Annotated in this window: 43 protein-coding genes, 3 tRNA genes and 2 pseudogenes (1 of these 48 only partly in view); 24 read left to right on the plus strand and 24 right to left on the minus strand. The window is 46.2% G+C overall.

The genetic code is table 11. The features are described 5' to 3' along the window. Nucleotides 1-158: 158 nt before the first annotated feature. Nucleotides 159-2,321 carry a CBS domain-containing protein gene (locus QT990_RS02735; RefSeq protein WP_333141120.1) on the minus strand — a complete coding sequence of 721 codons (2,163 nt, stop codon included), beginning with the start codon at nucleotides 2,319-2,321 and terminating at the stop codon, nucleotides 159-161. Between the two features lie 47 nt (nucleotides 2,322-2,368). Between QT990_RS02735 and QT990_RS02740 the strand changes: the two genes are divergently transcribed. Both QT990_RS02740 and QT990_RS02745 read left to right on the plus strand, forming a co-directional pair. After that, the gene (locus tag QT990_RS02740) at nucleotides 2,369-5,023 is read left to right on the plus strand and encodes a PhoD-like phosphatase (RefSeq protein ID WP_333141118.1); all 2,655 of its coding nucleotides are present in this window, start codon (nucleotides 2,369-2,371) and stop codon (nucleotides 5,021-5,023) included. Nucleotides 5,024-5,171: 148 nt separating this feature from the next. Further along, nucleotides 5,172-5,381 (plus strand): hypothetical protein, encoded by a 210-nt coding sequence (locus QT990_RS02745; RefSeq protein WP_333141116.1) that lies wholly within the window; start codon nucleotides 5,172-5,174, stop codon nucleotides 5,379-5,381. A gap of 153 nt (nucleotides 5,382-5,534) precedes the next feature. On the opposite strand, the gene QT990_RS02750 is transcribed toward QT990_RS02745, so the two are convergent. From QT990_RS02750 to QT990_RS02765, 4 genes are all read right to left on the minus strand, one after another. Next, nucleotides 5,535-5,606, minus strand: a tRNA-Thr gene (locus QT990_RS02750). 73 nt (nucleotides 5,607-5,679) lie between these two features. Continuing rightward, nucleotides 5,680-5,761: transfer RNA gene (locus QT990_RS02755), tRNA-Tyr, on the minus strand. An 854-nt stretch (nucleotides 5,762-6,615) separates the two neighbouring features. Next, the gene (locus QT990_RS02760) at nucleotides 6,616-8,436 is read right to left on the minus strand and encodes an ABC transporter ATP-binding protein (RefSeq protein ID WP_333141114.1); all 1,821 of its coding nucleotides are present in this window, start codon (nucleotides 8,434-8,436) and stop codon (nucleotides 6,616-6,618) included. Between the two features lie 289 nt (nucleotides 8,437-8,725). After that, on the minus strand, nucleotides 8,726-8,866 hold the full coding sequence (locus QT990_RS02765; protein WP_172188980.1) for a hypothetical protein: 141 nt from the start codon (nucleotides 8,864-8,866) through the stop codon (nucleotides 8,726-8,728). A gap of 219 nt (nucleotides 8,867-9,085) precedes the next feature. On the opposite strand from QT990_RS02765, the gene QT990_RS02770 reads away from it, so the two are divergent. The 4 genes from QT990_RS02770 (at nucleotide 9,086) to QT990_RS02785 (ending at nucleotide 12,545) form a co-directional block, all read left to right on the plus strand. After that, nucleotides 9,086-9,157 (plus strand) — tRNA-Gly (locus QT990_RS02770). Between the two features lie 252 nt (nucleotides 9,158-9,409). Beyond that, nucleotides 9,410-9,814 carry a hypothetical protein gene (locus QT990_RS02775; RefSeq protein WP_333056560.1) on the plus strand — a complete coding sequence of 135 codons (405 nt, stop codon included), beginning with the start codon at nucleotides 9,410-9,412 and terminating at the stop codon, nucleotides 9,812-9,814. Between the two features lie 4 nt (nucleotides 9,815-9,818). After that, entirely contained in the window at nucleotides 9,819-11,084 is a 1,266-nt protein-coding gene (locus tag QT990_RS02780) for a glutamate-5-semialdehyde dehydrogenase (protein WP_333141111.1), read from the plus strand. 321 nt (nucleotides 11,085-11,405) lie between these two features. Then, nucleotides 11,406-12,545 (plus strand): fatty acid desaturase, encoded by a 1,140-nt coding sequence (locus QT990_RS02785; protein ID WP_333464887.1) that lies wholly within the window; start codon nucleotides 11,406-11,408, stop codon nucleotides 12,543-12,545. A gap of 68 nt (nucleotides 12,546-12,613) precedes the next feature. Here the strand turns inward: QT990_RS02785 and QT990_RS02790 are convergent, their stop codons facing one another. The 3 genes from QT990_RS02790 to QT990_RS02800 all read right to left on the minus strand — a co-directional run bounded on the left by QT990_RS02790 (nucleotide 12,614) and on the right by QT990_RS02800 (nucleotide 15,769). Beyond that, entirely contained in the window at nucleotides 12,614-14,317 is a 1,704-nt protein-coding gene (locus tag QT990_RS02790; protein WP_333464888.1) for a lipoxygenase family protein, read from the minus strand. 543 nt (nucleotides 14,318-14,860) lie between these two features. Beyond that, nucleotides 14,861-15,442 carry a class I SAM-dependent methyltransferase gene (locus QT990_RS02795; RefSeq protein ID WP_333464889.1) on the minus strand — a complete coding sequence of 194 codons (582 nt, stop codon included), beginning with the start codon at nucleotides 15,440-15,442 and terminating at the stop codon, nucleotides 14,861-14,863. Between the two features lie 81 nt (nucleotides 15,443-15,523). Then, on the minus strand, nucleotides 15,524-15,769 hold the full coding sequence (locus tag QT990_RS02800) for a hypothetical protein (RefSeq protein WP_333464890.1): 246 nt from the start codon (nucleotides 15,767-15,769) through the stop codon (nucleotides 15,524-15,526). Here QT990_RS02800 and QT990_RS02805 point away from each other — a divergent pair. From QT990_RS02805 to QT990_RS02820, 4 genes are all read left to right on the plus strand, one after another. Further along, nucleotides 15,768-15,920 carry a hypothetical protein gene (locus QT990_RS02805; protein WP_333464891.1) on the plus strand — a complete coding sequence of 51 codons (153 nt, stop codon included), beginning with the start codon at nucleotides 15,768-15,770 and terminating at the stop codon, nucleotides 15,918-15,920. The genes QT990_RS02800 and QT990_RS02805 overlap by 2 nt on opposite strands. A gap of 400 nt (nucleotides 15,921-16,320) precedes the next feature. Further along, nucleotides 16,321-17,376 carry an adenylate/guanylate cyclase domain-containing protein gene (locus tag QT990_RS02810; protein ID WP_333464892.1) on the plus strand — a complete coding sequence of 352 codons (1,056 nt, stop codon included), beginning with the start codon at nucleotides 16,321-16,323 and terminating at the stop codon, nucleotides 17,374-17,376. A 36-nt stretch (nucleotides 17,377-17,412) separates the two neighbouring features. Beyond that, the gene (locus QT990_RS02815; RefSeq protein WP_333464893.1) at nucleotides 17,413-17,841 is read left to right on the plus strand and encodes an NUDIX domain-containing protein; all 429 of its coding nucleotides are present in this window, start codon (nucleotides 17,413-17,415) and stop codon (nucleotides 17,839-17,841) included. A gap of 62 nt (nucleotides 17,842-17,903) precedes the next feature. After that, the gene (locus QT990_RS02820) at nucleotides 17,904-18,359 is read left to right on the plus strand and encodes an HD domain-containing protein (protein ID WP_333464894.1); all 456 of its coding nucleotides are present in this window, start codon (nucleotides 17,904-17,906) and stop codon (nucleotides 18,357-18,359) included. 79 nt (nucleotides 18,360-18,438) lie between these two features. On the opposite strand, the gene fabG is transcribed toward QT990_RS02820, so the two are convergent. Beyond that, nucleotides 18,439-19,203, minus strand: coding sequence for a 3-oxoacyl-[acyl-carrier-protein] reductase (gene fabG / locus QT990_RS02825; RefSeq protein ID WP_333141097.1), 765 nt, complete (start codon nucleotides 19,201-19,203; stop codon nucleotides 18,439-18,441). Nucleotides 19,204-19,276: 73 nt separating this feature from the next. Here fabG and trxA point away from each other — a divergent pair, with 73 nt between their 5' ends. From trxA to QT990_RS02840, 3 genes are all read left to right on the plus strand, one after another. Next, nucleotides 19,277-19,594: a thioredoxin gene (gene trxA / locus QT990_RS02830; protein ID WP_333141095.1), complete on the plus strand. Its 318-nt coding sequence runs from the start codon at nucleotides 19,277-19,279 to the stop codon at nucleotides 19,592-19,594. Nucleotides 19,595-19,753: 159 nt separating this feature from the next. After that, a complete protein-coding gene (locus tag QT990_RS02835; protein WP_333141093.1) occupies nucleotides 19,754-20,338 on the plus strand; it encodes a hypothetical protein in 585 nt (194 codons plus the stop codon). A 663-nt stretch (nucleotides 20,339-21,001) separates the two neighbouring features. Continuing rightward, on the plus strand, nucleotides 21,002-26,113 hold the full coding sequence (locus QT990_RS02840; protein ID WP_333464895.1) for a DNA/RNA non-specific endonuclease: 5,112 nt from the start codon (nucleotides 21,002-21,004) through the stop codon (nucleotides 26,111-26,113). Between the two features lie 204 nt (nucleotides 26,114-26,317). Here the strand turns inward: QT990_RS02840 and QT990_RS02845 are convergent, their stop codons facing one another. The 3 genes from QT990_RS02845 to serA form a co-directional block, all read right to left on the minus strand. After that, nucleotides 26,318-26,800: a pentapeptide repeat-containing protein gene (locus QT990_RS02845; protein WP_333141089.1), complete on the minus strand. Its 483-nt coding sequence runs from the start codon at nucleotides 26,798-26,800 to the stop codon at nucleotides 26,318-26,320. A 172-nt stretch (nucleotides 26,801-26,972) separates the two neighbouring features. Further along, nucleotides 26,973-27,863, minus strand: coding sequence for a 50S ribosomal protein L11 methyltransferase (gene prmA, locus QT990_RS02850; RefSeq protein WP_333141088.1), 891 nt, complete (start codon nucleotides 27,861-27,863; stop codon nucleotides 26,973-26,975). A gap of 184 nt (nucleotides 27,864-28,047) precedes the next feature. Then, nucleotides 28,048-29,631: a phosphoglycerate dehydrogenase gene (serA, locus tag QT990_RS02855; RefSeq protein WP_333141086.1), complete on the minus strand. Its 1,584-nt coding sequence runs from the start codon at nucleotides 29,629-29,631 to the stop codon at nucleotides 28,048-28,050. 289 nt (nucleotides 29,632-29,920) lie between these two features. Between serA and QT990_RS02860 the strand changes: the two genes are divergently transcribed. Continuing rightward, nucleotides 29,921-30,427: a hypothetical protein gene (locus tag QT990_RS02860; RefSeq protein ID WP_333105187.1), complete on the plus strand. Its 507-nt coding sequence runs from the start codon at nucleotides 29,921-29,923 to the stop codon at nucleotides 30,425-30,427. Between the two features lie 24 nt (nucleotides 30,428-30,451). Here the strand turns inward: QT990_RS02860 and QT990_RS02865 are convergent, their stop codons facing one another. Both QT990_RS02865 and QT990_RS02870 read right to left on the minus strand, forming a co-directional pair. Beyond that, the gene (locus tag QT990_RS02865; protein WP_333141150.1) at nucleotides 30,452-31,591 is read right to left on the minus strand and encodes a transposase; all 1,140 of its coding nucleotides are present in this window, start codon (nucleotides 31,589-31,591) and stop codon (nucleotides 30,452-30,454) included. Beyond that, nucleotides 31,533-32,138 (minus strand): annotated as a pseudogene (locus QT990_RS02870) (IS607 family transposase); the annotation flags it as partial. The gene QT990_RS02865 and the pseudogene QT990_RS02870, both read right to left, overlap by 59 nt. A 154-nt stretch (nucleotides 32,139-32,292) precedes the next feature. Here QT990_RS02870 and QT990_RS02875 point away from each other — a divergent pair. The 4 genes and pseudogenes from QT990_RS02875 to QT990_RS02890 all read left to right on the plus strand — a co-directional run. Then, nucleotides 32,293-32,427, plus strand: a pseudogene (locus tag QT990_RS02875) (Uma2 family endonuclease); the annotation flags it as partial. Between the two features lie 377 nt (nucleotides 32,428-32,804). After that, on the plus strand, nucleotides 32,805-36,083 hold the full coding sequence (locus QT990_RS02880) for a DEAD/DEAH box helicase (protein WP_333464896.1): 3,279 nt from the start codon (nucleotides 32,805-32,807) through the stop codon (nucleotides 36,081-36,083). A 96-nt stretch (nucleotides 36,084-36,179) separates the two neighbouring features. Continuing rightward, the gene (locus QT990_RS02885) at nucleotides 36,180-37,004 is read left to right on the plus strand and encodes an SWIM zinc finger family protein (protein WP_333464897.1); all 825 of its coding nucleotides are present in this window, start codon (nucleotides 36,180-36,182) and stop codon (nucleotides 37,002-37,004) included. A 238-nt stretch (nucleotides 37,005-37,242) separates the two neighbouring features. After that, nucleotides 37,243-38,022: a photosystem II S4 domain protein gene (locus QT990_RS02890; protein WP_333307481.1), complete on the plus strand. Its 780-nt coding sequence runs from the start codon at nucleotides 37,243-37,245 to the stop codon at nucleotides 38,020-38,022. A gap of 345 nt (nucleotides 38,023-38,367) precedes the next feature. Here the strand turns inward: QT990_RS02890 and QT990_RS02895 are convergent, their stop codons facing one another. From QT990_RS02895 to QT990_RS02905, 3 genes are all read right to left on the minus strand, one after another. Next, nucleotides 38,368-39,822: a hypothetical protein gene (locus QT990_RS02895; RefSeq protein WP_333141077.1), complete on the minus strand. Its 1,455-nt coding sequence runs from the start codon at nucleotides 39,820-39,822 to the stop codon at nucleotides 38,368-38,370. A gap of 90 nt (nucleotides 39,823-39,912) precedes the next feature. After that, nucleotides 39,913-43,353, minus strand: a complete 3,441-nt coding sequence (locus QT990_RS02900) for a tetratricopeptide repeat protein (RefSeq protein ID WP_333464898.1) — start codon at nucleotides 43,351-43,353, stop codon at nucleotides 39,913-39,915. A gap of 540 nt (nucleotides 43,354-43,893) precedes the next feature. Continuing rightward, a complete protein-coding gene (locus tag QT990_RS02905) occupies nucleotides 43,894-44,682 on the minus strand; it encodes an SDR family oxidoreductase (RefSeq protein WP_333141071.1) in 789 nt (262 codons plus the stop codon). A 97-nt stretch (nucleotides 44,683-44,779) separates the two neighbouring features. Here QT990_RS02905 and QT990_RS02910 point away from each other — a divergent pair, with 97 nt between their 5' ends. Continuing rightward, on the plus strand, nucleotides 44,780-46,120 hold the full coding sequence (locus QT990_RS02910; RefSeq protein ID WP_333141070.1) for a hypothetical protein: 1,341 nt from the start codon (nucleotides 44,780-44,782) through the stop codon (nucleotides 46,118-46,120). Here the strand turns inward: QT990_RS02910 and QT990_RS02915 are convergent. From QT990_RS02915 to QT990_RS02930, 4 genes are all read right to left on the minus strand, one after another. Next, nucleotides 46,117-46,242, minus strand: a complete 126-nt coding sequence (locus QT990_RS02915) for a hypothetical protein (protein WP_333141068.1) — start codon at nucleotides 46,240-46,242, stop codon at nucleotides 46,117-46,119. The genes QT990_RS02910 and QT990_RS02915 overlap by 4 nt on opposite strands. Before the next feature lie 8 nt (nucleotides 46,243-46,250). After that, complete coding sequence (locus QT990_RS02920) at nucleotides 46,251-46,487, minus strand: 2Fe-2S iron-sulfur cluster binding domain-containing protein (RefSeq protein WP_333098507.1); 237 nt, start codon at nucleotides 46,485-46,487, stop codon at nucleotides 46,251-46,253. A 124-nt stretch (nucleotides 46,488-46,611) separates the two neighbouring features. Next, nucleotides 46,612-48,078 carry a cobyric acid synthase CobQ gene (cobQ, locus tag QT990_RS02925; protein ID WP_333141065.1) on the minus strand — a complete coding sequence of 489 codons (1,467 nt, stop codon included), beginning with the start codon at nucleotides 48,076-48,078 and terminating at the stop codon, nucleotides 46,612-46,614. 316 nt (nucleotides 48,079-48,394) lie between these two features. Further along, on the minus strand, nucleotides 48,395-50,077 hold the full coding sequence (locus QT990_RS02930) for a Ycf66 family protein (protein WP_333307464.1): 1,683 nt from the start codon (nucleotides 50,075-50,077) through the stop codon (nucleotides 48,395-48,397). Between the two features lie 18 nt (nucleotides 50,078-50,095). Here QT990_RS02930 and QT990_RS02935 point away from each other — a divergent pair, with 18 nt between their 5' ends. The 3 genes from QT990_RS02935 (at nucleotide 50,096) to QT990_RS02945 (ending at nucleotide 51,446) form a co-directional block, all read left to right on the plus strand. Beyond that, complete coding sequence (locus tag QT990_RS02935; RefSeq protein ID WP_333141061.1) at nucleotides 50,096-50,401, plus strand: hypothetical protein; 306 nt, start codon at nucleotides 50,096-50,098, stop codon at nucleotides 50,399-50,401. 47 nt (nucleotides 50,402-50,448) lie between these two features. Next, nucleotides 50,449-50,631, plus strand: coding sequence for a hypothetical protein (locus QT990_RS02940; protein ID WP_333103867.1), 183 nt, complete (start codon nucleotides 50,449-50,451; stop codon nucleotides 50,629-50,631). 374 nt (nucleotides 50,632-51,005) lie between these two features. Continuing rightward, the gene (locus QT990_RS02945; protein ID WP_333141058.1) at nucleotides 51,006-51,446 is read left to right on the plus strand and encodes a DUF6918 family protein; all 441 of its coding nucleotides are present in this window, start codon (nucleotides 51,006-51,008) and stop codon (nucleotides 51,444-51,446) included. Nucleotides 51,447-51,566: 120 nt separating this feature from the next. On the opposite strand, the gene QT990_RS02950 is transcribed toward QT990_RS02945, so the two are convergent. The 3 genes from QT990_RS02950 to QT990_RS02960 form a co-directional block, all read right to left on the minus strand. Next, nucleotides 51,567-53,066, minus strand: coding sequence for a HoxN/HupN/NixA family nickel/cobalt transporter (locus QT990_RS02950; RefSeq protein WP_333141056.1), 1,500 nt, complete (start codon nucleotides 53,064-53,066; stop codon nucleotides 51,567-51,569). A gap of 263 nt (nucleotides 53,067-53,329) precedes the next feature. Continuing rightward, nucleotides 53,330-54,730 (minus strand): hypothetical protein, encoded by a 1,401-nt coding sequence (locus tag QT990_RS02955; protein WP_333307462.1) that lies wholly within the window; start codon nucleotides 54,728-54,730, stop codon nucleotides 53,330-53,332. A 191-nt stretch (nucleotides 54,731-54,921) separates the two neighbouring features. Beyond that, the gene (locus QT990_RS02960) at nucleotides 54,922-56,136 is read right to left on the minus strand and encodes a DUF4331 domain-containing protein (RefSeq protein ID WP_333141052.1); all 1,215 of its coding nucleotides are present in this window, start codon (nucleotides 56,134-56,136) and stop codon (nucleotides 54,922-54,924) included. 222 nt (nucleotides 56,137-56,358) lie between these two features. Here QT990_RS02960 and QT990_RS02965 point away from each other — a divergent pair, with 222 nt between their 5' ends. After that, a complete protein-coding gene (locus QT990_RS02965; RefSeq protein WP_333141050.1) occupies nucleotides 56,359-56,538 on the plus strand; it encodes a hypothetical protein in 180 nt (59 codons plus the stop codon). 572 nt (nucleotides 56,539-57,110) lie between these two features. Then, nucleotides 57,111-57,671, plus strand: partial view of a sigma-70 family RNA polymerase sigma factor gene (locus QT990_RS02970; RefSeq protein ID WP_333288130.1) — the 5' portion only. It continues 6 nt past the right edge of the window; only the first 561 of its 567 coding nucleotides appear in the window; the start codon lies at nucleotides 57,111-57,113; the stop codon falls past the right edge of the window.

Raw genomic sequence — 57,671 nt, forward strand, 5'->3', positions numbered from 1 at the left:
GATTGGGAGAATATTATTTTTTCCCAATGACTACTGATACGAGTTAAAAAAAAGAATGCAACTGTAGGCCCGCGCTCCAAACCACGAGCTTCCTCAGTGATTTCCAATTCTTCAATCTAAAATCTAAAATCGAAAATCGAAAATCGCATGACTGCTGACTAATGACAACTGACGATCGGAATCTCGATCGCAAATTCAGTGCCCCCTCCAGGTTCCGAAACGCAGTCGAGCCGCCCCCCGTGCTGTTCGACAACTAAATGGTAAGAAATCGACAGTCCCAACCCAGTGCCCTTGCCGACTGGTTTGGTAGTAAAAAACGGGTCAAATAATTGGTGGCGAATCTCATCCGGTATGCCCCGCCCGTTGTCGGAAATGCGGATCGCGACAAAATCGCCACCAACAACTTCAGTACGAATTGTAATAGTGGGAACAGTCAATGGAGAACTAGGATTTGACGGGGGTGAATTTTTCGCATTTCTCGTCGCCCATTCCCCTTGCTGGATTTCTTCATCCAAAGCGTCAATAGCATTGCCGATAATATTCATGAACACCTGATTGATCTGACCGGCACAGCACTCGATGTGGGGCAAATTGCCATATTCTTTAATAATGTGAATAGTTGGATGTCCGCCGTGAGCTTTGAGCCGGTGCTGCAAAATCAACAAAGTGGTTTCGAGTCCCTCGTGAATGTCAACGAATTTGATGTTAGATTGATCCGATCGCGAAAAATTACGCATCGACACAACTATTTGGCGGATGCGCTCGGTTCCTACTTGCATAGAAGACACTAGCTTAGATAAGTCTTCTACCAAAAAATCGATTTCCATCTCTGCTGCTGCTTCCCGAATTTCCGAGACTGGTTCGGGATAGTGCTGCTGGTAAAGTTCCAAAAGTTGGATCAATTCTTTGATGTAGTGGCTGGCGTGGGAAAGGTTGCCGTAGATAAAATTAACAGGATTGTTAATTTCGTGAGCGATACCGGCAATCATTTGTCCCAAAGAAGACATTTTTTCTGTTTGCACTAATTGAGTTTGAGTTTGCTGCAACTTTCGCACAGTTTGCTCTAATTGCTGCGCTTGATTTTTCAAGCAAGTTTGCTTTCGCCGCAGCACTTCTTCGACTCGCTGGCGCTTGAGAATATCCCGTCTCAACAATTCATTGGATTCTAAAAGTTGAGCGGTGCGTTCTTCAACTTGTTTTTTTAAGTCGTCGTGAGCTTGGCGCAGGGCTTCTTGGGCCCGCTGCCGCTCTAAAATTTCTTGCTGCAAAAGTTCGTTGGCTTTCTGCAATTGGGTGGCTCGATCGTCCACTGCTTGTTGCAACAGCTCGATCGTCCCATACATTTCAGATTGGTTAAAAACTTGCGGCAAACTTGTCTGAGAAACAACACCCAAAAGTTCTCCCTGGCTGCCAACTACTACCAAACGGCGGACGCAGTGGCGCTGCATGGACTGGTGCACACTCCAGAGGGAATCGGCGGGAGATATGCAAAATAAAGGCGCACTCATGGCCCTTGCTGCTGGGATTTCCGAGAGGTTTAATTCGAGGGCGTGAAACTGCACGATGTCGCGCTCGGTGACAATGCCGATCGGAATTTGGTAATTTTGTGTTGGTGCGATCGCCCGATCGGGATGCTGAGTTTGCTCTTTGACAATGACGACGGAACTAACTCGATGCTTAACCATGAGCTGGGCTAAATCGAGGGCTGAGGCAGTTTTTGGGGCAGAAATCACTTGCTGCGTCATGACATCTGCTGCACAGCGCAAATTGGTTAGCAAGTTAATCGGTTGCAGGGCTTCGTGAATGGCTTCGCGGGTGATGATGCCCAGAAGTCGCGAGTCCTCGTCCACTACGGGCAAATGCCGGATGGAGTGCTGGCGCAACGTGAACATAGCGGTGAAAATATCTTGAGACTCGGATTGTTTGAGGGTAATGGGCGATCGAGTCATTACATCCGCAATTGTCAGTCCGACTGTACAAGCTGCGACGGTAGTTAGCTTGACGATATCCCGTTCTGTAAAAATGCCGATGGGCCGATTATCTTCGACGATTAAGACGCAACTGCGCTTGGCTGCGCTAGCAACAGCGTTTGGTTTTTCGCCACAAAGGTGACAGGAGACACGCATCGGGTTCATGAGAGCCAACACTTGGGCGATCGGGGTTTCTGGAGCCACGGTGAGGGGGTGGCGGTCGATCGCCCGATCTAAAGGTGACGAGTAGAGCGGCCGGCTGTTGGGGCGTCCAGCAGGTTCTGATGATTTAATTACCGACAACTGCGGGGCTGAATCTCGGAAATGTTGTAATTGTTCTTCTTGTAGCATGATTATTAATTTTAGTTAATGAATTGTTACAATTTTGGAGACTTGGGTTGGCAGACTTAGCATTAATTAAGCCGGTGACAGATGCTCGATCGCCTAAAATTCTGATTGCTAGAACACCCTTATTTAATTTTTATTTTTTAAATCCTATGTCGTGGACGCCATTAAGTCATCGAATTCATCACTTGCCGCTGATCCTTGCGGGCCCGATTTTGCGCCGGACTGAAAGTCGGGCCGTGACAGTTTGGCTGGCTCTGAAAGCACCCCGCCAAGTCGAACTCAAGGTTTATTCGACAGAGGGCGGAACCGGCGAAATTGTCGATCGGCCCTTGCTGCAAGGTGCGAACTCTACCGTGCAGATCGGCAAATACCTGCACGTAGTCGCGGTGACTGCTAAACCAATTAACAGCAATGTCTTGACATCTGGGCAAATTTATGCTTATGACATCGAGTTTGCTGCGAGTCGCGAGTCGCCGTCGGCGGGTGCAGTCCCAGAAAATGAGAAAGAAAATCTCATTTCTTGCCTGTGGCCTGCCGCCCCTGATTTATCGGCTTTGGGGCCGGAGACGATTAGTTATTTCGCTCACCAGTTGCCCACTTTTGCCCTGCCGCCGAACGATTTAAACTATTTGCGTATCGTTCACGGTTCTTGTCGCAAGCCGCACGGAGACGGCAGAGATGCGCTGCCAATCTTGGATAATTCGATCGAACAGTTTGCAGGAACGGCAAATAGCAGGCCCCACCAACTGTTTTTAACGGGCGACCAAATTTACGGCGACGACGTTGCCGATGCCATGCTGTGGGCCTTGACTGACGCTGGCGATACACTGTTGGGCTGGGAAGAAAGTCTACCCCTGATGGATGATGCCCAAATAAAAAAGAATTTGTGTATCAGTATACCTAAAAATTCGGAAAACGAAAATGCAGTTAGCCCAGAGAGGGAAATTTTTAGAGAGTCGCCAATTCAGAAACCGTCTGATGCTGAGTATCAGTCCAAAAAACCAATTGAGTTACAGCCTGGGACTCGCAGCGATATTGCCAGAGATTTTGGCGGCTTTACGGCGATGTTGGTGAATCAATCGGACAAGTCTAAAAGTCACTTGTTCAGTTTGGGCGAATATTGCGCGATGTATTTGTTAGTTTGGTCGCCGGTACTCTGGTGCACGAGTTTTCCGAAGGGTAAGGATATTTGTCCAAATTCTAAGCAGGCAAAAGTCTGGGATAGAGAAGTTGTTGAACTTGACGGTTTTGCTCGCAATTTGTGGAGAGTGAGGAGGGCGCTAGCGAATATTCCTACTTATATGATTTGCGATGACCATGATGTTAGCGACGATTTTTATTTGAATCGAGAGTGGTGTTACCGGGTGCTGGGAAAGCCGCTGGGCCGGCGGGTGGTGCAGAATGCTTTGCTGGCTTACGCTGTGTTTCAGGCTTGGGGAAATACGCCCGCACAGTTCGATCGCGAAAAACCGGGAGATAAATTATTCAAGGCTGCTGAAAAATGGTCTGCTTCGGCGGGGACTGATGTTTCTGCTTGGGAGGAGGCGGCTTCGTATTTGGGAATTCCCGGGCTCGACCCGAAAACTCATTTGCCTAAGTTGAAATTAGATGAAGATGTTTTTATTTTGGATCGGGATGGCGAGGGTGTAAGTGAGGTTTTGAATTGGCATTTTACTGTGAGAAGTTTTAAGCACGAGGTGATTGTGCTGGATACGCGGAATTGGCGGGGGTATCCGGTGGAAAGCCCGATCGATCCACCGATGCTTTTGACTCACAAAGGTTTTGAGGAGCAAATTCAGCGGCCTTTGAGGGAGACTGATTTGCTGAATAAAACTGGGGAGTTTGAAATTGAGGCGACTCTGGTGGTTGTGCCGACAAATTTGGTGGGTTTGTGGATTATTGATGCGGTGCAAAAGTGGGATGTGGCACAGGGGAAGGTTTTTAATAGTGATGCGGGGGATGCTTGGAATTTTCATGAGTTAGCTTTTGTAAAGCTGTTGTCGGAGTTTTTTAAGCAGCGCGATCGGGTGATTGTGTTGACGGGGGATATTCACTATGCTGCTGCTGTGCGACTGAGTTATTGGTCTGATTGTCATTTTGGCGATTCTCGATCGAATATTGAGCCTTTGACGAGGGAGAATTATCGGTCAAATTGTCAATATTCTGTGTTGGCACAGTTAACTGCTAGTGCTTTTATTAATGAGGAGTGGAAAACGCATTTAGTTCATACTAAGATTAAGTCGCTGTTGCCTGAGCGATCGCACGAATGTTTGGGATGGAATGACCCGCTGGAATTAATGAAAATTTCGAGGGGTGGCAGAAAGAAAGCTATCGCTGCTGTCAGGAATCGACAATCTATGCCTGATTGGGGCTATCGGATTGACTGGATTAAACGGCAAAGAGCTCGGGTATTTTTGCTGCTAGAAAAGGGAACTGCGTCAGATAGATCGCATAAAAATAAACAATTGCCCTTCCTGCATAGGTTGTGGAATTTTATATCGCTGTTGTGGCGCAATCGCTGGCTGCAAGAGGGTGATGAGATTGTGGGATATAGTAATATTGCGATCGTCAGTTTTCAGTGGCCTGCTGATGGTGATGGGGAGAAAGCGGTGATCCAAAATGTTTATTGGCGACCGCTTTGGGAGCCGAATAGTGTGGTTTACAGTCAATATTTTGTGCCACTGGGATTGGATGAGGATGATTAGATTCACGATTTCTTGAAGAAGTCGGGGATTTCGATACGGGTACAATATTGTGATCAGTTTGTGGCAGTATCCGCCGGGGGGAAACCCCAGTCTCATAGCTAAAGTCGATTGGAACTGAGATGTTTCACCATTCTCAAGAACAGGCAAGATGCCTGTTCCACAACAGATGAATTTTATTGTGGAACAGGCCGAAAAGCCTGTTCATAAAAAAGTAATGGAGAATGGTGCAATATCTCAGTTGGAACTGAGATGTTTCACCATTCTCAAGAACAGGCAAGATGCCTGTTCCACAAAGAATAAGTTTTCTTGTGGGGAGTCGCAGAATTTCCATAGCCAGCCGACTTGCTCAATCAGTTAAAAGCCAGACGCAAAAAGTCGAGGGCGGACTTGGCAGATATGGAAGTTGTTTGGGACATATTAGAAAACCATCAGCACCAAAGTTGAGCGGAAAACTAACCTTCTTGCTGTGCAATGAGCGTGAAACCCTTGATGGATATACTATAAATTAGGAAGCCCGTGACGAGATTTGAACTCGTGACTTCCTCCTTACCAAGGAGGTACTCTACCACTGAGTTACACGGGCATAAAAAATTAAGAACCTCCAATTAAAAAATTAATTTTTAATTCTTAAATTTTAACTTCTTATTAAATTGAGGTGGGCCGAGCTAGATTTGAACTAGCGTAGGCGTAGCCAGCGGATTTACAGTCCGCCCCCATTAACCGCTCGGGCATCGACCCATTTCCATCACAGTTATATATCCTAGCACCAGAATCTTTATTTGCAACATTATATTTAAAACTCTAATCATTAAGTTGAGAACACATAAGTGAGTTAGCGGCAGACGGGAAAATTGAACACTGTTTAAGGTGCAATACGCTTGGGCCCGAGCCCGATCCCCCCTAGCCTAGGGCGGGCACGGGGGCACCGCCCCTACGAAGGGGGGGACCAGAACTTACTCTTGCGTCTCCCAACAACCAGGGGGATGCTGCAAGGGATATCGCCCGGAATAAACAGTTTTAACCCAAGCGTATTGGTTTAAGGTGTGCATTCCTAAGTCTAGGCTGGGTGCCCGCCCGCAGCAGGGCTGTTTCATTCTCTTGTAGGGGCAGCAAAGAGTGGCTGCCCCCATGTCCCAAACGCCTGTGAACTCGTCTGTGGGGGGGTAGGCACGGGGAGTAGGGGTAGCACTACCCCTACAAAAGCCTGATTTTCCTGAGAATGAAACAGCACTGCCGCCCGGAGCACCCTAAGTCTAGACTAAGAGGTTGATTAACAGTCAGACTTTTTCTGACATTTGCTAACAATCACTTACATTTGCCTTCTGGTCTTCATGTCATATAGAATGAATTTAGCCACTCAGATGTAGGTGAAAAACCTTGGTAGTACGCAACCGCTATATAAATAAGTTGCCTCTACATTATCAAAGCAAATAATCAGATTGGCGTGGGGCTGTAAGCGATAACCAAGCTGAAGGCAAGAATATAAGTGCTTGTAGAAATTTCTACGGGCATCGGTTGATACGCCTTGGTTGAGATCTGATCTCAACTTATGTATTTGTTAGCAAATGTTAGCAAAAAAGTATCGGAAATCCCTAACTCACTAATTCCCCGGTTTCTTGCAGGGAGTGCAGCCGGCGATAAATGCCTTGTTGACTCAAGAGTTCGTCGTGACTGCCAACTTCGACGATTCTACCGCCGTCGAGTACGACGATCGCATCGGCTTCGCGAATTGTACTCAGTCTGTGGGCAATAATTATGGTGGTGCGCGTACCGAGAATATTTCGCATGGCTATCTGGATCGATCGCTCCGACTCATAGTCCAAACTAGAAGTAGCCTCATCAAAAATTAACACATCCGGCTCCACCAACAGCGCCCTGGCAATCCCCAATCGCTGCCGCTGACCGCCGGACAAGCGCATTCCTCGCTCCCCGACCACGGTATAATAACCTTGGGGCAACAGCCGCACAAAATCGTCTACTTTGGCAATGCGACAAGCATCCTCAACTTGCTCGAAAGTTGCATTTCTGTTTCCGTATGTCAAATTTTCCAGCAAAGTACCGTTAAAAACGTCTACTTCTTGGTGGACAATGGCTAAACGCTGGCGGTAGCGAGTCACGTCTAAGCTGCAAATGTCTTCGCCGTCGATCAGAATGCGGCCGGAGTTTGGTTCAAAGTAGCGAAACAGAAGTTTAACTAAAGTCGATTTCCCGGAACCCGATCGCCCGACTAATGCTACAGTGTGACGGGGATAAATCAATAAATTCACATCTTGCAAAACGGGTTTTTGACTGTCGTACCCGAATGTCAAACCGCTGATCTCAACTTTGCCGGTAAATTTATAAGGTGGCTGTGCCGATCGAGCATTTTCTGCTAAATTAACCACATCAACACCGTCTGGCGTTTGCATAAACTCGTGGAACCGGATCATTGAAGAATAACGCCGCGCCAATAATTCGGCGATAATGCTAATCGGACGCAGTTGGGAATATGCCATGCTTGCCAACGTGTAAAGGGTAACAAAATATCCGAGGGAAATTTTGCCTCCTACCGTTTCTGCTAGGCTAAAACCGAGAACTGAAAACAAACACAACTGGACGATCGTCTGCTGGTATGTCCCCAGGGTGACGTATCCTTTGTGAATGCGGTGGATCACGACTTTTAATTCGCGATCGAGTCTGGTGGTTTGCCTTTTGAGTTCATCGCTTTCTGTCGCAAAAGCTTTGACTGTTTTGATGTTGGTGATAATTTCCGAGTTGCGGCTTTCGGTATCTTCGATGTATTCATCGAGAATTTCTTCCCGCGCAGTCACCTGTTGCAGGCCTTTGAGGGTGAAACTGAGGATAAATAGGAATGAAACCACAATTAATAAGCCAATCCGCCACTCAATTAAGCAGATAACGGCAAAAATGCCGATTAAGCGGACGACTTCGGGGATGAAGTCGCCGGCAATTTCTGGGTAAGTCCAAGTATGGTTGGCGATGCCTTTGGCGATGCGGCTGGCAATCCGTCCGGCGTTGTTTTCGTCGTAGAATTCTAGGGGTAAGGTGAGGATTTTGCCGATCGCACTTCTCATTCGATCGCGCCTTGCCCTCAATGGTATCACCCAGTGGAACCAACTTCCCACCCAAGGCTGTACCGGTGCTTTGGCGACTGTTACCAGAAAAATTATGCCCAGCAAGACGGATAGCGATAATATTTTGTTGGGTGACTGCTGGGTAACAGAGGCGATCGCTGTTATGAGTTTTTGCGTTACTGTATCTGTAGCTTTACCCGACAATACGTTTAATATTTGACCGATCGCGTAAGGAACAAGCAAATCGGCTAGTGCCAAAACGCTGGATGCGCCTATGCTGTAAACTGAGATTTTCCAGTACCGACTGTAGTATTGGAAAATGTCCTGAAAGCTTGCCATAAATTTGTGTTGAGATACAACCCTTGCAAACACTTGCATTTAAAACTGCGCTCTCGGCGCGCCGTGTTTACAAGTGTACTACAAAAGTAGTTGATCGGGGATTCATCTCGGCTCATGCTAGCGACTCGCCCGATCGGGTGATTTATGGCAATCATTCGATCGTCAGCAATCGATCCGCATTCCTGGGCAATAAATTCAAGACTAAGGGCAAAAAAATGCAAAAGACAGAATTTTTCTTAAATTCTGCCTTCTGAGCAATGCCTTATAAGTTTTACGTTGGAGTAGTCTGTTAGCTGAAGGTGTAGGCTGATTGCAATGCCCACCAGATCAAGAAGCCGATTCCGCCGGCAATGACAATCGCCGAAATGGCGATCGCTATAGGACTGTCAGCTCCCTTGAACTTCATGATTCCGCGATTTAAATCTGACATGACAGTGTTCTCCCACAATTCCAGCTTGATTGTAGCTTTGTAGTTAGCCGATGGCGGTCAATTTTCACGGCAATTACTGATTTGGTTAATGATCTGGCTGCTGAAATTGCAGGTGGGGAGTGGGTTTGGGGGGGGTTTACTGGGTTTGTGAAAAAAACTTACTAAAAAGACTTGACAAATTTAGAGAATTGAGACAATATTATTAATACCGCAGGAAATGCGGGTGTAGCTCAGTGGTAGAGCGTCACCTTGCCAAGGTGAATGTCGCGCGTTCGAATCGCGTCACCCGCTTTAGAAGATAAAAAAATCAAGGAAACCGGAAAGTAGATCAAGAAAGTTTTCGGTATCCTCCTAATGAAGGATGGTTGAAAATACCTAAGTTAGTGGTAAGATTGAATGCAGAACTTGTAAGTCAAAATTGCCGATCGGGCGATATCTCGAAACAGGCAGTTGAAAGCCTCGCTTTGGCGGAATTGACAAGTTTGATTAAGTGGATATGTTAACGATTATTTTTGCAAAAACGCTTTTTTTATCCGATCGCTAGTGCCATCTCAAAAAGCTCCAAAGATTGACTTAAACGATGAGTACCCCTGTCCTTGCCGACGGCGGGGTCGTCTAGTTCCCATAACGTTGACAGAAGCCTTTGGCTGCAACCGCTGTCAACAAATATTTGTATTGGACGAAAGTGGAGACGTGATCGAGCAACTATCAACGAACTATCCTTACAAGCAGGCTTGGCGGTGGACGGGCCACCAGTGGAACAGAGCGCATCCGGGTTTGAAGGCCCATTACTTGCCACTGGCTTTGGGTATGATATTGGTGCCGCTAGTGATTTGGTTGCCCTTGGCGCTACACTCGCCGGGCCCAAATATTATTCTGTGGGCAATGGTCGCGGTGCTGCTAGCAATGCTGCCGGCGCTGATGGTATGGCTCGCTTACAGGCGTTAGCTAGATGATAATAGAGGATTTTACCCATTCATCAGATGCCGCAAATGTCGCGCGTCGCGCTTATCAAGCTTCTTTGGAGTTGGCTACGACAAAGAGTGCCGATCGCGCTGCAGCTTTGCAGGCGATGGCGGGCTCGCTGAAACGGCGGCAAAATGATATTTTAGAAGCAAATACTCTGGATCTAGAAGCGAGTCGGGACATGGCGATTCCCGAGTTGATTGTGGAGTGGCTGAAGCTGACGCCGGAACGGATCAAGACAACTGTGCAAATTCTGCAACGGTTGGGGGAAATGCCAGATCCGATCGGTAGGGTGATCAATGCTTCTTATCAGGTCGATCGGTGTCAGGTTTACTGTCAGTCGCTACCACTGGGGGCGATCGCTCTAATTTACGAGGCCTTTCCAGAGTTGGGGGCGATCGCCGCGGGTTTGTCTCTCAAAAGCGCTAACAGTTTGATTCTTAAAGGCGGCAGCGAAAGCTGGCACACTAATACAGTAATTGGGGAAGCTTTGGTGTCGGCGATCGATGAGGTAGGTTTGCCATCGGGATGTTTGCAGATACTGCCGCCGGATCGGGGCGCTTCGATCCGAGAATTGGTCACTCAAGACCAATATCTCAATTTAATTATTCCCTACGGTAGACCAAGTTTGGTGCAGCAGGTGGTAAGGCTGTGCACAGCACCAGTTTTGAGGTCGGCAATGGGAAATTGTTACCTTTATTGGTCGCCGACTGGTAGTTTGGAGATGGCAAGGTGGATGATTTTGGACAGCCATCAAAGCGTGCCCGATCCTGTTAATGCGATCGAGAAAGTGCTGATCGATCGCAACCAAAAGCCTTCTTCCTTAGTCAGGCTGTGGAACAGTTTAAAAGAAAAAGGCTTTCAAATTAGCGGCGATGCGGATCTTGTTGCAGATTTCCCAGAGTTGAAGCTGGCGGAACAATACGAGTGGACTCAACCGTATTTAAACAAAACCATAGCGTTTAAAGTTGTCGATAGTTTAGAGATTGCGATCGGCTGGATCAACCGCTACAGCAGTGGTCACGCTGACTGCATTGCCACTGAATCTTACTTAGAAAGTCGCCAATTTGCTCTGGATGTTAACAGCGCCTCAACTTTTATTAATGCCTCACCTCGGTTTTGGCGCTATCAAAATCGGGGAGATGCGATATTTTTGGGAATGTCCAACCAAAAAGGTTATCGCCGAGGATTGATCGGGTTAGATACACTGACGACAATTAAAGAAATTGTTCAGGGAAACGGACTTTTTTAATCTTATAGGTTATTTAGAATTCGTTATTGGGATTAAACCAAAGTGAAAAGTGGGAGACTATTATCGATGCGTAAGCCTTTAATAGTTGTTCCAAAAATCTTTTTATAGGATACAATAATATCTTGGTAGAACAATCAGGCCGCCTCGATCTCAAGCAATTTGATCGCAAGCTCCCGGATAGCCGCAGTGGAGACAGATAAAATCTCCGCCTCCTAACAATAAGCCGCCGGATTTATGTGTGGGTTCAATCTAAAATCGGGTACGGAATCTAATTAAATTTAGAAACTTATTAACTCACATGAAAATACTCTTAGCGATCACATGAAATCCGAAAAATCAGTCAATACTCTAGACAAGACCGCAACGCCGACTTTAGGCAAAGAAACGCTAATTCACCACTCGGTATATGTTAAGAAATTGCGTCCACTTCTGCCATCAGAGGCCTTTGAAGCGAATTCCAGCAAGTTAGGGATACTGCTGATAAATATCGGGATATTATTGTTAGGATGGGGAATTGCTGATAATCTCGATCGCTGGCCTGTCTACCTTTTATGGCTTTACTTACCTTTAGCCGTCATGATGGGTAATAGTATCATAGTTTTGCTATTTAGCTCCCACGATTTGATGCACGGCAGCGTTCAGAAAAAGTCTCGCCTGACTTATCCGATCGCCTTTTTGGGACTAAGTATGCTGTTTATGCCACCTACACAGTGGAAATCCCTGCACAACCTCGTACATCACAATAACACGAATTCTTTGGCAGACCCCGATCGCAACTATCTGTACCAGCAACCAGATACTTGGGGAAAATGGATTCAAAATCTGTTTGTACCGTCGGTGGAAGTCAATCCGGTGTGGTTAATTATAGGGATGGCGGGTTCGTGGTTAGTGCATAATTTCCGCAATCTCACATCGGTGCTGTTATTTAACGATAAATCTGTTGATTACGTACCGGCTGCCTTTACAGTTAGTCCTAAAGATAGATTGACAATCGCATTTGAATGTCTGGGAATTTTAGGCCTTCATGCGAGCATTTTATTCTACCTAAATTTTCATCCGCTCAAAATCGCTCTTGCGTACTTTTTGCCGATCGCAATTGGTCATGCAGGGGCAATGTTTTACATCTATACCAATCATATGGGTTGCCGGATGACCGCCATTAATGACCCGCTGATCAACAGTGCTTCTGTGCGGGTTCCTAAAATATTTGACCTGCTGCACTTAAATTTCTCTTACCACACAGAGCATCATATTTTCCCCAGCATCAACTCAAACTATTATCCGATGGTGCAAGAGTTGTTGCAAATTCACTATCCCGATCGCATGAATTTAATCGATGCTGGCGACGCTTGGCGGTTGCTGGTGGAAACACCCCGGCATTATCAAGATGAAGTTACCTTCACTGATTCCTCTGGAACAATGTCTGTAAATTGCTCGATCGCTGAAGACTACAAAAGCTGAGAATGGGCAAAGGAATTTTCTTGTGGGGAGTAGGGGTTGGGTGTGTCGCCCGCCCCCAAAATACACTCCTAAATACTGATGCTATTTAGCACCAACGACGGCTTGAGAGAAAAGTAAGGGATTACTCGTTTTTGATTGTTGGCATCAATCTTTTGTTCTGCCATATTCAAATTTTGCTGGAACTGTCTGGCTAAAACTTGGATCGGCGTTCCCGCAAAAACTTCGTCGAAACTCATCCGGTAGAGTTCTCGGAAAGATTTATCGTAAAAACCTAAACGGTCATATCGATAAGCTGACAAAATAAACATAATTTTCAGTTGTTCAGCCGCTCGCTTGTACGGAGGAAGCAACCGTAAAATATCCTTTTCTGTAATCACTTCGAGATTGCCAGAAGCGGTAATTTTCGGAATGTCCCGGTAGGCTGCCAAGGGCATATTGGCGGCAAAAGCCATGTATTCGTACTGGGGAAAATTGACGGCTGAATGCTGCGGGCCGCAGGTGAAAATTACAGTTGTGACAATTTTAATTAATTGTTCAACTGTGTCGATTTTGCTTGGCATTCCTTTGACTTTACCGCCGTTCTCAGAGGCTAATTCTTGTGCCCAGGTTTGCAGTTCCACATCTTCTGCGATCGCCTCTTTCGTCGGGTAAAAGTGTTTGAGATAGCCGGAGACAAAGGTTTCGATCGCATTCCACAGCAGCAATCCATCATCTCGGTAAGGATAGTGAGGCAGTTGATTTGGATCGTCCATGCCCCGATTTTTCAGTTCGGTTGGGAAGGCAAATTGATCCAGACTCCAGTTACTGCAAGCCTCTCTAGCTATTTCCATTGTCTCTGGCAAGCTACCGCTTAGCAAGTCATCGACTGGCCCGCCCGGAGCGATCAAATAAGAACGCGCCAGCTCGTTGTTGACCAGCATAAACCGAAAGTGCGGTTTCAGCAGCAGGCTAAGGGGGTGATTTTTAGCCAACTGTCGGGCGGTGACGATCGCGATTGGTTCCATCACCAGATGAGTTCGACCTAAATGCGAACTCATTTCGTGGTGATTGGCATCTGCTACTTGCACGCAGAGTTTCGCAAACAGCCAATCCACAGGAGGATCGAACGGGGTGTAAAGATGGCTATTTGGGGTCGGATCTAGTTGAATGGCGATCGGCACCAGTTCACCGCGATCGCGAATTCCCGTCCACCGCCAAGCGAAAAAAGCTCGCGGTTTTGGCAAGAATTTTCTGCCTTTTTCATAGCTGCCGCCTCCAATTTTTGAAGGCGCGCGATAGTGTTGGTCGCTACCCGTATAATCGGCAATGTAAATGTTTTTTTGTTGCAACTCTTGGCCCAGATCGAATAATGGGTGAAAGCTGGAAATTTGTGCCAGTGTTTGCGCCCGAGGATCGCCGGCATCTAACAAACGAAGCACCATCGGATTTGCTCCAGACAGGCGCTGTTCTGCAAAAGAGCGATCGGTTTGGTAGATTTTGGCAACAGCAGGTAGCGGCAGCAGAGTAAAGAAATCTTCATAGTCTTGGAGGTCGTCGAGAGGATCGAGAAAACTTCTCGAATCGGCTGCCAGCATATTTCCGGGAAGTTCCGATGTTGCTAGTATCCGCTCTCCAATATACTTGCTCGAAAAGTTCTCGACTGGCGGCACATCTTTCAATAATGCCAAAGGCGATAAAGCGTCATTGTCAAACTGATAAGCTTGTTGCTGACGCTTCAAGGAATCTTTGCGCTGTTCTTGGTTCTGGTCGTCTTGAGGAAGAGAAGGTTTCATATTGTCTACCATTGTATAAATCAACTCTCTTTTTGTAGTAAAAGCTCGGAGATCATCACTACCGATCGAGGATGGAATTTAAAAAGTATTGTGCAGGCTCACGCTTGATATAGGTCTTATTCAGCGATCGATAATCTGATTCCGGACTTTTTTTTAAATCAGAAAAATTTCTCAAAAGCAGGCAACACTTCTCGATCGCCCTAAATCTAGATTGAAAGGTTTCATTCTCCCGATAAGTAGCTCGCACTCAAGAACCCCGACATCTCAAAGATGTCGGGGTTCTGGGTGTTCGGTTTTTTGAGCTGGGTTTACGGATTAGCGATTAGGCATGAGTCATTAAATATTGACCGTTGCCGTTATATTCGCCATCGCAACTCGCGAAATTAGCCACAAACCAAATTAAGTAAAACCGCCAGATGCGGCGAAATTTGGCATAGTCGATGCCGTAGTCTAAATCTTTGACTATTGCCTGAGAATCGTCAAAATTTTTCAGCCAGTTAGCAAAGGTTGTGGAGTAATTGTATCCGTTGAGATACCAGTTGTTTAGGGTTTTGAGGTCTTTATTGTGGCTGGAACATCGTATTTCCAGTAACAGCCGTGGGGGAAAATGTATTTGTGGGTGAAACCGCTGGATATATTGTTGGGAGTGCGAACTGTGATGATGTGAATGAAAACTTTGCCGTTATCCTTCAGGAAAGATGCCCGCTTTTGGAAAGCTTTCGTTAAATTGCCTACATGCTCAACAACTCCGATGGAGAGAATTTTGTCAAATTTTGTCTCGAAGTTGGCGTCGTTCAAATCGCCTTCATATAGGGTAAATCGACCTGAACTAAGGTAGCTTTCGGGGTATTGCATCTTCTGACGCATATACTCGCATTGGTGGTGGCTGAGGTTAATGCCAGTAAACTGGACATTGGGGAATTTGGAAAGAATGTAATGGGGAACGCAACCCCAACCGCAACCAAAGTCTAAAATATTGTCGCCATCCTGAATCTCTAGCTTTTCAATCACATCATCAATCATCTGCATTTGCGATTGTTCAAGGTTGGCGGCTCCTTTTTCCCACAATCCCATGCTGTATTTAGGATAAATGAGTTTTCCGTCGCCTAACATCGGATTCAGCATAGCTTGAGGTAAGTCCTACTGAATCTTCATTAAATCCCGCGGCCCTTCGGCGGTACAATCTGTTTCTGTTAGTACCCATTCCTAGGGTGCAAGCAGGGACGGGATATGCTTAAAAAAGACGGGCATACAGGTATCAAAAAGCGATCGCAATACTGAATCTGGGACTTCTAAGCCGTTGATGTAAGACTCTGCTACTGCCATTTGTACCGTGTTAACTGTAGTGACTGCGAGGCGGGTTGCTCCGTAGGCGATCGGACTTTTGGTATGCACATCTCCTACGATGGGAATGTGGTTTTCGATGTTTTGTAGGGCTGTTGATGAAGTCATGGTTATACTGGTTTTAAAGATGCTGCTATTCTATCTCACGAAAATTAGCGGGTTGTTAGAGAGCAAAAAAGCTGAAACTATTGCCAAGTATGGTTTGCACAGCAAAACTCCGCAAAATCCTAAAAATATGTGGCGGTTGAAGGGGATTTGATAACGGATTTATCGGGGCTGGGGCGATAAGAATTTTATTAAGAATTATGTCAGTTTATTTGATATCTTAGATTTTAGATTTTAGATTAACTCTACAGCTTGAATAGGGGTATTTTCACGGTGCGATGAAAATTTTAGTGCTCAGTTATACATTTTAGATTTGAGAAGAGGGAATGACTGATGAGCTAAGAGTTGGACTATTGCTGAGAGTTGCATTCTTTTTTTAAACTGTTGTCAGTTGGGCGGTTGAGCTGACGCAATCATAAGTAAATGCCGATCGCGACTTATAGTTAAGGAATCAGGGATACAGAAAAAATGCCCAGAAACCGGGTTTGCATACAGGTTAGCTGCAATAACAGATGTCCGCGAGATTCCTCGCTAATTAGCTAGACGCGCCACATATGCCACAGATTCACTATCTGCCGGACGATCGCACGATCGAGATAGACGACGACGATATAATTCTCGAAGCTTCCCTGCGTGCCGGCATTCCCCACACCCACATCTGCGGCGGTAGCGCCCGGTGTTCGACTTGCCGGGTATTGATTGTCGAAGGTTTGGAATTTTGCTCTCCGCGCACTTCGCCGGAAGAGGAACTTGCCCAAAAATTGCGTTTAGAACCGGAAATTAGACTGGCTTGTCAGACACAGGTTGCGGGCGGCAAGGTGATTTTGCGCCGATTGGCGATCGATTCTGAAGACTTGGAATCATTTAACGACGAAATGGCGGGAAAGTTGATTTCTACTCCTGTCGGGCAAGAGAAGAAAATTGCAATTTTGTTTGCCGATATTCGCGGGTTTACTGCGTTTGCAGAATCGCTGTTGCCCTACGATGTAATTTATGTTTTAAATCGCTATTTCCAAAAAATGGGTTATGCGATCAACCGCAATGGCGGGATGATTAATAATTACATGGGAGATGGTTTTATGGCACTGTTTGGGTTGGAAAATCCCGACAAGGCGGCGGAACAAGCAGTGAGGGCTGGGGTGGAGATGCTGGAGGAACTAGAGAAACTCAATCCCTATTTTGAGACTTTATACCGTCACCGATTGCGGATTGGGATTGGCATTCACTGCGGCTGGGTGGTTGTGGGGAATTTGGGGGCGTCGAAGAGTCAGACAGTTACGGCGATCGGAGATGCGGTGAATTTGGCCAGCCGGATCGAGGCTGCTAACAAGCAAGTGGGAACAAGTTTACTGATTTCCGAGGAGACTTATCAGGAAGTTAAGGAATTGGCGATCGTCAATCGGTGCGTATCCGTGCCAATTCCGGGGAAAAGTGGCGAATATCCGCTGTATGAAGTAGTCGGGATGCCGCCGCTGCCCGTGGAAACCGAAGAAGTTTCTGAGGTAAGGGAAGGTTCTATTTGGCAAAGTTTTATCAATAAATTGCTGGCTTTGTATGCTGCGGCGTACAATGGGATTAGGCAAATTTGGATTCAAATTAGAAAACTATAGCTCAACTTTTTTGAGTTTTGTTATTCCCTCGATAACATGAATATTCCTCAGTCAATAGTTCGCATTTTTATCATGCTCCCCAACGGTCAGATTGGGGCACAACTGCGAGATAATATTCCCGGTATTGCCAGTCAAGGAATGCTTTCTACTTTTGGTGGTGGCGTGGACATAGGAGAAAGTCCACAGGAGGCAGCAGTGCGAGAAATGGAGGAAGAAACTTGCCTCACAACCAATTTTTACCAAATGGATTTTATCACAACTTTTACTCACCAAAAGACCCAAAAAGAGAGAAAGATTTTACAAGAAAACCACCTTTTTTTGGCTAAAGTTAGCGATTGTGATAAAATAGAAATCAAAGAAGGTGTGGGTTTGGTAGTTTTGAGAAAAGATGTAGATTTTGAAAAAGTCAACGCCGGGGAAGGTACTCACATGGCTTGGAAATTGTTGCAGGAATATTTGAAATAAAAATTCCCACACTACGTTTTCCCCGCGAGGGGACTGAAACTTTAATAGAGAACTTCTTTACTATGTTGTCAAATACGAACTCAGAGTACGAATCATTACTACAACGAGCGATCGCGATCGCAGCCAAAGCTCATGAGGGGCAGGTTGATAAGGCAGGCAATCCCTATCTCGATCATCCGCTCGCTGTGATGGAAAATGTAAATTCTCTAGAGCAGAAAATCGTTGCGGTTCTACACGATGCGGTCGAAGATTCGGAACTTACACTTGAGCAACTTAGAAGCGAAGGTTTTCCTGAAGTTATCGTCTCGGCGATCGCGGCGATTACCAAAATAGAAGGAGAAGCTTATGCAGCTTATTTAGAGCGTGTGATTGCCAACCCGATCGCATTGGCAGTCAAAATCGCTGATGTTACTCATAATCTCGATCTGCGTCGCATCGCCCATCCGACAGAGGCAGATTTTCAACGCATTGCCAAATACAAAAAAGTCCTCAGTCAGTTGCGTGCCGCCCTAAAGTAATTATTAACCGCAGATATCCGCCTTCGTGGCACAGGCATCTTGCCTGTGCGATATCTGCGGTTAAAAAAATCCCGAAATCCTAAGCCATCACCATTCCCCCATCCACATTAAAAACCTGCCCCGTTATATAAGCAGCCGCCGCATCTGCCGCCAAAAACTTCACCATCCCGGCAACTTCCTCAACTTCCCCGTATCTCCCCAGCGGAATATATTTCAAAATCTCATCAGACTTGACATCCTTAGTCATATCTGTAGTGATAAAACCCGGTGCAACTGCATTCACAGTAATCCCGCGACTGGCCAACTCTTTCGCCACAGTTTTAGTAAACCCAATTACCCCAGCTTTCGCCGCACTGTAATTAGCTTGTCCCGGATTGCCCATTTGCCCAGCAACCGAAGCAATATTAATAATTCGGCCGCTTCGCTGTTTCAGCATGATTTTACTGGCAGCTTTCGCACACAAAAACACGCCAGTTAGATTCAAATCAATTACCGCTTGCCAATCTTCCAACTTCATCCGCAGCAGCAAAGTATCGCGAGTAATGCCGGCATTGTTCACCAAAATGTCAATTCGTCCCCATTTTTCCATGACATTACTGGTGAGTAAATCTACTTGGTCAGTTTTCGAGACATCTGCTGCAAGTGCGACAGCTTCTCCTCCAGCAGCGACTATTTCTGCTACCACCTCATCAGCAGCCGCACTCGAACTCGCATAGTTGACGGCGACTTTAGCGCCCTCTGTGGCTAGGGCTAAAGCAACGGCGCGGCCGATTCCCCGCGACGCACCGGTCACGACAGCAACTTGACCCCGCAATCTCTGAAAAGTCTCTGGTAATAATTCCATAATTGTATCCTCGCAATCTACCAGAGAATTTTGCACTAAAATCGAGCCAGAACCCAAAAAATTATTTTGTCTTATGGCAGTTCAAAAACAGTTCAGCAGTTTTGAGGAGTTACTATCGGGCTCTGACTTGCCCGTGTTGGTGGATTTTTACGCTACTTGGTGCGGGCCTTGTCAGATGATGGCACCGATTTTGGAGCAAGTGAGTGGTCAGATGAAAGACAAGCTGATGGTTGTCAAAATTGACACGGATAAGTACGAACAGTTGGCGTCGCAGTATCACATTTATGCTTTGCCGACTTTGGTGTTGTTCAAAAATGGCGCTGAGGTCGATCGCATTGAGGGAGTTATGCAACCGGCGCAGTTGATCGATCGAGTGCAACCTTACTTGTAACCGGAGCCAATTATCTCACACGTAGGGTGCGTCACCTAATAGACATCTCCCAAAAAGATATTCAAGAACAGGCAGGATGCCTGTTCCACAAGAATTATGGGAGATGTCTAATATCTGATCAATTATGAATAAGATAATCCTAGTTGACGCTCCCTACTGATGAAGACTCCCAGCCACGCTATTATCAATCTGGCAATTCTTGGCACACCGCAACTGCCGCAAGCTAATCTCATTATTGTCATTGGCGGAATCTTACCCGACATCCCAATATTTTTATTTTACTTTTGGGCGAAATACATTGCTCGCTTGCCCGAAGCTACAATTTGGTCAAAAGCATATTATGAGCCTTTTGTGCAAGATATTGTGGCTCTGTTTCATTCTATACCTCTGGCGGTTATTGGTTTGCTAATTGCTTATTACTTTGGCTGGCAAAGTGTGCAAATTCTGTTTATCAGCATGATACTACACTCTCTGGGAGATTTGCCTGTCCACAATGACGACGCTCATCGGCACTTTTTTCCGTTCAGCAATTACCGTTTTATCAGTCCGTTTTCTTATTGGGATCGGAAGCACTACGGGTCAATTGTTTCTTTGGTTGAAATGTTGTTAGTCCTGCTGTCAACTTACCGCGTTTTTGGTTTTGTTAATTCTTATGTTGGAAAAACGTTGTTGATTTTGGTGAATGCTTTTTACTTAATTGGATCGGTGTCTTTTTACGTCCGTTCTTTAGTTTCTCGTTCTTAATTATTCTGCTGCAATTGCTCTCTCACCGGATTATCGAGATTGTTTTGGCGGAATTGTGCGATCGTACTGGGAATCTAGAACACAATGTAAAGTTTTATAACAAAAACCCACATTTCTGCCTCAACAGCTTGACAAAAACAATTTTCCTATGGTGAGATACTAAGAATCACAACAAGTTACTGTATCGCTTGTTCGCATCTTAATGAAATTTTCCAATAAATCGCCCTTCAACAGTCAAGAGCCGTTCCCTATTGGTGAAACGACCTTAATACCTGAATTCGACCTAAATACCGCAAACTTACTCAATCCTCAAGCCCTTAGCAGCCCTACCCCAGAGCCAGCACTCCCCGGACTTCCAGACAGTTTTAACAATAACCCCGAAGACACCACAATCTCCTCCAAATCCATCAATTTTAGCCCCACATTAAAGGATTTCAGTTTTACCCCCCCGTAAAAAAATCTCTTGAACTCGATACTCTCACTGGCGAACCTGTAAACGAAAGACAAATCGACTACTTCGGTAAAGAGGGTATTTTTGCGGAAAGACGCGCATCTCAACTCGCTCCAAATGCGGCAAATCCCAAAAATCCTCCACTGATTGAAAGTGCAGAAGTCAAATTCAAAGACGCAAACAATCAACCTTTTGAGAACAATCTACCAGTTTTGTTTCTGACGGGAAGCAACGTTTTAGCAGACAACTTTGGCGACCCCAAAGGTAGCCAATTTAGCGATTTAGTGGTAAAATTTTATGTTGGTGACCAAGCTTACGAAGGCACAATACTAACCAACCTCAGTCGCGAATTAGCAGACAATAAATTTGAAGTAGCTGTCAGAGTTCCCGACACCGTACCCTTGGGCGATTCCCGAATTGTCCTCAGTCGCAAACAGAACGAAAAAGTCAGTTCAAATCCGGCAGAACCAGCAACAGAAATTCTCTACAACAGCAATTCCTACCGGATTGAAAACGATACAGAATATGTTTTTGGGGCCCAGTGGACAGCGGATAGAATCGCCGTACTCAACGGTTCCGACCCCGAATCTGTTGTGGCGACAACGAACAGCAGCGACTTGCTAATTGGTAACATTGCTGTAGGTACGGACGATCGACTAGATAGAGCCAGAGATTTGACTGTAACTAGCGACGGTTCTCGCGTGTACGTGCCTCTAGAAGCTTCAGGTCGAGTCGCTTTAGTCGATCCGATAACCCGACAGCAAATAGACACCAAAGCCGATATAGCTGGCATCAATCCGATCGATTTGCCTAGCGGTGCAACGCCTCGTTCAATTGTACTTGATTCTCGCGACCAATACGCTTACATTGCTGACGGCAAAGCTGGCGGCAATTCCATCTACGTTCTCGATATCAACCCGTTCTCCTCCAAGTATCACCAAGTTACCCAAACTATCACAGTTGGTGCAGCACCTAGCGGTTTGCGACAGATGGCAATTAGCAGCGACGGCAAGAAGCTATTCGTTACCGCGCCCAATGGGTTAAACAGCCAGATTTACGTTGTGAATATTGACCCCAAAGACCGACCCCGCGATCCAAGTCAGAACCCCCGAAAGTGGAATCAATTAATCGGAACTGTAACGGCTGATGAAGGGTTAGAAGGATTAGCTGCTACGGTCGATCCGCTGAAAATGACGTTCACAAACAGCGGCAAAGATAGCAAAGGATTTGGCGTACTGGATATTACTAATAATGACCCGGTAAGTTTTGCTGCTACCACTCGCTATGCAAGTTTAGGGCTGGGTTCAACTTTTGATTACTTCGATGTGAATGAGGGAGTTTCGGTAACGGTTTTACCGGATGCTAGCTATGCGTTTGTTGTGGGTCGCAATGCGGACACGAAATTTTTCGGTCAGGAATTGCCCAGCGTGGATGGAGACCCGCGGGCCGGTAGCAATATCGGCATTATCAAAGACCCGCTGACAAATCCGCAATTAGTAGCAGCAACTCGACCAATTCCCGACGGATTTGCTACTGATTTAGCGCTTTCAGGTAATAGCAAGTACCTCTATGCTTCCTATCCCAATTTGAGCGGTGCTAATGGCAAGGTGTATGTTTTTGACACTGAAGAATTCGTCAAAACAGTGACCAACCCCGCTCAATTTCAAATTGATGCTAAAGGTCGAGGTGTCGGGCTGCCTTTGTTTGACAGCACTACAGCACGAAATGCTACGGTTGCTGACCTTTCCACAGTGCCCATTGATAATATTAACCCAGCGGTTAGTGTTGCTGCTGACTTCCAGATTCTGATTGATGCGAACAGCCAGTATACTTACGGCGTGCCGCCTGGTAGCAAGCGAGCTCCCGTTTCTGCGACTAACTCTCGCGGTTTGGCGGCGACACCGCTGGATTGGTTGGATTTAACAGGGCCAGGGGATAGTTCAAATGACTTGACTCCTACTTTTGAATGGGAATTTGACGAATTGCCGAGTGAAAATGTAGAAGAAGTTAACCTCTTCCTCAGCGTATTCGATGAAGGTGAAGGACTGCTGCCGTGGGATGAAGTTGTCGATTTACCAGACCCGAATGGCAATGAATTTCTGTTCAATCAAGGATTGAGCAAACCAGAACAGTTGGACTTATTGACAAAACCTTGGAATACTTCTTTTTACCGCAGCCAAGAGAACGACTTCAACCCCAACCGAATTCTAACTGCAACTTGGCAAAGAGGTGATGACGGCATTGGCAAGTGGACTTTGGATGGCGGGCAAACATTTATTGAAGGTACAAATACCAGCTTCACGCTACCTGACAACCTCACTTTGACAGCGGGTCAGGAGTACAATTGGGCTGTTGAAGCTTGGAATAAAAATGGCAGCCGGAACATAGAGTTTGGCGATTTTTGGACGCCAATATTGACCGAGCCCGATGATGGTAATGATGTCTTCCCCAGCGTAACTGTGCTGACTCATGGCTTCAAGCCTCCCTTTAGTGCTCCCTTTTTTGATAACCCTGGAATTCCTTCAGAGTTTTACCAACTGGGCAATAGTATTGCCAATGCAGGTGCTGAGGACAACGGTTTGATGATGAGGTACGACCTCGCTACTGGTTATTGGGTTCCTGTCACCAAATATGGAGCGGTTGCGCCAGATTTCCCAGCAGGTGAGAATCCAGAAAATGACGCCGACTATCTCACCAAGTTGGAGAGTTACATAGCTCCATACCTTGACAACAATCAACCGTTAGTGCTGCTGAATGACTGGTCGAATAATAATGAATCGGCAGCTCCTGATTCAGGTTTTAGCGAAGCAGTGGCAGATACTTTCTTTGCTTCCATCGTGCAGTTAGACCAACTGTTCATTGATGAAAATAGCACGGCAAAACAAGGAGCAATTTTCAATTCACCGCTGCATTTTGTTGGTTTCAGTCGGGGAACAGTTGTTAACAGCGAAATTATTCAGCGTTTGGGGACTCATTTTCCTGAAGCTGGTGGAAAAGAAAACTCTGATATTCGCGACCTTCAGATGACAACTTTAGACCCCCACGATTTCGACCAACCGGGGCTAAATGTAGTGACAGATAATTTCGGCGATTTCCGCGAACCGAAGGTTCAGGTTTGGGAAAATGTCACTTTTGCGGATAATTACTATCAGACAGTACCGGATTTATCAGGAGGTACGGTTTCGCCTGCGGGTCGGGATATTCCCAATCTTCCGTCTACTGAAGATGGAAAAACAGCCCCCGGACTTCAGTTTCCGCGAGAAGGTTGGAGGTCAGAAAATCCCGATGCTACTGCTCCGCTGTTGGGAGAACCGGATTTGTCTGTTTTTCTGGGAACTAATCAAAATAACCCAGATTATGACAACAGTCGTGCTGGGTTTACGAAGGAAACCGATCCTACTGTTGGTATTGCTGGAAGGGGAGCTGTACACGGACGTGTTTTGAGTTGGTATGGGGGGACATCAGATTTGTTTCCAACTAACTTCCCGTTCGATGAAAACTTAGATGCTAATCCTCTTTTCCGCCGACGCGGCGATGGGTATCGCGAACCTTTGTTCGATAAGGACTTTTCATTTGGCGCTACTGTTTTGACAGGTGCCGCTCGCGTTAGCCCTTGGTATACGCCGGAAGACAGTTTTGAGCATGGTGTTGATGCTGCTCCTTGGGAAGGAATTGGTACGGGGTGGTTTTATTCGGTTTTGGGTGGCGGAAAGGAGTTTCGTCCCCAAACGAATGTAGAGCGTATCCCGGTAGATTTTGACAATACTTATGATGCCAGGATGCGGGGAGATGCTGCGGTTCCTACTTTGTTTAACGGCAATTTTGATGCGGTTTTCAATCCGCAGGGTGGTAATCGGACTATTTTTTCTAATGCGATTCCTGGTTGGTCTTTTCATAATGGCGAAACGTCAGCGAGTGTGTCTACCAGCAATCTCGTTGATGTGAATCAGCTATCTGCAACAGAGGCTCCGGCTTTGCACGCGGAACTCGATAGGATTGGGGTCGATCGAACTCAAGCAAATTATGCTCTGAAGCTAGAATCAGGTAAAAGTATTACTCACAACCGTTTTGTTGTGCCTGAGTGGGGGAATTTACGATTTGACCTCCATGTTCCCGAAACAGAACTGGTGGATCGAGATCGACGCAGAACAGTTTTGGTCACTTTGTCAGCAGCAGATGGAAGTCCTTTAGGCGTTTCATCATCGATCAACTTGAGGCGAGCGAATCGTACAAGAGGTGCATATTTAGCAGATACACAAAGGATTGATTATGGAATTCAAGGGTTTGAGACTTTCCAAGTAGAGGTGCCTGACAATTTGCGCGGTCAAGTAGCAACTCTGAAGTTTGAAGTTGTTGGTGGCGGTAATGTTTACTTAGATAATGTATTTTTCAAAAGCCAACATCTACTGTTTGGAAATCCCTCAGATGCCAGGAACACAACTGATCTTGCTATTGCGGAGCGCAATAACTATTTGCTAGAGAAAGCACAGTTTGCCACTGCTTATGATGACAGCAGTAAAACTCCTAAATGGGTAAGTTGGCAACTGAATCAAAAGTGGCTGGGTAGTGTTGCGCGCTCAAATCTCAGATTTATCGAAGATCAAAGTATTCCTGAAACTTGGGGTCGGGTCAAAAATGAGGACTACAGCAACAGTTTGTATTCAAGGGGTCATATGCTACCTTCGTCTCAGCGAACTAATAGTGAAAAGGACAACATAGCGACTTTTTTGATGACGAATGTAGTTCCACAGCATCAAGATAACAACGATCTCAGCCTAGATGAAAATCCGCCAAGTCCAGCATGGACGAGTTTTGATGATTTGCTTGCATCCACTACTAATATTGACTCAAAAGAGCTTTATGTTGTCGCTGGGGGTTATGAAAGCAATCTAAATCCTCAACGTATAAGCCATAGAGCAAGACCCAGCAGATTAACAAATCCCCAGATTCTTACAAGCAAAGGAATCAATATTCCTGGTTGGACTTGGAAGGTCGTACTGGATTTAGAGCAACCAGGACTGAATCCTGCTAATGTCACAATTGCTAACACTACAACTTACGGCATTTTGACACCCAACGAGGTTGAACCAGCTCACGTCCCAACTAATCCAAATGGATCGGTAGATGCGAATGGAGATTTCCCACTTCCAGTTCCTCACCCATTCAATACTTTGTTGGGGTTAAGTCTTCCAGACATACAAAACAAAGCTGCTTGGAGAAATTGGCAAACATGGCAACTGACTGTTAACCAAATTGAGGAGTTGACTGAGCTTGACTTCTTCTCAAATATTCCAGACGAGATAGAGGAAATAATCGAATCATAAGGCTGATCGTATAGACATCAAACAAATTAGCCTGGAAAGCTTGCTTAGCATACCAGGCTATTGACTTTTAATAAAGTCTATGAGTTGAAGCTGATTTGACTTTTTCTTATATCAAATCAATCTTAGACCGTGCTAATGAGATAATCAAAGTATATCCTACCATCTCCAATACCCTTTTCCAGCAAAACCGATCTATCAATCCCTTTAGGAGCAATCGTCATTCCTAATAGTACCATCAGGCATAATGGTATTGCAGAAAATCACACGACCTTCTCCGGTGGCTGCAAATTCTGCACCCATTAGATTGGCTCTAGTCAGGTTAGTATCAATCAATCGCGTACAATGCAGGTTGGCTTCTCTCAAGTCGGCATCAACCAGTTCGCCTCCCAGTTCGGCATAATCTAAGATAGCGTCCCTCAAATCGGCAGCAATCAATATAGTACCCAATAGGATAGCAGATTCAAGGTTCGTACTACTCAAATTAGCACCGCTGAGATTAACAAAACTCAAATCGGCTCTAGTCAAGTTAGCACCGCTGAGATTGATACCACTCAACTCATTCTGACCTGGTGGGAGGTCTCTAATATCACCCACGTCAGCAACGTTTAAATCAGCATGACTTAAATCAACTCCAGAGAAATCCCTCTCTCCGACAGCGTAACGTCTATATAGTTCTTCAACGTCCATAGCTTTCTTATTCAAGCTGTTTATACTTTGATAATAGCGCGATTACTTCTACTTTTTATCAATAAATATATCAAGCTGTGCGAGAGGTTGAACCCGATCGCATACCAAGTAATCCAGATGGCTCAGAATGAATACAACAGTCCTAAAATCTCAACTCTCAAATCTAAAAACGCTAACTGCGCCGAATATTAAAACAACACCAATCTTGGCGCTTCCACAAAGTAGCGACAATCCAGCCGTGCTGTTCGAGAGTGTCAGCAATTGGCTTAGCTTGTTCGAGCAAAATGCCGCTGAGCACGCCCCAAGTAGTGGGTTTGCTAATTGCAGTGAAGTGCGGGATTAAATCAATGATTACTTCTGCTAAAATGTTGCATATCAAACCGTCGATCGGCTCATCGACCATTTCTTTCAAACGATCGATACTTCCGAGCTCTGCAACCAACTGCTGAGAATTAACGCGGTTGAGTAGTCTGTTGCTAATGGTCGATCGCACTGCCAAAGGATCAGTATCCAAAGCATAAACTTTTGTAGCGCCCAACAACACCGCGCCGATCGACAAAATACCCGATCCGCAGCCGATATCAGCAACGATGCACTCTTTGTCATCAAAACCGAGCCGCATTTCCAGCGACTCCAGACAAAGTTGAGTAGTAGCGTGAGCACCGGTACCGAAGGCCACACCGGGATCTAAACGCAAAATAACGCGATCGGTATCAGTCGGTAAGGGCAGCCAAGCCGGGTTAATTAAAAAGCGATCGCCCACTTCTTGAGGCTGCCAGTGCTCCTTCCAAGTGCTGCCCCAGTCTTCATCTTCAATCAAATCCCACTGCATCGCAGGTAGGGGCAAACCTGCACACAGAGCATCTTGGCGCAGCCACAGAGACAGAGCGGCCAAATCCAGCAATCCTGCCTGTTCTTCGGGCAAATAAGCCGACATCAGGCAGGAATTGCTTTTGAGCTCCGTAGCAGTTCCCCGACAGTTAAATCGTTCCAGACGCCAAAAGATGATATCTTCCAGCGCCGGATCGCAAAGAATTCTAATTTCCCACCAGCTATGTGCCATAACGATTTTAGATTTTAGATTTTAGATTTTAGATTGACCCAGGGGAACTGGAGACTGGGAACTGGGGAGTGAGGAATGAGGATTGGCTAATAGAAAAATTCCCGCTTTCAGGCCAATTACCAACGATCAATTACCCATTACCAATTATCAGCCCTGGCATCCAAAATCTAAACTCCAAAATCCGTCAAAGATTTACCGTGTAAGCATCCCGAATTCCCGGAACTTTTAGGATCTCGGCCAGTATCCCCTCTGGTAGAGGGTCATCGAGGCTCAAAACCATCACCGCATCGCCTCGCACGATTTTACGGCCTACTTGCATACTGGCAATATTGACATTAAAACTGCCCAATTGGGAACCAATTTTGCCAATAATCCCCGGCATATCGCGGTGCAGGGTAAACAGCATATGGTGAGTGGGGGAAACGTTGACCGGGAAATCGTCAACGCTGGTAATCCGAATTTCGCTTTCGCCGAGCACAGCACCCGTGACTGTGTGTTCACCGAGAGTTCCCTTGGCCGAGAGGTGCAGGGAGCCGGTGTAGTCGCGAATTGAGGCGTCTCTGGTTTCGACGACGCGAATTCCGCGTTCTTTGGCTTCAATGCTGGCGTTGACGTAGTTAACGCGCTCTCGCAGGGCTTGGGAGAGCAGGCCTTTGAGGGCGGCGACGACTACGGGCTGGCTTTGGTTGCTGGCCAATTCGCCTTGCAGTTGAACGTTGAGGTAATCGACTCGGCCTCCGGCTAGCTGGCTGACGAGGTTGCCGAGGGTTTCGGCGAGTTGCAGGTAGGGTTTGAGTTTTTCGATCGAGTCTGGGTAAATTCCTGGTATGTTAACAGCCGATCGCGCGGGCAGCCCCAACAGTACATCGCGAATTTGTTCAGCCACGTCGATCGCCACATTCACCTGAGCTTCCGCTGTGGATGCTCCCAAGTGGGGCGTCAGCACGATGTTCTGACCGACACTCCGCAGCGGGGAATCAGCTTGCAGCGGTTCGTGTTCGTAAACGTCGAGCGCTGCGCCGGCAATCTTGCCTTCTTTAATGGCTTCTGCGAGGGCTGCTTCGTCGATGATGCCGCCTCTGGCGCAGTTTATGATGCGGGCCGTGGGCTTCATTTTCGAGAGCACTTCAGCGTTAATTAAGTGCAGGGTTTCCGGCGTTTTGGGAATGTGCAGGGTGATGTAGTCGGATTCGCGCATCAGCAGTTCGAGTTCTACCAAGCGGCAGCCCAACTGATCGGCTCTTTCGGTCGAAATGAAGGGATCGTAGGCCAGCAGTTTCATGCCCATTGCTTTGGCTGCGGCTGCGAGGTGGGAGCCGATTTTGCCCAAACCGACGATGCCGAGGGTTTTTTTGTAAACTTCTACGCCGAGAAAGCGGTTGCGTTCCCATTTACCCGCTTTGACGGATTCGTTAGCTTCCGGGATGTGGCGGGACATCGAGAGCATCATGGCGAGGGCGTGTTCGGCGGCGGCGATCGTGTTGCCTTCGGGGGAATTGACGACTACAATTCCTTTGCGGGTAGCGGCTGGTACATCGACATTATCTACGCCGACGCCGGCTCTGCCGATAATTTTAAGTGAATTCCCGGCTTCAATGATTTCTTTGGTAACTTGGGTGCCAGAACGGATCATTAAAGCGTCGTAATCTGGAATAATTCGTACCAGTTCTTCGGCTGAGAGTCCTGTGTTTACGTCAACTTGCGCGACTTGGGAGAGGATGTCAATTCCGGCTTGGTCGATCGGATCGGATACTAGAACTTTAGGCATAGCAAGCAATTGAGTGCAATAGTAAAAATAGACCGAGCGTTGGCGAGCTCAAAGTTGAGACTTAGACTTAGAGCAGTATCTAACAGCTCAGCTCAAGCTTGCCTTTGTGCAGTTTGAATTGTATCTGTATTCGGTCAAGGTCGGCCGTTTTTTGCATGAAATATTTTAGCTTTGCGGGCGATCAGACTCTCTGACCGTCTGAAAATCCCCCAAGTGCTTAGCTAGTATGTCTTTTCGGTCTATAATAGACTTTGGCTATTTCAGCCTAACTATCAGGAATTGTTTTCTAATGAATTATCTTATCGCCGTACTGCCCGATCGAATTCAAGCCGAAGCTGCCTACTGTGCTCTCGAAAAAGAAGGCTTGCCTATGAAGCAAGTGAGTATTTTGGGCCGCGGCTACAAAACTGCTGATGAATTTGGCTTGATCGACCCGAACCAGCAAGCGAAGAAACAAGCTAAACTCATGGCTATTTGGCTGATTCCCTTTGGCTTTATTGCTGGGGTTACTTTCAGCTTGATTACTGAGTTGAAGACTTTTGCCTGGGCGGGGGAAATTGGCGATCACGCGATCGGCGGTGTACTCGGTGCGATCGCCGCTGCGATGGGCAGTGTTTTTGTTGGAGGCGCGGGCGGTATGGCTTTTGGTAGTGGCGATGCTTTGCCCTACCGCAACCGTTTGAATGCGGGTAAATTTTTGATTGCGGTTAAGGGTACTGATGATTTGACTGGGAAAGCTGCGAAGATTTTGCAGCAGTTTGAACCGGAAAATATCCAAGGTTATACAGAGACTTAGTTATTTGTTTGTTAACAGATACATTTAACCCGGCAATTCCCGGAAGTCCGGGATTGCTGAGTATGGTAGGACTTGGAAATCAGCAAGAATTCCAGTCAAAGAGGTATCTCTCAAAGCTTTTAACAAAATATTAAAAGCGCCATTGGCGTCCCGATCTAGTTTGTGACCGCAGGAGGGGCAAGCAAAATGCTTGCTACCTCCTAATTTTGTATGAATGTGACCGCATTTTGAACAGGTCTTAGATGTGTACTCTTCTGTTACGTCTACTACAACACAGCCGTGTTTAGCTGCTTGATGCTTCAACGTTTTTTTGAACTTGTAATGCGAGAGTGTAACCATCGCTCTCGCTGTTTTGGTGGCAAGGCGACGCTTACCTTTCTTTACCATTTGCTGTGTCTCGAAAGTGGGAAGAAAGATTGCCTGATACTTGTCGCACAAGTATTTTGCCGTTTTTTTGTGGAGTTCAGAAACTAAATTTTTGATTTTGATTCTGATCTTAGATGCAGCTTTTCTCAATCGATACCGAAGTCGCTTAAAACTCCTACCCTTATTTTGACCGATTCGACTCATCAATTTATCTAAATGGCTGGCAAGGCGGTAAACGCGGCCAATATCGTATTTGCCTATTTCTAAAACTTCTTGTCCGTCAAACCCAGTCATGAAAGTTCTCACTCCAGGGTCAAGCGCTACAGCTAACTTTGAGTCGGTAGCGACAGGCTTAGTTTCATCAACCGCATAACTGATGAACCACTGACCGTTAATGAGACTGAGGCTCGGTTCATGCTGCATAACTTCCAGTATTGGTTCTGCCGACTTAAAACTTAAACTTTTGGTTGCTTGGGGATAGAATATACAGGATTTCCAGTTATCGACTTGGAACCTAATCGTTTGAGAAGTATCGCGACACGTTCTAAATTTGGCTAAGCCTCCCGACTTCTTTGCGGCTTTATAAGCTTCAAACGCTTGAAAAATTGCTAACTGCCTGGGATTGTAAGGTTGTTGTTTTACCCAGTCCGGTGCGCCATCCATAATCTGCTTTCGCAGATCGTATTTACCGATTCTTTGGGTTTTTAGAATAGCAATCGCTTGGTTGTAGCACCACCGACTAGCAGCTATCCAAGTTCTCCAAGTTGCTGCTAATTTCGTTTCCGGGTAAACTCGGATCTTCTTTGATAGTAGATTTGTATTTTCCGAGTCCGTAGAGCCGACAACTGAATACGTGGATGATGGCAAGGATATCTTCAACCATTTCTCTTTCTGGAGATAACTCTGTTCGACCGAGAACCACGAGTTTGCAATCGTTTTGCTCGCATACCCATCTGATGAGGTCACAACCAAACCTTGCGAGTCGGTCAAGGTGGCAGACCACAATTTGGCTGACAGTTCCTGACATGACTTGTCCCAAAAGGGCAAGAAGACTTTTTCTTTTAAAATTGAGTCCTCCGCCGATATCTTTGAAGACTTGGCCTTGCGGGTAGATTCCTTGGAGGTAGCTAATTTGTCGGTTGAGGTCTTCTTTTTGTTTGGCGCTGCTAACTCGACAGTAGAGGGCGGTAATTCTTGGTTCGAGTCCGTCACTGAACACTGAGTCAATGTCGTAACGCCGCTGGTTAGTAGGAGTTCTAATTGTCTTGATTTTTCCCGCTTCGTCCCAGTTTCTAAGGGTTTTTTCGGAAACCGAGAGGAGTTTGCAGGCTTCTCTGGGGGTGACTCAAGCGAGTCATGCTGTTTGTTTTTTGCTTGCATCTCCTATGTTATCCTGTTTTACAAGGTTATTCCGGGAATTTACTAGAAATAATTTACTTTGTCGCAGCAGTTGACTGTTGACTGTTGACATTCAACTCGTGTAATATTTGGAGGCAGTTATGGAATCACAAACTATCCCCCTACATTCTCCCCTAGAATTAACGCTGGAATTAACCGACGAGCAGTTTTTTCAGTTGTGTATTGACAACCGGGATTTGAGATTTGAGCGGACTGCTAGTGGAGGATTGATTATTAGAGACTGTTGGCGAATGAATAAAGGGCTTCACCCCTCACCCCTAAAAATATAGCAATCCTAAATGATTATACTCGTTACCAGGCTCTTCCTGGTAACGCATATCCGGAGGCTCTGCCTCCATAGTCTGGGCCGAGGCAGAGCCTCGCTTACATCGGTTCCCAGGCAAAGCTTGGAAGTTAACCAGTTATTGAAACTGATGCGAGGATTGCTATAGTGGTTCTAGACTAAATGTCTAATTGACCATATAGCCATTAACTACCAATAGTGAACGGAAATACTGCCTCCTAGAGGTGATGGGTAACACCACCAGCGAATTCGCCAACAGTCTCTTTCAACCGCCGTCTTATCTTTTCCCGCTAATTGATGGTATAACCTATGAAAATCCTCCACGGGACTTGGATTCCTCAAACAGAAGAGAGTTTTGTTCAAGGTGGAACTTTTTGTCTTTGGGTTGAAACCACTCAAAAGAAAAAACAGCCTGCTAAGGTTCATCCCCGACAATTGGAGACGGCACAGTTAAGAGAGTTTCTAACGAAAGAAGCCGGGATTCAACTGTCAGCAGTCAGCAATACAAGTGCGATGGGGCGAGAATACGCGATCGTCCCTCGGTATTTTTTACTGCCCACTGCTGACAATCAGCCGTTGCCCTCTTTAGAACTAGCGCGATATTTAGAGACAGAGTTACCCGAAACATTTGAGTTGGAGTATTGGCAAGTTGATTGTGTGTCCATCGCCACCCACACTTTGACTAAAGTATTGAACGATCTGCATTTTTTTGCCCTCTACGATGTAGCAGAAGTTCAGTTTGGTTCAGACTTGCTATTTTGGTATCACTACACCCAAAATTTTAAGCAAATTGTTCTGAAAGATCATTATATTCCGGCGTTGCGCTATCGAGAAACTGCTCCGATCGCGATCGCACCCATCGAAACATCCGAACCCGCTGAGAAAGCCACGCGCGGGCGTAAGAAAGCGGGCGAGACAAAAACCAAAACAACTGCAAAAACTCCCAAAACACCTGCCCAAATTGCACCCAGCTTTGAGATTTATCCGGGATGGGAAATTGTTTCCACACAGTACGAAACTGATTTACAACGCTATGTTGAATGGATGCCTTTAGTTTGTGTGTCCGGTTTTCGGAAGATCCAGCTACAAGATACACCAAAGTTCTACGATCGCGAACGGTTGCTGCGGCATTTTTCCGAGTGTGCGATCGTGGAAATTGTCACTCAAACCCCCATCCCAGCATCGTTTGAAAATAAGATTGCGGATTCTTTACTCCAAATCTGCCTCAACCAAACACGAAAAATCGCACAAGTAAGCCTCGATCAATACCGGCAATGGCAAACCTGGCGCGATCGCATTACGCGCAATCAATCTGCTGACTCATTCTCCCTCTGCTTTCAACTACAATCCCCCGAAAACCCCGAACAACCTTGGGTTTTAGAGTTTCAGGTGGCTGCGAAAAAAGACCCATCTCTGCGGATGCCGTTGCAGGATTATTGGCGATCGCGATCGACTCAACAAAAACAGTTGCAAACACAATTTGGAGACAACTTTGAGCAACATTTGCTGACAAATCTCGGCTACGCTGCCCGCATTTATCCCCAACTTTGGCAAGGGCTAGAAACCGACAAACCAGTTAACATTACCCTCAGCTTAGATGATGCTTTCACCTTTCTCAGCGAGTCCGCTTGGGTATTAGAAGATGCCGGATACAAAGTGATTGTCCCCGCTTGGTGGACGCCGAAGGGGCGACAACGGGCGAAGATTCGCCTGCAAGTCAAAGGGAAGGGCAGCAAGAGCGCTGCAATCAAGGGCAAAGGATTGTTTTCGGCGGATTCCTTGGTGGAATATCAATATGAATTGGCGATCGGGGGTGAACGGGTTAGCGAACAAGAATGGCAGGCATTAGTAAATAGCAAAACACCGCTGGTGCAGTTCCGAGGACAATGGATGGAACTGGACAAAGACAAGATGCAGGAGATGCTAAATTTTTGGCAAAAACATCGCGAAGAAAACCCAGATTTAAGCCTGATTGACTTCATGAAGTTGACGGCAGAAGGAGAAGCGAGCGAACAGTTGGAGGTTGAGCGCGATCGGGCGTTATCGGATATGTTGGAGAAGCTGAACGATAAGAGTCGGTTAGAGTTAATTGCAGATCCAGCAAAGTTTCAGGGCAAGTTACGGGATTACCAAAAGCGCGGCGTTTCTTGGTTGAGTTATTTGGAAAGTTTGGGATTAAATGGCTGTCTTGCAGATGATATGGGTTTGGGTAAATCGGCGCAGGTAATTGCTCGATTATTGCAAGAGCGGGAAGTTTTATCTACTACAAAAGAGACAGAAAAAGCGATCGCACCTTCGGTTCTACCCACGCTGCTAATTGCGCCCACATCCGTAGTTGGTAACTGGCAAAAGGAAATGGAAAAATTTGCTCCAGAATTGCGATCGCTGATTCACCACGGCCCTCAACGTTTGCAAGATGCCAAAGCATTTAAAGCCGCCGTCCAAGGTTGCGATATGTTGATTACTTCCTTTACCTTGGTGCGAAAAGATGAGAAGCTGTTGAGCAGCGTAGCGTGGCATCGCGTGGTAATTGATGAAGCCCAGAATATTAAAAATCCCAAAGCGGCGCAAACCAAGGCGATTTTAAAGTTACCGGCTACCCATCGACTAGCATTGACTGGAACACCAGTGGAAAATCGATTGTTGGATTTATGGTCAATTTTTAATTTCCTCAATCCCGGATATTTGGGAAAAGAGGCACAGTTTCGGAAAATGTTTGAATTACCGATTCAAAAACATGGGAGTCGCATACAATCAGCCGCGCTCAAAAAATTAGTAGAACCTTTTATCCTGCGCCGTCTGAAAACCGATAAGTCGATTATTCAGGATCTCCCCGACAAAGTTGAGCAAAAGCTCTACTGCAATCTCACCCGCGAGCAAGCTTCGCTTTATGAAGCGATTGTGAAAGAGGTAGAACAAGAAATTGATGCGACGGAAGGGATGAAGCGCAAGGGGATGATTTTGGCAACACTGCTGAAGCTGAAGCAAATTTGTAATCATCCGCGCCAGTTTTTGCAGGATGAAAGTGAGTTTACACCAGAGCGATCGCACAAACTGGAACGGCTGATCGAGATGATTGAGGAAGTCAAAGCAGAAGGCGAAAGTTTATTGGTATTTACGCAGTTTACAGAACTGGGAAGCGCGTTGGAAAAATATATTAAACAAACGCTACATTACAACACTTACTACATTCACGGGGGAACCAGTCGCGAAAAACGGGAACGGATGATTTCAGAGTTTCAAGATCCAGAGTCTGAACCTTCGGTATTTATTCTGTCACTGAAGGCGGGCGGCGTGGGAATTACGCTGACAAAAGCCAATCACGTGTTCCATTTCGATCGCTGGTGGAATCCGGCAGTGGAAGATCAGGCGACGGATCGGGCGTTTCGGATCGGACAGGAAAAAAATGTGTTTGTGCATAAGTTTGTAGCAATTGGCACGTTGGAGGAAAAAATTGACCAAATGATTGAGGATAAAAAGAAATTGGCAGGGTCAATTATTGGTGCTGATGAATCGTGGTTGACTGAGTTGGATAATGAGGCATTTAAGAAATTAATTAGGCTCAATAAAAATGCGGTTTTAGATTAGGAGAAACAACATAAGAGAGGGAGAGGGGGAGAGGGGGAGAGAGGGAGAGGATTTTTGATTGTCATCGAAATATACAATTTAAATGCAGAACAGCTTATGTCACAATTTACTCGGACTTGGTGGGGCAATAAATTTATCGATGCGTTAGAAAGATTTACTGATTCTGGGCGACTCGGGCGGGGACGTGCCTATGCACGAAACGGCAAGGTAAAAAGCTTTGGCATGAATGATGGGTTAGTGATGGCACAGGTGAGAGGCTCGGTTAATCCTTATTTTGGGGTTTATAAGGAGCCTCTGTACACAACTCAAATTGAGTTTGAGCCAATTAGTCAGGCAAAGTGGAAAGTGGCGATCGCCCAAATGGCATCAAAAGCCAGCTTCATTTCTCGGCTGCTGCTCAACGAAATGCCCGACAATATTGAAAATGCTTTCTCACCCCTCGGATTGCACCTTTTACCCAGCAGCCGCGAGGACTTTAAGACTACTTGCTCTTGCCCAGACTATAGCAATCCCTGCAAACATATTGCCGGAGTTTATTATTTGGTGGCGGCTGAATTGGACAAAGATCCATTTTTACTGTTTGAATTACGGGGGCTTTCTAAGGAAGTGCTGCACCGCGAATTAGCAAAAACGCCTTTGGGCTTGGCGCTTTCTGCAGAGTTAACGGCTGATGCAGCGGCCCCTGTGGCGGTGGATTCCTATTACACGCGGGCGATAGCCAGTGAGGCGCAAACGGTCAGCCTGAAAGAGTTTTGGCACGGTGCGAAGCGATTACCGCAGACGATTGATGTGGGGGTACAGAGTGGCGTAAGTGCGATCGTGGTGAAGAAACAGGGAGATTTTCCACAGTTTTGGCACAAGGATGGTTCGTTTATTGATGCGATGGAAGAACTGTATTTGCGGGTGAAGAAGAATAAGTAGTTGGGTGGACAATTTTGCTGCCATACTCGATCGAGCTCTTGCAAAAACTTAAACTCGAAGACTTCATAGATTTGGTACAATAATCGTACTCATCATATCAGCTTTACCAGCAACTAAAATCATACGATCGTTATTTGATGATTTTAGACTATAATTAAAGTAGTGCGACTGTTAAAAAAGTAGACTTTTTAGTTACAGCAAACTTTGGCAATTTCAAATTAGAATCTAGCATTAACTGATGTTACAAAGAGAAGAACTGTTAAAAGGCATTGAAAACCGCGAATGTGTGGCGCGGGCGATCGACCAAGCAGAACAAGCAATTAAAACTTGGGAAGTTACTCAGAGTGATTTTCTGTCGCCTCCAGAATTGGCGGACACTCTGACGGTATTTAAGCGCTTAACTGATGTGGAATTAGTGGCTTGGGGCGGCTACCCGCAAGCTGAAAGACAAAGAATTGCGATCGCGCGATCGGATATCCCGATCGACTCTGCTAGCGTTAGCATTGCTGCGGTAGAAATCGCTGGTAATTTCTTGTTCGATACAGCTTCTCACCGCGACTTTTTGGGGGCGATGTTGGGTACGGGAATTGTCCGCGAGAAAACGGGCGATGTGATTGTTTTGGGTGAACGCGGCGCCCAAGCGATTGTCATGCCCGAGATGGTAGAGTATTTGGAGATGAGTTTGCAGCAAGTGCGATCGGTTCCTGTGCAAACGCGGCGCATTGAGTTGAGCGAACTCAAAATTAGAGAACCCAAAAAGAAAGAAATGACAACTGTTGAAGCATCCATGAGATTGGATGCTGTCGCCTCGGCTGGATTCGCAATGTCTCGCAGCAAAATGGCCGATTTAATTGGCAGCGGTGACGTGCGAGTTAACTGGAAAGACGTTACTCAAGCTAGTTATAATGTCAAGTCGGGAGATTTAATTGCTGTTACGGGCAAGGGAAGATTGGAAATTGGGGAAGTTGCTGTTACTAAGAAGGAACGCTATCGAGTCCAGTTAACTCGATATTTGTAATTTATGGGCGGCATCTTCGGCTTGTGGAACAGGCATCTTGCCTGTTCTTAAGAATGCTGAGGCGAAGATGCCCAACCCCTACTCCCCCCAAAAAATTGACTCTTTGTGGAACAGGCATCTTGCCTGTTCTTAAGAATGCTGCAACATATAAGTTATACCACCCAAAAACCCCGAAAAACCCGGTTTCTTTGGTTTTATGCGTAATATCATGTCCGGTCAATTAACCATGATTCCTGTAGGGGCGGGTTCACCAAGATATTGAATAGAAACGGGAAAATCTGTAAACCCGCCCCGGCCTTTAATCGCGGTCAATCGATCGGACATGATATAAGTCATAAATCCAAATTATCGGGGAAAAGTTTTCCTTACCAAAACGGCGATACCCAGCATTAATAAGCCAAATAGTAAGCCAAACAGCAGACTCCAGATAATTGTCGCAGCAAAGGGATGCAGCGGTAGAGAAAAATCGAGTTGCCATTGAATCGGTGTATCCTTGATTAGAGGATAGGCGGCGGAAAAGATTTGTCCGCCGCCGATCGCAGTTCCGACAAAAAAGATGATATTCTCAAGCTGGCGATCGCGCTTTTTCTCCCCGTCTTCCTGTTCCCTGTCCAATTCTACTTGTTCAATTTCCACCATCCCGCGCACAGTGGATATCGACTGCTGGAACAACTCTTGACTAGCAATCAGGTAGTTTAAATCGATTTCAATTTGCCGCTGATACTTATCCTCAGCTAAATCTAGAAACTTCTGCAAGAAATCCAGATTGTCGCCGGGGATGCACAAACTTTTAATTTTTGTCAAGGCATTACCATAATTTTCAGCATTAGTGTCAATAGTATTTTTGTCTTCTTTCAAATACCGCACTTGCTGAGCACAATCAAACATTTTTGTGCGGACTTCAGCCAGAAATTGCTTTAACTTCTGCAACTTAACTTGTCTATCTTGTTCGCTTTCTATTTGACTGAATTCGGGAAGCTTCTTTTCTAACTCGCTGACTATTTGCTGTGCTTGGCGATACTTTTTCCTAGCTTCGCCATACACAAATACAATTTTAGCGCGAGAACACAGCAGATTCATCAAGTTAGAATTAAACGCCAGCGTTACGAATTTCAAAGTTTGGGGATTCTCTTGCAACCATACTAGAAAGTGACATCGCTGACGCGCATCATCTTGGCGGCTATCATACTCAAAAATCGGACTGCCGAATAACTTTCCTTCGGCGCGAAACTCTACTAATGGTTGCTCTTTATCTTGTACAAAAGCTTTAACCGATTCGTCAGCTAGTTTGCGGTAAGTATCATAAACTGCTGGTTCGGCGTATAATAATAAGGTTTGTCCCAGAGAGGGTTTAATTGCATTTGGCAACAAGCAACCTTGGGGATTTAATCGAGTTAAGTCCGCTACTTTCATTGTGACATTTTTATAGTAAAATGTCAAGTCTGCGGTGTAAGTGTCGTGAATTCGTAGGGCATAGATAGAACCATCAAGTTTCTGGTTATCTGGCTGAGTTATTTGCTGAAAATTAAGAGTTTTTCCATCGGGCTTTAGTAATTTGCCGTTATTCTGATTTTCCTGTTTATCGTCTGGTTCGTACTGTCCGTTTTTGTAGCAAGTTAGCTTGTCTCTGAGGGATTTTAGTTCGTTGATGTTAAATTCTTTGCCGACATTATCTGCTAGATTTTCCCACAAGGATTGAGCATTTCGGGCTACTTGTCCGTAGCCTGCGTCGCTATCATCCCGCAGGTGGAAAGGATAGAGGGTAATGCTGGAATTTTTAATTTGCCATTCTTGGCTCATAATCAAGTTTTTGAGATGTTTTCGAGTATTTCTATCAGATATTTGGGGCGGGCAAGATGCCCAGCCCACAAGATTTTTAGGGTTTGTCTTCTAGGAAGGTGTTTCTGGATTATTTGTTGGCGGTGTAGGCGGTGCAGATGACACAGACAAACCCAATCGAATCTTATTTTCCTTGAGCGTTTCGTAAAACTCCCTCACAATTTCCTCCGGTGCATCGCTATCAGTCCCACCCGCACCCGCGTGATAAATTTCGTTCTCTAAATTCTCTTCAATTTGAGGCCTGCTTTCGCACCAATCCTTGATTGTTTGAGCGATAATATTCACATTATCTGTCACAGAATCATCAAGCGCTGATAAGTGATCGACAAATAGCTTCGGATCGGATATTTTCAATAACTTACTAAAAGCCGCCACAATTTCTTCGGGTGTGGCCTCATCGGGAAGTGACATTACTAATCTCCTTAAATTACTCTTTTGAGTTGATAGCGGTAAAGTTTCGGTTTCGCCAATTAAGGTAAATGCAGCCCAAGCTATGGGACTCGGAAATCGCTCTTTTGTGGTTAGCATAGCACACCGCAAGGCGGCTGCTCGATTGTCGCCCCGTGCTAAATTTTGGTAGAATTCAGTCATTAGTAATTTGGCTGAATTCGCTCCCATATTCCACAGGGAAACGATGATGCTGGGGACTCCGGCGACGATGAAGCAGCGCGACAATCCGATGACTCCATCTCCCGTGATTGTACCGCGCCCGGTGCTGCACGCGCTTAAAACAACCAGTTCGGAATCGAGTCTTAATTGCAGGATTTCTGCGGCTATAAGTGCGCCGTCGTCGGTGTCTGCTGATGGTGCTAAAATAATCGCGCCGGGAATGCCGGAACCTTGGAAATCGTCGAGGAGTCCGTGGGCGGATAAATGGACGATGCGCGTGTTTAGCATCTTGTCTAAAATGGCGATTTTTGTGGCATTTTCTCCGCTAATTGCTTGGGTTCCTAAAGTTGCGGCGATGGCTTCGGCGGCTTCTTTTGCCCTGGACAGTTGTTTGAGTTCGTAGGGCTTTTCTTTGAATTTGGCGGCGATAGTTGGATCGCCGACAATTAGGGCGGCTTGTTTCAATCCTCGCACTCGGTTTTGATGTTCGCGGGTGATTTCTAATACTTGGATGGATGGGCTGGTGAGGATGGTATGATTTTCGATTAGGTAGCGGTTGTTGCTATCTTGCAAGGCGGCGAAAGGAACTAAAAATAAGTCGTAGTGGGGGACGAAGATGATGGGGGAATTAACATCGGTGGGTAGCAAGTCGATGATGGGTTCGATCAGGATTTGATGGAGGAGTTGCAATAGGGGAAAGCCGCCTGTTTCGTCTCGATTGTACTGGGATTCTAGCTGAATTTTTTTGCCTGCGTCGTCGGTTTCATCGGTGCCGATGGAGACGCGGGTTTGGAGGATGATTTGTTTGAGGGTTTGGTTTTGTTGGTTGAGGGGTTCGAGGCTGGCGGCGCGATGGGTGATGTGGCCGTTTGGTTGGATTACCCAGATGTAAATTTCTGGATAGACAATCGAATATTCAACTATTGTGGAGTTTCTGTCGCGGGCGATTTGTTGGATTTGGGGAATTGATAACCCCCCCAACCCCCCCTTGCTAGGGGAGAAGTTAGAGGAGTTTGCTGATACCTCCCCAAACAACCTAGGAAACAGTTTATTCCACAATGCTAAAAGGGGAGATTGAGAGAAGTCTGTTAATACCCCCACAAACCCTGGGGGGTTAAGAGGGAGAGATTGGGGGGACTGAGGGGGGGTTGTTAATAAGGTTTGCTGCAATAACTCGACGAAGGCACGGGTACGACCCCTTTCAGATATTTCTAAGGCTTCATCAAATCTAGTTTGGGCGACTAGGACTTGTTGCAGAAGGCGATAGGTAGATATTTGGTTTTCAAAGATTGAGACTTTGTGGTCATTACTTACTAATTCAGAACACAGAGTTTCATGAATTGCGATCGAGGCACGGAGTGCTTTTTCAGCTTCTGTGAGTAGGTTGATTTTAAGTAAAGTACCTCCTATATTGTTTAAAACAAGAGATTCTGCCACGCGATCTCCGATTTCCCGTTTAATCTCTAAAGACTGTGCAAGAAACTCGATCGCCCTGTGGTATTGCCCTAGGAATTGGTAAGCTAAGCCCAAATTGCCGAGGGAAATAGCTTCTCCTTGGCGATTTCCGATTTCCCGTGAAATCTCTAAACACTGTTGGTGAAATTCGATCGCCCTGTGGTATTGCCCTAGGAATTGGTAAGCTAAGCCCAAATTGCCCAAGGAAATAGCTTCTCCTTTGCGATCTCCGATTTCCCGTTCAATCTCTAAAGACTGTTCGTGAAATGCGATCGCCGTCGGGTATTGCCCTAGGGATTTGTAAGCATTGCCCAAACTGCCGAGGGAAATAGCTTCTCCTTGGCGATCTCCGATTTCCCCGGAAATCTCTAAAGACTGTTCGTGCAATGCGATTGCCCTGTCGAATTGTCCTAGGGAATTGTAAGCATTGCCCAAATTGCCGAGGGAACCAGCTTCTCCTTGGCGATCTCCGATTTCCCGTGAACTCTCTAAACACTGTTGGTGAAATTCGAGCGCCCTGTGGAATTGCCCTAGGGATTTGTAAGCTGAGCCCAAATTGCCCAAGGAAATAGCTTCTCCTTGGCGATATCGGATTTCCCGTGAAATCTCTAAATACTGTTCGTGAAATTCGATCGCCCTGTGGTATTGCCCTAGGGATGTGTAAGCATTGCCCAAATTGCCGAGGGAATTAGCTTCTCCTTGGCGATCTCCGATTTCCCGTGAAATCTTTAAACACTGTTGGTGAAATTCGATCGCCCTGTGGAATTGCCCTAGGGAATCGTAAGCATTGCCCAAATTGCCGAGGGAATGAGCTTCTCCTTGGCGATCTCCGATTTCCCGTGAAATCTCTAAAGACTGTTCGTGAAATGCGATCGCCCTCTGGTATTGCCCTAGGGAATCGTAAGCATTACCCAAATTGCCGAGGGAATTAGCTTCTCCTTGGCGATCTCCGATTTCCCGTGAAATCTTTAAATGCTGTTTGTGAAATGCGATCGCCTTCTGGTATTGCCCTAGGGAATAGTAAGCAGTGCCCAAATTGCCGAGGGAATTAGCTTCTCCTTGGCGATATTCGATTTCCCGATAGATAGTTAATGCCTGTTCCCAAGACTGCAAAGCTTCTCCAAATTGACTGATGTTAAACTGCTGAATTCCTTGTTCTAACAGTCTGTCTGCTTCCGCTTTTCGGGTGACTGCCACTGAGGTACTTTCATTCATCCCAAGCAGTATCCCGGCCCAATTCATCAACCAATTAGCATTATTTAGTTCGCCAAATTCTCTAAGACGCTCGGCCTCTTCTAGCATTACCGCCACCAAGCCATTATCCAGCAATTCCGGGTGAGTTTTCAATATCTCTGCTTCTTCGCCGCTGGGACAGGTTAGCAGTTGATTTATCAGGTTGAGATAGGCTTGTTCGCGTTCTGAACTCATGGCGATTTAGGATTTTGGATTGTGCGATCCATTAATTTATTCTTGGTTAAACACATCTGTTTGGAGCCCAGTTTTTTGTAAGGGTTCTCGCATTTGGGCGACAATATGTGCAACACCACGAGGATTTATTCTTTATTCGTCGGGCCGATGGTTTGTCCGGGAGGTTGTTTGTTTGTCCGGGGGGTCGTTTGTTTGTCCACGGGCTCGTTTGTTTGTCCGCGAGTCCGCCAGGGGTTGAAACCCCTGTCTCATAGCTAAAGTCGGTTGAAACCGACTGAAGAATGGTGAAAAATACTCGATTATGGTGACAAATACTCGATGGTTTATTTAATGTGCTTTTCAGTCCTCTTTTAGAGGACTTTCGCTATGAGACGGGGGTTTCAACCCCCGGCGGACTTGTGGGGTAGCGTCGGGGATTTTGGTGGCGGGGATTGTGGTGGCGCGAATGTGCGATCAACTTTTGGGAAAATTTGGGTTAGGGGCGATCTAATGTTTGTCCTTGGGTGGGGGCGGGTTTATTTATATTGTCAACGATCGCGATTATTCCTCTTTCGCCCGAAAAACCTTTTCTACCGACTTCACCAACAGTTCTCGCGGCATCAATCGAGGCAGATTGGCGATGATTTGATTGGGAATTCCCCCTGTCACAACATTAGACTCATTTTTCTCTAAAGCTTTCAAAGCATCTCGCACTACTTCCGCTGCGGGAACGAGTTTTTGCCCGCTGCTGGATGCCATAGCTTTCGGAAATTCAGCTACTGCAAAAAAGTCCGATTCTGTCGGCCCTGGACAAAGGCATAAAACGCCAATTCCTAAATCTTTGTTTTCCGCCCAAAGTGCCTCGCTGAAACTCAAAACAAAGGCTTTAGTAGCTGCATACATTGACAAGTACGGCATCGGTTGAAAAGCTGCGATGGAAGCAACATTGATAATACTTCCTGATTTTCGCTGCCGCATTGCCTGCAAAAATAAGTGCGAGAGTTCAACTAATGCTACAATATTTAGTTGCACCATTGTTAGTTGTTTGTCAAGCGGGCGATCGGCAAAAGCACCGTAATCCCCAAAACCCGCATTGTTCACCAACAAATCAACCGTCCAACCTTTTTTAACAACCGCGTCAAATACAGCAGTTGTGGCTCCGGGTGCGGTCAAATCTTGAACGATAATTTCGACCAAAATATTGAATTCCTGTTGCAGTTGAGCAGCTAGCTGTTGCAATTTGTCTTCGGAACGAGCTACCAAAATTAGATTGTGCTGGCGTTTGGCTAATTCGGCGGCAAAGGCTGCACCAATTCCGCCAGAAGCACCAGTGATTAAAGCAGTCGGCATGAAATTAATTCGGATTATTTGATATAAACTTTATATATTTTAACAATTATTTTGACGGGGAACCTGTAAAATAATTAAAAGGGAATAGGTGAGTTTTATGGCGCGTCTTACCGATCGAGCTTTTGAAATTTTGCGGGCAGAAGTTGACAAGTGCGCGGCGGCTGATAGTCTAGCCGGTGATGTGTTCCGACGGATGGTAATCAAGCGGTTGGAGAAACTTCGATCGCAAAACGGCACTTTCGCCTCAAGAGAAGAAATCCGCGATACCTTCAAAGACGAATTTCCCAACTTCAGCGAACAAGCTCTCAAAGCTGCCGTCAAAGCCAACCGCCCGCCCGGATTGTTCGGTAAAATCATCTTTGCTGGGAGTTTGCTGGGAAGTGCTGCGGGGATAATTTGGCTGATTAACCTACCTTCTCCCATGATTCGCTGGCCCGTGGCGAAAACAATGCCGATATTGTTGCTGCCGAGTTTTATGAGTATGGATCACAATTACCGGCAGGCGATCGCCCTTGTGGAACAATCCGATCAACTGGTGAATAAAGCCACGGCTGTCGCTGATTTTGACTTGGGCGAAATTAAAGCAAAAGAGGCTCAAAAACACCTCGACGCCTTGCCAGTTTGGTTTTTAGGTTATTATCCACAAACCTACTGCTCTTTTTTCGGCTGCCGTTGGCGGTTTACAGTCGATGAATTTCAAGCCGCCCGCAAAAATGTCGGGCGGATGGAGGCTCAGATTTTCCAGCAAAAAAATGCTTTTACTCAGTTAAATCAAGTCGAACAAACTCTCAACGCGGCGAAACAGCAGTATCAGCAAGCCAAAACCGCTGCGGATAGACAAAAAGCGACGGTAAATTGGCAAAGTGCGATCGACCAACTCAATCAAATTCCCGCCGACACCCTCGCGGGAGAAACGGCTCAGCAGAAACTCCAAGCAGCAGAGAGAGATTTTAAAGCAATGGGCGGTGTAGCCACCGGATCGGTGCGTGCCGACAACTTAATCGAAGCAGCAAAAGAATTTGCATTAACTGCCGCTGTAGCATCCCAGAAACCGCCTCATTCAGCAGAAACTTGGCAAAAAATCGCATATTTATGGCAACAAGCTATTGAGAGGTTGAGCCTAATTGCCTTTGATAATCCGGGCTATCTTCATGCTCAAACAAAACTAGCTGAATATCAAAATAATTTAGGTACTGCCAAGATTAGACTGAAAGATGAACAAGAATCAGTGGAAGCTTTTAATCAGGCTAAAAGCTTGTTTGCTAAATTCCAAACTAACCTAAATTCTATCCGTCAAAATCCCGGTTACGGTCTCGGTTACTTGCAGGAAATTATCAACAAATTAGAATCTGTAAAACCGGGAACAACTGTTTATTCAGAATCTCAAAAATGGCTGCAATCTGCTCGCAAGAAACAGCAAGAATGGCAAAAAAATTAGCTGTTGACTAATGACTGTTGACTGTTGACTAATGACTGTTGACTGTTGACTGTTGACTGTTGACTAATGACTACTGCCAACTGCCAACTGCCAACTGCCAACTGCCAACTGCCAACTGACAACTGACCAATTACCAAGTCGGGTCAACATACAGATTAATTGTCACTTGCTTTTTTCCGTAAGGGATGCCGGAAATACAAGCACAAATCGTATCTCCGCCATCAATTTCTACTTCGCAAGCGTGACAAGAACCCATGAGACAGCCGGTAGGAATAGAAACCCCTGCACGTTTGGCTACATCTAGCAAAAGCTCTCCTGGTTCAGCTTCAACTGTCACGTTATCAGGTAAAAAACAAACTTTTGTCATTGAATTTGAACCTCCACTCTAACAAACAATAGTTAATAGTCAACTGTCAACTGTCAACTGTCAACTGTCAACTGTCAACTGTCAACTGTCAACTGTCAACTGTCAACTGTCAACAGTTAACTAATTAACCTAAAATATGCTTTATATCTAAATGCTTTTCCACTGTATCTGCTAGAGAGTCTAACAGAGTTTCGCGGTGTTCTCGGTAATTAGGAATACCTGTAGGCAATGCGCGGAGTCCCCGCTGCTGCCGCAAGTGATTTAACCAAGCTCGCCGCCAAGCCCCGTTGTCAAAGATGCCGTGCAGGTATGTACCCCAAATTGATTGAGAAGTATTGACAATGCCTAAACTAGCATCGTCAAATAGCGGTTGAGTCAAATCTGACTCTAGGATTTGCGTTTTTCCTTGATGAATTTCGTAACCGGAAACTGGCAAACCCGGTTGAGGATAGTTAGATGTTACGATTCGTTGGCGCGCAATTTTGTTCGGTGCCATCGCAGTTTTCAAAGGCAGTAATCCCAATCCTGGAAATTCTCCCTTTTCTCCCTCAATGCCTTCTTTATCGGTGATACTTTCTCCCAGCATCTGAAAGCCGCCGCAAACTCCCATGACTGTACCGCCAGCTACTAAATAATTTTGAAGAGCTTTTGCCATACCTGTTTGGCGCAGCACCTGTAAATCGGAAATTGTAGTTTTAGAGCCTGGTAAAATCACGGCGTCTGGATGGCCTAAATGGTCTTTTGGGCTGACATATTTGACTGTGACGGTAGTTTCCGACTCCAGGGGGTCAAAGTCTGTAAAATTGGAAATTCGGGGCAGGCGGATGACCGAAATATTTATGTCGGTTTGAGAATTAGGAGAACGCCGATCGAGCAAATCGAGAGAATCTTCTGAGGGAAACACTTCGTCTATCCAAGGAATCACCCCAACTACCGGGATTCCCGTCCTTTCTTCTAGCCAAGTCAGGCCCGGATCTAATATCGATTTTTGCCCTCGGAACTTATTAATAATGAATCCTTTAATTAAAGCTCGTTCGTCTGGATCGAGCAATTCCAAAGTACCGATAATGTGAGCAAAAGCACCGCCGCGATCGATATCAACTACTAGCAAAGTTCGAGCTTTTAAATATTTAGCTACCCGCATATTTGTTAAATCGCGGTGTTTGAGATTAATCTCAGCAGGGCTACCGGCTCCCTCACACACAATCATGTCAAATTCTTGCTTGAGAAATTCTAAAGATTCCCGAATAGCTTGCCAGCCGATATCGAAATACTGCTCGTAATATTGAGATGCTCGCACATTGGCGATCGCCCGGCCCTTGACAATCAATTGAGAAGTCATGTCTCCTTGTGGCTTGAGCAAAATCGGATTCATTTCTACCCAAGGTGCGACGCCCGCAGCCCAAGCTTGCACTGCTTGAGCGTAACCAATCTCTCCGCCGGCGGCTGTGACATAGGAATTCAGTGCCATATTCTGACCTTTAAACGGAGTTACCCGCCAGCCTCGCCGCTTAAAGATTCTACACAAAGCTGCAACGAGTAATGATTTCCCTGCGTGAGATGTTGTTCCCACGACCATAATTGCTTTCATAATATTAAGGGAGAAGGAAGAGGGAAGAGGGAAGTTCGGCAACGGATTCTGTAACGGATGTAACGGATGTAACGGATGTAACGGATGTCAGTCCGATGTCCGTCGGAAGAAGGAAGAGGGAAGAAGGCAGAAGGCAGAAGGCAGAGGGCAGAAGGCAAAGGGAAGAGGGAAGAAGGCAGAAGAAAAAAGTAAGAAGTAAGAAGTAAGAAGTAAGAAGAAAAAAGTAAGAAGTAAGAAGTAAGAAGTAAGAAGTAAGAAGGCAGAAGGCAGAAGGCAGAATCAACAAAATTCTGGTTTCTACCTTTTGCTTTCTGCCTTAAGATGACGGCTTATCTTCGCCGGATACATTCTCAGACTTGGATTCATCGGCCGCACGAGCAGCTTCTACTAGCTCCGAAGGGGGGGGATTCGGGCGAATCAATTCCGGTTGTTCTCCCTCAGAAGATGGTGTTTTATCTGTGGAAGGGGGGGGATTCGGGCGAATCAATTCCGGTTGTTCTCCCTCAGAAGATGGTGTTTTATCTGTGGATTCGATCGAGATCACTGATACTGAAACCGTTTCCACCTGCACGCTCAACCCAGGTTCTCCCGGTACTTCTATCTCTACAGGCTCTGCCATTTCCACCACTGTCATTTCCAGAGATACAGCAGGGGCTTCTGCTTCCGGTACGCCTGCTGCTTCCGGTTCACCAACTGCAGCCAGCGGTGTCTGGGTTTCCACAGATAAAGCAGGGGCTTCTGCTTCTGGTACGCCTGCTGCTGCTTCCGGTTCACCAATAGCAGCCAGCGGTGTCTGGATTTGGGCGGACGATCGATCTTCGATCGTCCCGTCCACTATTTTGTCAGAACTCGCGGTTTCTGTGGCCATCAACGCGGCCATTGCTTCAACATTGGTGGGAAAAGGCACTCCAAGGCTGGTTTCCACAACAGTGTTGCTGGTTTCGGCTGCCACCTCCGCAGCCGCCTGGGCTAATTCGGATTCGAGAATTTGGTCGATACCTGGTGCAGGAGTTGCCGTTATTTGAGATTCAGGTACGATCGATTCTGGAGTCGCTGAAGGTTTTGGCGTCTGGGGAGTTGCATCAGACTTGTTTTTACCCGCACCGAGTCCCAACATACCGCCGAGACTATTTTTGATATTGTCAAACAGACTACCGAAACCGCCGGCTTTTTTAGCTGGTTTAGGAGGAGTAGGAGGAGTTGGGGCCGCCGTTGGGGCCGCCGCCGCTGCCGCTGCCGCCTGCGACTCTTTAACGGCTGTCCTCCATTCTGTTTCCTCGTCAAAATCATCGACTTCTGGCTGCTGTTGAGGCTCTGGCTGAGCCTCTACTGGCTCCACACTTGGTGCAACGGCTATTTCTGAAATTTCTAGAGGTAGAGGTAGAGGAGTGAAGTTGCTGGCTAATTCTGCTGGAGGTTGTGAAGTCTCAGCAGCAGGAGTTTCGACTGAAAACACTGGTATTTCTGCAATTGCAGGTGTTTTCGAGTCGGGAATTTTCAAGTCAGGGGCGATCGCACTTTCAGCAATACTTTCAGCTATGGGGGTAATCGCCGGCTGTTCCTCTAGCTTTACCTCGCCCTTATCCAGAGTGGGTGCTGGAACCACATCAGTTTTCGGTTTGGGCGATCGAACAAACTTAGGTTTTTTCGCTGCTGCGGGTTCTTTTTTCTTGGCAAACAAGCCAGCAAACGGCACGCCTCCTGCAGCCAAATTCGCCGACTGAGGAATCGGCGTTTGCTCAGCAATCGGCGTCACCTGCCGGCGCAAAGTCAGAGTTTCCCAGGCAAACCAGCCCAACATCGCCACGCCCGCCATTTGACCAAGCAGGAGAGCACCAGTAATTCGTCCCGCACAAGCCCATAAAATTAACGCATAAAAAAGCCCTACCCCGCTCCAGGTAAAATCACTTTTGCGGTGTACTTCTGGAAAAAAGAAGGCCGCCATGTAAATACTGAAGCTGCCTAGACCGACCGCTAACGCCAGAAAGTATGCAAGCATATTGTCGGTACCTCCGCTGTGTCAAATAACTTCTACGCGCTAATTCTACCTTTGAGAGAGACTCAACGGCTTCTTTCTCTAGGACAATTCTTGATTTGTAGGGAAGTTTGGCAAGGAAGCAGTGTAAGGAATTTAACACGTTCAACGGATGTTGACGCCAGAAGTGCGAGTCAAGATTTCCCACTCTCCCCCACATCCCTAATGCCCATTACCCCCTATGCCCACACCCCCTATCCCCATCACCCCCTTCTCAGTGGTGATAGATGTCACTTAACTATGCCCGTGCGATCGCACCAAGCGACTGAAGATGTTTATATGTTGTAGGTGTAAGAGGAATTATGCCCTAGGGCATAGGTATGGGAGACAAGGCCATGTTTGAAAAACTATTATTAGCCGCCGGCTTAACCTTATCGCTTCAAATATTTCCCGGACTAAGCACTTCCGCGAAATTACCGAAAAATTTGGTAGTGCGATCGAGCGATCGCCCGGCTCAAACCGTGAAACTTCCCCTCGTTTCAGTACCTGCAGGCGTCAAGCCGAACGTCCAATCGTAATGATACCTGCAAGATACGTGCAAGTGCGATCGAACTTAGGCAGAGCCTTTCTAATCTTTTTTTCGAGCTGTCCTCTTTTCTATGTGGCTGTTCACAACTCATCAGTTTGTAGTCAGGGCTTTAGTCCTCATTAATCTCACCTAATAAGGACTAAAGCCCTTACTACAAACCCTAGGTCAATAATGACTAGCAGATTGAACCTTAATTCCTATAACATACTACTAGACAAATCTCAACATCAGCTTGTCAAGTAAAGACTTTCCAACCTTAAAAAACTTGTGTAATCCTGAGTAAAGGATCAAAATAGATATATAATCCCCTGATGGCTCTCCAAGCTAATAAGCACATTGACTATTAAATCAAGGAAAGCGAAAATGGGACTTAGCGATATTCTCTTGAATGAAAACAACAGAGAAAGTTTTGTTGATGACTGTGTAAAGCTGATAGACAAACAAGTTGCAGCAGCGCCGGGATTGGGTGGTATGGCTCTTAAAGCTGCCTACTCTACTGTCAAGGGGATACGGGCTGACTATTGCGCCCAAGTCGTCGATCAACTTCTGCCAGAAATCTCGATCGCACTCGATCCGATGTGGGCTGAAGCAGTAAACAATGGCAACCCAGTCGAATATCTAGCCCAAAGAAAAGCTGAAGTAGCAGACGAATTGCTCCAGATCAGCGACAAAAAAGCCGAGAACAGCACAAGAGCGGTTGTTAGAGGCGCTTATGCCAAACTCCGCCCCTCAGCTAAGACTTACGTGGAAAAGGGAGTACCGGATTTAGCCGAAATTATTAATAAATATAATAGTGCGGCCTGATAACTGAGCAACGGCTAAAAAACAGAATACCCAGATACCCGCCTTCTTCCAGAAATCGGGTATCTAAAATCAGACTTATTCGTAAGTTTGTAGTTAGGAGGGAGAGTCCTAATTTTATGCTTATCCATTGCCAATTACCCATTGACTCGCCCCCAATATTTTCAACATCGCCTGTCCGGTAATCCCCAACCCCAAAAACATTACAAACATCGCGCTAATCGCAGGCAGAAATTTGACTGCTGTTATCTGTTTAGGCAGTTTATCAAAATTCCGTTTGGCATAAACTAAGATTAATCCGATCGCACTCAGCACTAAAGCCAATCCCAAACTAAACGCTACCACTAACGTCATTCCCAAACCAACATTGCCCAAAGCCGACGCGCTCAACAGCATCACCAAAGCGGAAGGACAAGGCAACAAACCGCCGGAAATCCCCAAGGCTAATAAGCTTTTCCAAGTAATCGCAGAACCGTCAGCACCGGGAGGCAAGTGCGAGTGAATCCGGCCGTCTCCGTGATGGTGGTAGTGGTGAGATATATCGGGTTTTACAGGCTTAAATTCTCGCTCCCAACTTCCTCTAATCAAAAGATTTACTGGTTCTTCACATTCCGCAGTAAAGACTTTACTCCTTAAAAACCAGTTTTTATTAAAAAATTTAGTTTTAATTTTTTTGAGAACTTCAGTCCCCACTACCAACCTCGTCTTAATTTTTGATAAGAGTAAGTTAAACCCGATAAAGGCTACTAATAAACCAGAGATTAAACTCAGCCAAGGATCTAATTTTTCTGGGTCAATTAAGTTAGAAGCAAACAAAGTAATTCCGCCCACCGCAAACACGCCGGCAGTGTGAGTAATTGTAGTCGTCGCTGCTAGAAATAAAGCGTGTAGCGGAGTAGCCCGCGAACCAACTAAATAAGCGCCGACTATGGTTTTTCCGTGTCCGGGCGACATCGCGTGCACGCATCCCCAAGCAAATGCTCCCGCTACTGCTAGCAGCAAACTCCAACCTGAATCCCAGATAGATTCCTTTCCTGCTAACAAAAAGTCCCGGTTTTGCGGCGTAAACACAAAGCTTTTTACAGCACCCCCTTGCACAATCGTAGCTTGACAGCTAGCTGTCGGAACTCCGGGCAAAAATAGATTGTAATTAATCCGAAAATTAGGTTTGGAGATGGAAATTGCATCAGGTAAACCGGGGGTTTTATCTTGAGAAGGTGCGGGCCAGGTGTAGTCTAAAATTAAGGTGCTGTGGGTATTGGGCTGCTGGATAACACTGGTGCTTTTAGCTGCTATTTCTAGCGGGTTTACTGCTACGGAGCCTTGAATATTGCTACTGTTGGCGATGCGGATTTGTTGGCTAAAAAAATTTTCTAGCTGTGTTTGGTGGCTGCGAACTTCAGCAGGTTGTAGCTGGCTGTCTCGATTGTCGTCGGCGAAGTTTGTTAAGCCTGTTGGGAAAGTTAATGTTATTTCGGCTTGCAAATCGTTGACTACTATTTCTGCTACGGATAAGTCTGACCAGTGTGAGTAAACTGGTCTGTTTGAGGTTGTTAGTAACAAGGAAAGTGTCAGAGAAAATAGGATAAATAATTGGAAAATTCGGTTCAGCTTGTACTGCATAAATCCCTGTTTTTTTAGTGATTTTCGGATGAATTATTTGTGTTTGTTGTGATTTTTCCAGCGCGCTTACCCGCAAGGCCGCCGGGGATTGAAATCCCCGTCTCATAGCGAAAGTCGGTTAAAACCGACTGAATAGCTAATCAAATTTAACAATTGTGCATTTCAGTCCTATGCAAGAGGACTTAAGCTTTTAGGCAGGGGTTGAAACCCCTGGCGGATTGAGGGAATGGCGAACTTGGCCGAATGGCTGCTATTAGCTAATCTCAAAATTCATAACTTCCCAAACCCAATGCTTGGCGAGCTCGATCGTCAAAAGTCGGGTCAATTTCCTTGGACTTTTGAAAATAAGCGCGAGATTCAGCATCCTTACCTAAAGTACGGGCGATCGCACCAGCCCGGTAAAACATCCCCGCATCGCGAATCCCCGATCGCACTATTTCGGCCATCACTCGATCGGCCTTTTGCCATTCCCCAGAGGCCGAAAGCGCCCAGGCTAAAGTATCCAGCGTGACAGCATCCCGGCGAATTTTCACCTCCTCCTGCATTAACGCCAGCGCTTCCGCGACATCCTGCGATCGACCTTTTTCCAGCAGCAAACTTGCTAAATCCCTGCGGTGGCCAAAACCGCCAGAAACCTGTTCCTGTCGCAGCCCTGCTTCTGCTTTGTCGCGAAGTCGCCGGGATTCGATCGCATCTCCCTGCAAATCCTTCACCCTCGCCATACCGCGATCGACAATGCGATCGAACAAAGTCGCAACCCCGCCAGAATACGCAGAAACCTTGCTGTAATAGCCTTCGGCTTCCCGATAATTGCCCTGCCGCGTCTCCAAGTCCGCCAAATAAATCAGCGCCAGCGGGTATCGCGGCACCAACCGCAGCGCCTCCAAAAACAGCGCTTTCGCCTGCACAAACTGCCCGCGACGCGCGTAAAATCGACCCAAGAGCGATCGGGCCCGCGCCGAACCAGCAACCTCTCCCGGTTCCTCCGCCGCCATTGCTTGCCGGTAATCCTGCAAAACCTCAGCATCTCGGCCCTGAGACTCTCTCACTAAAGCTCTCAAAGTGAGAGAACCCAAGTTAGGAATCCGGTTAACTAAGGCTTCTGCGGCTACATTTGCCTCGCTCACTTTTCCCATCGCTAAGTGAGATGTAACTGAAAGGGCGATCGCATCTTCATTGTCAGAACCCGCCTGTTTAGCAAAGCGCAAAGCAGTAGCAAAATCGTGTCTCGCCTCGGCAATTCGAGCTAAAACTAACAGCGCACCTTGGTTGTCAAAAGGCAAATCGGCGATCGACCTTTGAGCCGCTTGTTCTGCCAATAAAAACCAACCTCCCTCCCCAGTAGCGCGAGCCATTTTTAAATAAGATCCCGCCAGTGACGCCCGGTTCAAACCGCTGCGGGAATCAACGGCCAACCGCTGCTGGTAAAAAGCAATCTCTTGTTGAATTGCTTCCTTTTGATTGGGATTATTTCTCAAACTTTCCGAAAAATGATAGCGGTAATTAGTATCGAGATTTTCGGGGCTTTTGTTAGAAAAAGTTGCTGAAATAAAACGCAAGTTAGGAGGTAAATTCACTACTACCATCCCAACTAAAGGAACCACTCCCAGCAGCCACCACGAGAAAATATCCGATTTTATTTCCGGTTTAATTTTAGTTTTCATACATCCGCGTTCATCTGCGTTAATCCGCCTTCATCTGCGGTCAAAAAAAGCCTTTTCTATTGTGGTAAGGTGCGTCGCCATCTATAATCTGCAAGTTTCATTAAAAATCTCATAGCGACGCACCCTACATTCATAGAGCTGACTACCATCAACTGTCAACTGTCAACTGTCAACTGTCAACTGTCAACTGACTAATTAGGCAAAGCCAAATAAGGAAAAGTCGGTTCTAAAGGTTTGTGTCCCTGAGCCGGATTTCCCGGACTTCCGTTATATGAAACGTTATCACCAACCGGAGAACCTACCAAAGCTCCCAGAGTGATATCAATAACGTCATCCATCAGCATACGACCTCCGATCAAGCTTCCTTGAGCATTGGTAGCGCTAGCGTAGCCGCTGGTTTTTGTGGTATCGATCCGCATGACATCGGGTAAGAAAGCTCCGGCGATCGCATTTGGATCGACATTATCCCGACCGTCCAAAAGATCCACAGCATTCAGAGTAGCAACAGCTTCCTGCCGCACCGGAGCAGCAGCAGCGCTCAAATCCGATCTGGGAGGAATATTATTGAATGCTTCCAGATAAGCGGGAGTAACTATCAAACCCTCATTAATTGCAGGTCTTGCTAAACGCTCGAATTGTTTAAAACCGCCAGCTCCATCCCGGATCGAAACTGTTGACCAAACATCAAAAGTATTTGCCCCTGTTCCTGCTTGCAAAAACGCTTTCGGAACGCGCACAGCAATTGTATTGACGTTGTAACCTTTAGTAAAGTCGATCGCTTGACTCGGTTCTTTAAAAGCAGTGCGCGGCCCCGTTCCCAAAGCTGCGGCGCGAACTCTAAAAAATTGTTCCACATCAAAGAAAAATGGGTCTTCGCGTAAACCCGCAAATACAGTCAAGTTAGAACCGCCCACAGGTACTGTATTCAAAACAGCATTAGAATTCAGCGGAGTTGTAGCAATTAGCCCGCCGTTAACAGTAGTCTTAGCAACAGTCTCCGAGCCACCGCGAACAACAGTTACAGCTACCGCTTGCATACCTCTATTGTTAGGCGGACTGAAGGCAAACCGCAAGATAATATCCGAACGTCCAGTAGGTGTAGAATTCACGTCACCTACCTGGGTGATGTGAAATTGGTAGAGGGCTGTAGTGCTGAAATAATATTGATAACGGGCGACAGACCTGGGATTTGAATTCATCGTAAATACTAAATCCCCGTCCGCAGCACCGGAGTTTTGGTCTTTTTCGCGATATACGTACAGGTCAGTTAAATTTACAGCGCGACCTTTGATATCTACTTCGCCGTCGTCGTGGTCAGAAGCGACAATTATCCCTGGAGTTAATAGAGCAATTAGAGCTACTTCAATAGCTAGTATGGTTCGGCGAATTTTTTTTGTGAGCTTCACAGTTAGCACCTTTATTTCAATGTAATTTTTGCACAAATCAATGGTAAATAACCGGCCTTATACCAATTTTTTATGAGGACCCGTAGAATCTGATCCCCCCTAGCCAAGAGGGCGGGCACGGGGAGTAGGGGTCGCACCGCCCCTACAAGGGGGGGACAAGATTATTCTCAAAGTCAACCCCTACTCCCCAACAATCAGGGGGATTTAGGGGGATCGAGATATGTGAAACTTCACATTAAATTGGTATTAGCGGGTTGGACTTTTGTAGCAACAGGTTGCAATCTGCCAACCTGTCGGGCTTTGGCGCTGTTGCTGAGCCTTCTCCTATTGGTGGTATACGAAGGTTTGGCAATTTTGGATCTGTGCTGCCAGACTAATTTCTGTAAAAAAGTGGGTAATTGAGGATTTACTCGTTCCCGGACTATGCTTGGGAAGACCTGCTCCCAGACACGGCTTCCCTCGATAGAGCGGAGCCAGAGCCTCGCTTAGAGGGGTTTCCAGGCTCTTATTGGGAGCGATCGAACAAAGCTTGGGAACGAGTGAATGGCGCTGTTTTGACCGAAAGCATCCAGGATACCCGCCACGTGATTCATTCCTTCGCAGACTCAGAACCCAGAAATAAAAAACCTGTATCCGATGAAACTTGCCCCCGAATTTATCCGGGGGGTCAATGCTTCAATTCTTTAATCGAAAATCGAAAATCGAAAATCGAAAATCGATAGACTCTTCACGCTCAGGGATTTTTTTGTTCTGCATAAAGCGGATTGCTAAGTCTCAACCAAATAATTAATTAGGTGGTAAAATCCAATATGACTTGGGATTTTTACAATTCAAAGCACGACAAAATTAGCCTGAAAAGGCATACTCCAGTTTGTACCCCAACTTCAAACTTACAATTATGTTCTGTAGTGATATACGCCGAATTTTTAATTTTGGATCTGTGCAGTCAAAACAAAAATTTTCGGTACACTGAGATGACAGGCCAGAAGTCAGGCGATGAATCGCTGCTTTTAGTGCAGATTGCCCAGAAAGACCAAACGGCATTAGCTAAACTTTACGATCGCTACGGTCGCCCAAGTTACGCTCTCGCTTACAAAATCCTGGGTTCGGTAGAAGAAGCTGAAGAAGTGGTACTCGATGTTTTTTCCCAAATTTGGCAAAAAGCAGCAACTTACGATCCTTCTCGCAGTCGAGCAGATACCTGGTTGTTCATGCTTACCCGCAGTCGTTCCCTCGATCGGCTGCGAGCTGTGCAGCGAACAGTCCGGGCTGCTGAAGCTTGTCTGGAAGAGGCTAAAGTACCCATCTCTAGCGTTGCAGAACCGATGGAAGATGCCATGTTTAAAGAACGCAGGGAACAAGTCAAAGCGGCCTTAGAAAAGCTGCCAAAGGAACAGCAACAGGCGATCGAACTCGCTTACTACCAAGGGCTGACTTGCGCGGCGATCGCAGCTAAAACTGGTATCCCGACAGGTACAATCAAAACCCGAATTCGGTTGGGTCTTTCCAAATTGCGTCAAGCTTTGAGCGAAGAA

This window comes from Microcoleus sp. T3_B1, assembly GCF_036700445.1.
In the GTDB taxonomy this organism is placed as follows: domain Bacteria; phylum Cyanobacteriota; class Cyanobacteriia; order Cyanobacteriales; family Microcoleaceae; genus Microcoleus.

What these genes read in the sequence shown, in the direction of transcription:
- QT990_RS02780 (WP_333141111.1), top strand. Translation starts at nt 9,819, where the DNA reads ATGATAATAGAGGATTTTACCCATTCATCAGATGCCGCAAATGTCGCG.
- QT990_RS02885 (WP_333464897.1), top strand. Translation starts at nt 36,180, where the DNA reads ATGTCACAATTTACTCGGACTTGGTGGGGCAATAAATTTATCGATGCG.
- QT990_RS02795 (WP_333464889.1), bottom strand. Translation starts at nt 15,442, where the DNA reads ATGCTGAATCCGATGTTAGGCGACGGAAAACTCATTTATCCTAAATAC.
- QT990_RS02895 (WP_333141077.1), bottom strand. Translation starts at nt 39,822, where the DNA reads ATGAGCCAAGAATGGCAAATTAAAAATTCCAGCATTACCCTCTATCCT.
- QT990_RS02940 (WP_333103867.1), top strand. Translation starts at nt 50,449, where the DNA reads ATGTTTGAAAAACTATTATTAGCCGCCGGCTTAACCTTATCGCTTCAA.
- cobQ (WP_333141065.1), bottom strand. Translation starts at nt 48,078, where the DNA reads ATGAAAGCAATTATGGTCGTGGGAACAACATCTCACGCAGGGAAATCA.
- QT990_RS02735 (WP_333141120.1), bottom strand. Translation starts at nt 2,321, where the DNA reads ATGCTACAAGAAGAACAATTACAACATTTCCGAGATTCAGCCCCGCAG.
- QT990_RS02810 (WP_333464892.1), top strand. Translation starts at nt 16,321, where the DNA reads ATGCCACAGATTCACTATCTGCCGGACGATCGCACGATCGAGATAGAC.
- QT990_RS02910 (WP_333141070.1), top strand. Translation starts at nt 44,780, where the DNA reads ATGGCGCGTCTTACCGATCGAGCTTTTGAAATTTTGCGGGCAGAAGTT.
- QT990_RS02815 (WP_333464893.1), top strand. Translation starts at nt 17,413, where the DNA reads ATGAATATTCCTCAGTCAATAGTTCGCATTTTTATCATGCTCCCCAAC.
- QT990_RS02785 (WP_333464887.1), top strand. Translation starts at nt 11,406, where the DNA reads ATGAAATCCGAAAAATCAGTCAATACTCTAGACAAGACCGCAACGCCG.
- QT990_RS02900 (WP_333464898.1), bottom strand. Translation starts at nt 43,353, where the DNA reads ATGAGTTCAGAACGCGAACAAGCCTATCTCAACCTGATAAATCAACTG.
- QT990_RS02805 (WP_333464891.1), top strand. Translation starts at nt 15,768, where the DNA reads ATGGTTATACTGGTTTTAAAGATGCTGCTATTCTATCTCACGAAAATT.
- QT990_RS02930 (WP_333307464.1), bottom strand. Translation starts at nt 50,077, where the DNA reads ATGCTTGCATACTTTCTGGCGTTAGCGGTCGGTCTAGGCAGCTTCAGT.
- QT990_RS02745 (WP_333141116.1), top strand. Translation starts at nt 5,172, where the DNA reads ATGCCTGTTCCACAACAGATGAATTTTATTGTGGAACAGGCCGAAAAG.
- QT990_RS02950 (WP_333141056.1), bottom strand. Translation starts at nt 53,066, where the DNA reads ATGCAGTACAAGCTGAACCGAATTTTCCAATTATTTATCCTATTTTCT.
- QT990_RS02920 (WP_333098507.1), bottom strand. Translation starts at nt 46,487, where the DNA reads ATGACAAAAGTTTGTTTTTTACCTGATAACGTGACAGTTGAAGCTGAA.
- QT990_RS02800 (WP_333464890.1), bottom strand. Translation starts at nt 15,769, where the DNA reads ATGACTTCATCAACAGCCCTACAAAACATCGAAAACCACATTCCCATC.
- QT990_RS02945 (WP_333141058.1), top strand. Translation starts at nt 51,006, where the DNA reads ATGGGACTTAGCGATATTCTCTTGAATGAAAACAACAGAGAAAGTTTT.
- QT990_RS02845 (WP_333141089.1), bottom strand. Translation starts at nt 26,800, where the DNA reads ATGGACGTTGAAGAACTATATAGACGTTACGCTGTCGGAGAGAGGGAT.
- QT990_RS02905 (WP_333141071.1), bottom strand. Translation starts at nt 44,682, where the DNA reads ATGCCGACTGCTTTAATCACTGGTGCTTCTGGCGGAATTGGTGCAGCC.
- QT990_RS02860 (WP_333105187.1), top strand. Translation starts at nt 29,921, where the DNA reads ATGAATTATCTTATCGCCGTACTGCCCGATCGAATTCAAGCCGAAGCT.
- QT990_RS02890 (WP_333307481.1), top strand. Translation starts at nt 37,243, where the DNA reads ATGTTACAAAGAGAAGAACTGTTAAAAGGCATTGAAAACCGCGAATGT.
- serA (WP_333141086.1), bottom strand. Translation starts at nt 29,631, where the DNA reads ATGCCTAAAGTTCTAGTATCCGATCCGATCGACCAAGCCGGAATTGAC.
- QT990_RS02790 (WP_333464888.1), bottom strand. Translation starts at nt 14,317, where the DNA reads ATGAAACCTTCTCTTCCTCAAGACGACCAGAACCAAGAACAGCGCAAA.
- prmA (WP_333141088.1), bottom strand. Translation starts at nt 27,863, where the DNA reads ATGGCACATAGCTGGTGGGAAATTAGAATTCTTTGCGATCCGGCGCTG.
- QT990_RS02765 (WP_172188980.1), bottom strand. Translation starts at nt 8,866, where the DNA reads ATGTCAGATTTAAATCGCGGAATCATGAAGTTCAAGGGAGCTGACAGT.
- QT990_RS02880 (WP_333464896.1), top strand. Translation starts at nt 32,805, where the DNA reads ATGAAAATCCTCCACGGGACTTGGATTCCTCAAACAGAAGAGAGTTTT.
- QT990_RS02760 (WP_333141114.1), bottom strand. Translation starts at nt 8,436, where the DNA reads ATGGCAAGCTTTCAGGACATTTTCCAATACTACAGTCGGTACTGGAAA.
- QT990_RS02835 (WP_333141093.1), top strand. Translation starts at nt 19,754, where the DNA reads ATGAAGACTCCCAGCCACGCTATTATCAATCTGGCAATTCTTGGCACA.
- fabG (WP_333141097.1), bottom strand. Translation starts at nt 19,203, where the DNA reads ATGGAATTATTACCAGAGACTTTTCAGAGATTGCGGGGTCAAGTTGCT.
- QT990_RS02955 (WP_333307462.1), bottom strand. Translation starts at nt 54,730, where the DNA reads ATGAAAACTAAAATTAAACCGGAAATAAAATCGGATATTTTCTCGTGG.
- QT990_RS02820 (WP_333464894.1), top strand. Translation starts at nt 17,904, where the DNA reads ATGTTGTCAAATACGAACTCAGAGTACGAATCATTACTACAACGAGCG.
- trxA (WP_333141095.1), top strand. Translation starts at nt 19,277, where the DNA reads ATGGCAGTTCAAAAACAGTTCAGCAGTTTTGAGGAGTTACTATCGGGC.